Consider the following 56,457-nt stretch of genomic DNA (forward strand, 5'->3'; position numbering starts at 1 on the left):
GGCACCTCGCACAGGCCGGGGACGGGGACGGCGGGCGCCAAGCGGCCGACGAGCCCCCGGCCTGACGGGCCGGCTGGCGGCGGAACTACGGGCGATCGCCGGCCAGGTTGCGGCGGTGCGCACGGTCGAACTCCTGTTGGACGAGGGGCGGATCTGGCGGTCGGGAAGGCCTGGCGGCGGCTGGCCGGCGCGGGGCTGCCGAGTCAGGCACGCCACCGCTCAGCGACCAACAGCTCCCACCTCACTCCGGCCGCCCGCCCGGAACGCGCCGCTGCGTTCTGCTGGGAACTCGCCGAAGCGGCCGCCACCCTGCCGCTGCCGCTGCCGCTGCCGCTGCCGCTGCCGCTGCGGTGCACCGGCGTGGTCCGTTTCGAGCGACCCACCTCGGTACTGGCCTGGGCACTGGACCTCGACTGCGCGCTCGCCGGGTTGCACCGCCAGGCGTGGGACGCGGTGGCCTCCGACAGTCCGCCCGGGACCCTCACCCCCTTACACGCACCTGGGCGCCGGAGCCCGCACATCACCCTCGGCCGGACCCGACGGGCCGGTGCTTTCGCCGACCGGAGGGTTCCTGAGCTGCTGCCGGCGCCGCCGCTGTCGCTCCGGCTCACCACCCTGCGCAGCCATGACACCCGGACCGGCGCCCTGGAAGTGCTGGTGCCCCGCTCCTGAGCGCACCCGTCGTTGCAGTCGACGGACGCTGGCGGGGGACAGGTGTCCGGGCGTGGTCAGATGCCGGCGGACCTCCAGGCCGTGCAGGACGGCCTCCGTGAACCACTTCTGCCGGTCCTCTTCGGGACGCTGCGACTTCTCCGCCTGCCGCTGACCGCGGCTGCGCCGCATCCGGTTCGCCGGCGCCCGGGAGGCGGACCGAGTGCCGCGAGCCGCGCGCCTCGCCCGCGGGATGCTGACCACGGCGGGCCGGGAAGCGGCATCAAGCGCACGCGCCTGGGCAGGGACGTGCGCAGGCCGGCAACGGTACCTAGGCTGGAGAGCGCAGGTCTGGGACACAGCCTGGAACGAGTGACGAAGCAGGAAGACGCGCGACGCAGGGCCCGGTCCGCCGCAGCCAGGCCGCGACGGGCGGCGACCGGCGGGGGTGGGCGCGCCGTCGAGGGTCGGGGATGGGCCGAGGGTGGTTCTGAGCCATGAGCGATGTACATCAGCTCGAACGCAGCTCCGTGAACCTGGACGGCGGCACCGTCCTCGCGGCGTGGGAACGGTTCGTGCAGGGCGAGGAACAGGACCCGGATGTCCGGCCCCTGGTGGCGGTCTCCTGGCATCGCTGCCGAGAGCAGTACCGGGTCGATCCTCACCTCACAGAGGCTCCGGTGGCCGTCGCGGAGCTCGACCATACGCCGGAGCGCGATGTCGTACTCGCCGAGCTGGGATTTCGTGCTGCCTCCCTGGCACATGAAGTGGGCAGTCTCGGTGGCGTCGTCACTGTCACCGACGCCACTGGCCGGATCCTGGCCGAGTGGGGTGACCAAGCCACGCTCGCCAGAGCCGGTGACCCCAATCTGGCGCCCTGGTTCTGCTGGTCCGAGTGCGCGGTCGGCACGAACGGCATAGGCACGGCGCTTGAGGCGCACGGTCCGGTGACGATCAGGGGTGCGGAGCACTGGTGCCGGGTGCTCCACGACTGGGTCGGCGCGGGCATCGCGGTGCGCGACGTGGTGACCAGAGAACCGATCGCGGTCCTGAACGTCTGCTGCTGGCGCAGCCGGCTTCCCGCGTCGACGGAAAGCTGGCTGGCGAACGCGGCCACCATGACTCAGTGCCCTCTGAAGAGGCGCGCCCGGGACAGCGGTGCCGAGTTGGTCGCGGCCTACAGCCGGGCCAGAGCACAGCCCAGTGCGGCACTCGCAGCGGTCGACACCGCGGGCAGGGTGGTGATCGCGGACGACATGGCAAGCGCGGTCCTGGGCGTTCCGGCATGCACCCCGGCGGTCGACCCCACGCTGCGATGGAACCCCGGGTTGCCCGAACTGATCACTGCCGCACGGTATGCCACTGGGCAGGCGATCAACGATCCCGACTGGGTCGGCTCGACACAGATCTTCGCCCATCTCGCCGACGAACCGACACCGATCAGCATCCGGCCCGTCTTCTCGTCCGGGCGTCTGATCGGGAACCTGGTCTCCTTCGGTGCCACCGACGGGGCGCAGCTGCCCCAGGAGGAGCGGGTCGTGCACCCTCGGGCGCGGCCGCGCCGACTGGTCGCGATGCGGGACCACCGGATGGTGCTGCTGCGGCTGCCGGAAGTCTCCTTCGCCGAGTCGCACGGGAACGACGTCTGGCTCTCCACCGACCAGGGGCGATTGCGAGCCACCTCACCGAGTCTGGACAAACTCGAAGGTGAGCTGGCGGGTGTCGGCTTCCTGCGGGTTCACCGCCGGTACGTGGTCAATCTCAGCCGCGTCAGGGAGATAGAGCGCGGGCTCAAGGGCGAGCTGTCCTTGGTCATGGATGACCGGGCGGACGCCATGGTGCCGGTTTCCCGGCGGCACGCGCCGGCCGTGCGTCATGCGCTGGGCATCTGAGTGCTCCCGGCCCGGCTTCTGTTCCCGGAAGGAGGAGTCCCGTGTCTGACAGTCCGGACGTCGTTGACGGCGAGACGAACGCTGGGGGCGCGGGCGGCCTCGGCCTCTCTGCCCCTGCCGGGCACCGCGGCCACGCGACGGGGGGCGCGCGCAACCGCGACTGGTGGCCGGACCAGCTCAACCTGGGGATTCTCCGGAAACATCCCGCAATGGCCGACCCCATGGGCGAGGACTTCGACTATGGCGCGGAGTTCCGCACGCTCGACCTCGACGCCCTGGCGCGGGACGTCGACGAGGTGCTCACGACGTCGCAGGAGTGGTGGCCGGCCGACTTCGGCCACTACGGGCCGCTCGTGATCCGGATGGTGTGGCACAGCGCGGGTACGTACCGTGTCCACGACGGCCGTGGCGGTGCCGGTGCCGGCATGCAGCGATTCGCGCCGCTGAACAGCTGGCCGGACAACCGCAACCTCGACAAGGCGCGCCGGCTGCTCTGGCCGGTGAAGAAGAAGTACGGCCGCAAGATCTCCTGGGCCGACCTGATGATCTTCGCGGGCAACCGCGCCCTGGAGACGATGGGCCTCACGACCTTCGGCTTCGCCGGCGGCCGGGCCGACGTCTGGGCGCCCGACGAGGACGTCTACTGGGGTCCCGAGCACGCCTGGCTCGGCGACGAACGTCACGGCGGCGTCCGGGAGCTGGAGCGCCCTCTGGCCGCGGACCAGATGGGCCTCATCTACGTCAACCCGGAGGGCCCGAACACCGTCCCGGACCCGCTCACCGCGGCCCGGGACATTCGTGAGACGTTCCGGCGCATGGGGATGAACGACGAGGAGACCGTCGCGCTGATCGCGGGCGGTCACACGTTCGGCAAGACCCACGGCGCGGCCGACCCGGCCACCTGCCTCGGCCCCGAACCCGAGGGAGCACCCCTGGAGGAGCAGGGATTGGGCTGGAAGAGCAGCTATGGCACCGGAAAGGGCAGGGACGCCGTCTCCAGCGGGCTTGAGGGTACGTGGACACCTACCCCGACGAGATGGGACAACAGCTTCTTCGAGACCCTGTTCGGCTACGAGTGGGACCTGGAGCTGAGTCCTGCCGGTCTGTGGCAGTGGATCCCGAGAGACGGCGCCGGGGCCGGCACCGTGCCGGACGCCCACGATCCGTCGGCGACACACGCCCCGACGATCCTGACGACGGACCTCGCGCTCCGGTCGGACCCCGTCTACGAGACGATCTCGCGACGATTCCTGGAGAACCCCGACCAGCTCGCGGACGCGTTCGCCCGGGTCTGGTTCAAGCTGACACACCTCGACATGGGCCCGATCCAGCGCTACCTCGGACCGTGGGTCCCCCGGGAGACGCTGCTCTGGCAGGACCCGGTCCCGGCCGTGGACCACGTGCTCGTCGAGGCGGCGGACATCGCCGCGCTCAAGGGCCAGGTCCTCGCCTCCGGGCTGTCCGTCTCCCAGCTCGTCTCGACCGCGTGGGCGTCGGCCTCGACGTTCCGCGTCAGTGACAAGCGGGGCGGGGCGACCGGCGCGCGTATCCGTCTGGATCCGCAGCGCAGCTGGGAGGTCAACGACCCCGAGACACTGGCAGGAGTGCTGCGCACGCTGGAGGAGATCCAGGAGTCGTTCAACAGTTCCCAGACGGGGAACAAGAGGATCTCGCTGGCCGACCTCATCGTGCTCGGCGGAGCCGCCGCCGTCGAGCAGGCCGCCAGGACCGCCGGCCACGACGTCCGGGTCCCCTTCAGTGCGGGACGCACGGACGCCACGCGGGAGTGGACCGACGTGGAATCCTTCGCCGCGCTCGAACCGACCGCGGACGGGTTCCGCAACTACCGTGGCAAGGACAACCGGCTGCCGTCGGAGCACCTGCTGGTCGACCGTGCGAACCTGCTGGACCTGACGGTGCCCGAGATGACCGTCCTCGTGGGTGGCCTGCGGGTGCTGGGCGCCAACCACCGGCAGTCGCCGCTGGGTGTCTTCACCTCGACGCCCGGGTCGCTGACCAACGACTTCTTCGTGAACCTGCTCGACACGGGCACGGAATGGCAGCCGACATCCGCGCATGCGGAAACCTTCGAGGGGCGCGACCGCGCCACCGGCGAGGTCAAGTGGACCGGTAGCCGCGTCGACCTCGTCTTCGGCTCGAACTCCGAGCTGCGTGCCGTCGCGGAGGTCTACGCGAGCGACGACGCACGGGAAAAGTTCGTGCGCGACTTCGTCGCCGCGTGGGCCAAGGTCATGAACCTCGATCGGTACGACCTCGTTTGACCGACGCGGCGCGGTGCGGCTCGGCTGGTCTCAACGGTGGCACATCGGTTACGAATGGCGGGAAGTTGCGGACGAACGGCGCGATTCGGCCCGATCCAGGACGTACCTTGTCGGTGTGATCCGTCCGGCGTAGCGTGCTTCCTGACTGCAGATTTCACATTCTTCCGCTGTTATTCATTCAGCGTGGCGCGCTCCTCGAGTACCGATTACAGCCGGGCCCAGGCGACGCGAAGAAGGAAATACAGGGAATCGGATGAGGGGAGAGAAGCCCCGATGACGACGACCGCGCACGAGCGGGCCGACCTGCTGGACAAGCTCGGGTTGGCCGCACAGAACAAAGCAGCGCTGGGTCAAGTGCTGGGAACCGGAAGCATCGGGCAGGCGACCGAGGAACCGGACGGCCGCATGAAGGCCACCATTCGCATCCACCCGGACGAGCTGACCTGGGATCCTTCCATTCTGGTCATGCCCCACGGAGGCGATATCGAGTTGGAGCTCGTCAACGACGACAAGAACACGCACTGCGCACTTCTGCCGAGCAACGGCGACAGGAAGTTCATCTGGCTGGTGAACCATTCGCACGGGCATGCGCACCTCAACCTCGACGGTCCGGGCTACTACTGGTTCGGCTCGCCCACGGGCAATGACGAGGGCCGGGGGCTGACCGGGTCCATAGTGGTCCTGGGAGACGCTCCGCCGGAGGCCCGCCTCGACCGTCCCGAACAGCCGCGGCCGTAGGCAGAAGCAGGAGGTGGAGGAAATGACCGTCGACTACGCCGACTACGTCGACGCGGGTGAGGCCGTCGACCAGGGAACCCTCAACTACAAGACCCCGGGCGGAGACGTAGCGCCGCCGGTAGTGGCCGGTGTCGACTACGAGCGCATACTCAACGCCCGCCAGGAACCCCAGAACTGGCTCACCTACTACGGCGCCTACAACGGGCAACGCTACAGCCCGCTGGACCAGATCAACACGGACAACGTCAAGCGCATGGTCCCCGCCTGGGTCTTCCAGGCCGGCACGACCGGCCTGATCGCGGGCGCGTCGACCTACTCGTTCGAGGCCGCCCCGATCGTCGTCGACGGGGTCATGTTCCTCTCCGGCTGGGACGGCTGGGTCTGGGCCCTCGACGCAAAGACGGGCGTGGAGATCTGGCGGTACAAGCACGCGATCCCCTTCGACGTGTCCCTGTGCTGCGGGAACGTAAACCGCGGGGTCGCCGTGGCCCAGGGGAAGGTCTTCTTCGTCACGGCGAACGCTCGGGTGCTGGCGCTCGACGCCACCACCGGCAAGCGGGTCTGGGACAAGACCTACGGCGACGTCCGGGCCGGGGAGAGCGCCACGCTCGCCCCTCTCGTCGTGAAGAACATGGTCATCGTCGGAAGTTCCGGTGGCGAGTTCGGCGTACGCGGCCACCTCGACGCGTTCGATCTCGAAACCGGCGAGCACCAGTGGCGCTGCTACACGGTTCCCAAGCCCGGGGAGCCCGGCTCGGAGACCTGGCCCGCCGATGGCGAGGCCTGGGCACGGGGCGGGGCGAACTGCTGGATCACCGGCACCTTCGACCCGGAGACGAACCTGCTGTACGTGGGCACCGGCAACCCGGCGCCCGACTTCGACGGAGAGGTCCGCGAGGGCGACAACCTCTTCACCGACAGCATCATCGCCGTGGACGTGGACAGCGGTCAGATCCGCTGGCACTACCAGTGCACCCCGCACGACGTGTGGGACTACGACAGCATCGGCGAGTGCATCCTCTTCGAGCAGGACGGACGCAAACTGCTCGGGCACTTCGACAAGAACGGCTACTTCTTCGTCCTCGACCGCACGAACGGCGCGAGGGTCGGGATCACTCCCTTCGTCGACCGCATCACATGGGGGGCCATCACGAGGGACGGCCAGGTGACGGCCAAGGTGTACCCGGACAAGGAGGGAGAACCGGTCCACTTCTACCCCGGTCCGGCCGGTGCCAAGGAATGGACCCATGCGGCCTACAGTCCGAAGACCGGTCTCTTCTACGTCCCGGTCCAGGACACCGGTGCCACGGCCACCCGGCGGCGGCGGGAGTTCAAGGAGAGCATTCCCTACTGGGGTGCGGGCGTTCAGGTGGACATCGGGGACATGGCGGGGTCCATCAGCGCGTTCGACACCGCCGGCGAGGAGAAGTGGCGCTGGCGCAACGACCTCCCGATGTGCGCTTCGACGCTGGCCACCGGCGGTGACCTGGTGTTCGCCGGTGAGCCCTCCGGGGAGTTCAACGCACTCGACGCCCGCACCGGGGAGCTGCTGTGGCAGTTCCAGTGCGGAAGCGGCCACCACAGCAGCCCGACCACCTACATGGTCGACGGCAGGCAGTACGTGGCCGTGCCCGTCGGCTGGGGCGGATGGGCCGAGGGATTCCTCCCCGGCATGCTCGGCGCGGGGCACGGAAGCGCCCTGATCGTCTTCGCCCTTCCGGAACCGTCGTAGCGCGTGACCGGAGCCTGCCGTGATTCCGGCAGAGAGGAGGTGAATCCATGGAGCCCCAGCTCGCTGTGTGGGAGACGCCCGATTTCGACGAGGTCGCAGTCGCGGCCGAGGTGACCATGTACCTTGCCCGGTTGGAGGACTAGCGGATGTGGGGCGGCACCGGACCTGGTCCGGCGTCGCCCGAAGGTTCGGGAGGCCACGGACGGCCGGCACGACCACGAACTCGTGCGGCCCGGTCCGGCCGGCGAGACGTCGCGGAAGACGAGCCGCCTTCCATCGACGGTCCGGACGGAAGCCCGGCGCGGCTCCCTTCGCCGGGCGGGGGCGGACGCGCACACGAACAAACGCCGACCCGATCCTCCTGGAGGACACGCCCGAGCGGCGTTTCTTGCGGGAGCGGCATGGAAGCGGCCATGGACGGCCTTGAGGTCCAGGTGTAGAGCCGTGACGACGACAACCATCACAACCGGCGCCGACGGTTTCGTCGAGACGTTGCGGGCCCACTCGCGGCGATACCACGATCAGCACCCGTTCCACGTCCGGATGAACGCCGGCCGGCTGAGCCGTCGGCAGATCCAGGGCTGGGCGGCCAACCGCTTCTACTACCAGGAGAACATCCCCCGCAAGGACGCCGCGATCCTTTCCAACTGCCCCGACGTGGAGGTTCGTCGCCGCTGGATCCGACGGATCGTCGAGCACGACGGCACTGCCGCGGGCGAGGGCGGCATCGAGGCGTGGCTGCGCCTCGCCGAGGCCGCCGGGCTGACCCGTGAGGAGGTCCGGGACCACCGGCACCTGGTACCGGGGGTGCGGTTCGCCGTCGACGCCTACGTGAACTTCGCCCGGACCCGCCCATGGGTGGAGGCGGTGGCGTCCTCGCTCACGGAGCTGTTCGCGCCCGACCTGATGGCGGCGCGGCTCGCGGCGTTCGAGCGGTGGTACCCGTGGATCGCCCCCGAGGGCCTTGCGTACTTCCGCACCCGCCTGGAGCAGGCCCCCAACGACTGCGAGCACGCCCTGGAGGTGGTCACCGCGCATTGCCTCTCCGCCGAGTCCCAGGCGCGCGCCGTCGACGCGCTGTCGTTCAAGTGCGATGTCCTGTGGAGCCTCATGGACGCCATCGACCAGGCCTACCCGGAGTGACCACCATGGACCCGACCCGTACCGGAACCACCCACAGCAGCAGCACGACCCGGCCCGGCGCCGGGGTGTCCGGCCTGGACCGGCCCCGGTTGGCGGCGCATGTCCGGCTCACCTTCTGCCGGACCAGGCAGCGCAAGGTTCTGCTGCACCCCGAGACGGTCGTGGTTCTGAACGGCAGCGGCGCGGCCATCCTGGAGCTGTGCGACGGGCGGCACACCGTGGCCGAGATCGTGGGCGAACTGGGCGCGCGCTATCAGACCGTCCCCGAGGACGACGTCCGGCAGTTCCTGGCCCGGCTCGTCGCCCGGCGCTGGGTGGAGCTCACCGATGGATAGCCCCTTCGGGCTGCTCGCCGAGCTGACCTACCGCTGCCCGCTGGCCTGCCCCTACTGCTCCAACCCGCTGAACCTGGCCGGCTACCAGGACGAGCTGACCACCGACGAGTGGCTGCGGGTGCTGACCGAGGCCGAGGACCTGGGAGTCTTGCAGTGCCACCTGTCCGGCGGGGAACCGCTGCTGCGGCGCGACCTCGTGGAACTCGTGACGCACGCCCATGCGCTCGGCCTCTACACCAACCTCATCACCAGCGCGCTCGGGTTCTCGCGTCCGAGGGCCGAGCAGTTGCGGGCCGCCGGTTTGGACCACGTACAGATCAGCATCCAGGCTGACGAACCGACCGTGTCCGACCGGATCGCCGGGATCCCGTCCTTCCGGCGCAAGATCGAGGCGATGGGTGTGGTCAAGGAGCTGGGCTGGCCGCTCACGGTGAACGTGGTGCTGCACCGGCAGAACATCGACCGCGTCGCCGACGTGCTCGCTCTGGCCGAGGAGGTGGGCGCGGACCGGGTGGAGCTGGCCAACACCCAGTACTACGGCTGGGCCTGGCGAAACCGTGCCGCGCTGCTGCCGAGCCGGGCCCAGCTCGAAGCGGCCGAGGCCGTCGTACGGGCCGCCAACGAGCGGTTGCGCGACCATATGGACATCATCTATGTCATCCCGGACTACTACAGCCGCTATCCGAAGCCATGCATGGGCGGTTGGGCCTCCCGGCAGCTGACCGTGACGCCGAACGGCGACGTCCTGCCCTGCCCGGCCGCCCAGTCCCTGCCGTTGCCGCGGGCCAGTGTGCGGGAGGACCCGCTGGAGCGGATCTGGGCCGAGGCCCCCGTGATGACCGCGTTCCGCGGGACCGACTGGATGCCGGAACCCTGCCGGAGCTGCCCCCGGCGGGAGGTGGACTTCGGCGGGTGCCGCTGCCAGGCGTTCCTGCTCACCGGCGACGCCGCCCGCACTGACCCGGTCTGTTACCTGTCGCCCGACCACGACCTGGTCGCCCGGGCGGTCGAGGCCGCCAACGCCGACTCGCGGGACGACGACCTTCCGTTGGTCCCCCGACCGCACCGACCGGGTCTGCCACCTGTCGCCCGGTAGCGACCTGGTAGCCGGGGCGGCGAGGCCGTCCACGCTGACTCGCGGGTCTGCGGTCTTCCGCTGTCCTCGGCTCGGGGGCCGGCCCGCGAGCCGAGGAGCGGGTCAGTCGCCGAACCACAAGGGCAGCGTCGCGGCGGCGATGATCAGGACGACTCCGCTCATCAGGTCCGAGCGGATCCGGATGAGACGCGCCGCGGCCCGCCCGAGTTGCAGCCCGACCAGCGACAACACTGCCGTCATACCGCCGAAGACGGCGGCCGAGAACCACGGTGAGAACCCGAGAACCCCCAGGCTCGCCCCGGCGAGCAAGTTGTCCAGGCTCAGCGTCAACGGGATGCCGAACAACGCCCACGGGTGGTCCAACTCGTCGGGCTCGGGGTTCCGTAGGGACGAGATGACGAGGTAGAGACCGTACCCGCCGAGCGCGGCCGCGCCCACCACACCGGCGACGTCCCCGACGGACTCCCCGATCCGGTGACCGATCAATATCCCGACCAGGGGCATGATCGCGTCCCACAGCCCGAAGGTGAGCGCCACCTGCACCGCGCGCTTCAAACCGAACGGGACCGTGCCGAGCGCGATCGATACTCGGAGATTGTCGAGACTGAGCACGAAACCCAGGCCAATTGTTTCCCAGATCATGGCGACGCGGCTGCCCGATGACGACCGGTGTCGACGGAAACGACTCTGCCGGGACCAACATTCCCCATAATGCTAAAGAATATCTCAGACGGTGCGCGAAATAAACCCGGAAAAGCCGATGTCCGGATGATTTCCACTGAGCGCCAATGCCATCCCACACGCTAATGGTGCCGTCCTTGCCGGCAGCGCAGCAGGCCGCGGCGCGACCTTGCCGCTGGCTTCGGCTGCCGCGTCAATCACCACCTTGCTCGACGTCCAGATGGATCGGCCCCCGGAGAATGGGGCTGGGTCGGTACGGCGGCGGATCGGCGACCAGCCTGGGGCGGTCGAGTCGGCGCACCGTCTCGGTCAGCGCGATCCGGGTTTCCCGCCGGGCCGGCGCGGCACCGAAACAGGAATGGCTGCCGCTGCCGAAGCCCAGGTGCTGGTTGTCACGCCGATCCGGGTCGAAGCGGTCGGGATCGCGGAAACGCTTCGGATCGCGGCTGGCATGGCGGCCCGCTTGATCGACCAGTCGCGCGGTACGAGCATCGGCGTGCCTGCGCGGCACCTGATCAATCGCCGACTGCGCCGTCAGCCGCACCGAGACGACAGACGAAGGCGCCCCGGCTGAGTACAGGGTCACCGGCAACGTGCCGTTCGCGTCGCACGGTGGGCAGGGCTTCGGCCGGTCCGTGACCTTGGTCGAGCAGCCGGCAGGTGATTACGCCGCCCCCTGTGTCGCACGCGGACAGCACCACCAGCTCCGTCGCGGCCAGGTCGAGACCAGTCACGTCGGCCACCGTGAGCAGACCCCTCTCCGCCGCCGGTCCCGGATCACCGTGTTCAAGCCCTGTTGACTCGAGGTCGCTCGGCGGAGTGCCTCCCCGTATGACCGGCTCGTGATCGCTGTTCGGTGGGCCTTTGATGGAGGAGCGTGTGATCATCTGTTCCGGATGCTGGGGGGCTGAGCAGACAGTGGTCGAACGACGGGGCCTGGTTGCCCAGCCGTTGATTGACCGGCTTCGTCGATGTCGCCAACTGGGCTGCCGGCAAGGGTTACAACGTCTCGGCGCGGAACTCCGGTGGACCACACGTCACCGCGACAGCGGAGCGGGCCAAGTGAACAACGACCGAACTGTGCGCGCTGCCGCACGACGTGGACCCCGCTTCCGGTCCCTGATCGACACGTCCGCCGACGTATCACTCATCCGCCAGACCGACGGCTGCACCAGCAGCGCCTACGACCGGGGCCTGGCCTTCACCAAGGACGAGAGCCTGACGACAAAGGTCTTGAAAGCCGTGTCGGACGCCTGGCGGCGACGCTCCGGGTACCCAGAAGGGGCCCGGTCACCGACCACGCCGTCCGGAAGTCTCGGGAGTCGAGTAGGGACCACGGACCGCCGTCGGCGGCGAGGTGTTGGTGTTGCGGTGCGTGGGGAGCGGAGCTGGGGGCACCATGCATGACGCGGGGCCCGCATATGCCCCGTACTTTGTGAAAGTAACTCACATTTTGTGTGCATGTCAGTGCGGGGTAAGGGCACCTGGTGGCCAGGAGGTTGATAGCGATGGTTCCCCTGCTTCTGGTTCTTCTGCTGGCTCTGATCCTCTTCGGTGCGGGTTTCGCGCTGAAGGCACTGTGGTGGGTCGCGGTGATCGTGCTGGTCGTGTGGCTGCTGGGCTTCGTCGTCCGTACGGCGGACAGCGGCGGCCGCAAGGGCCGCTGGTACCGCTGGTAGACGGCGGACACACCCGGCGCGGAGAACGCGCACGCACGAGAGGTGAGTGGGGCCCGGCCGGATACGGCCGGGCCCCACTCGCGCACGAAGACTCGCCGCGAGGGTGGTTGGGGAGGGATCCGGGCGTATCGGGCGCATCGCAGGGTACGTGAGTCATGCACCGGCCTCGCGGACCCAGCAGTGGAACCCTGCTCCTCCTGTCCGTGGGGCCGGTGCACGCCGCGCCGACCGTGTCGTCCCCGCGTCAGAACCCCGGACAGCGACTCGTCACAGGTCTGGGGGGGGGCATGACCGCCAAGCCCAGCTTCGGAGCCACCGTACTCCGTCGTCGGGCCGGGCCGGAGCGTGGTCCGCCGGCGCCGACCTGGTCGTCCCTTGAAATCGCGCCTGTGCCACCCGGTTCGCGTGGACAGGCCGTCGGCGTGTGTGAGCAGGCGCGTACGGGCGGCGGCCGGATTCGCTCGGACGGTTCGGGACGGTGTAGGACGCCATGCGGTAGTACTGCTCAAGAGGAAGGCGGGCGGCATCGCCCTGGTCGCCACCTATCTGTTCTGACGGCGCTTCTAGGCCCCGCTGTGCGCCGGCTGCCTGTCCTCGTACGTGCTCTCGGCCGTTTCCGTGGGGACCACGAGCAGAGGAGGGCAGACTGCGTCACCCGGTCACCCGGCCGCGCCGGCTCAGTAGCCGTCCACTCCCAGCTCCGTGATGCCGGCGTAGAGCCAGCTCCACACCCGGCCCGTCGCAGTGTCCTGGTCGGACAGGTCCGGGGCCAGTTCGGCCAGCTCGGTCAGGAACAGCTCGCTCACGTCTTCCTGGCCGCCCTCCACCGGGTACGGATGCCAGCAGGCGTTGCGGTAGCGGTCGACGGCCTCCAGGGCACGGGTGAAGACGTCGAGGCTTGGGGCGAGCGGCACCAGTACCTCGTCGGTACGGCGGGTCAGGCGGCTGCGGATGTGCACCGTGCCGTCGTGGCGGTGGAGGTACAGCTCGCCGTACTCGGTGGCGCCGAAGGCGATCAGGTCGGCTGCGGCCACCCCATCAGGCAGGCTCTCTTGCGGCAGGGCATCCTTCGCCGGTGGGCGCATGGCGTCAAGCGGGTGGGTCTCGTACTGAGCGCCGTGGCACACCCACCAGGCGGGCAGACCGACGTCCCGCAGATACCGCCTGCTGCCCGCGTGGATGAGCCCCTCGGGCAGGTCGCTCTCGGCCATGCGCACCACGTGCCGCGCGCCGCCGAAGGCGTCGTCGACCCGGGCCGCGGTGAGCGGGCCCGTCGGCCGCCACACGGCGGGGACCGGTCCCGGCGGTGGTTCCTCCGCCGACGAAGAGTCGAGGCCCGCGTCGCGCGGCCAGTCCCGCAGCACGCCGGCGTCCGTTTCCACGACCGCTATGCCGTGCACGCTCTCGACGAGATGTCGGGTCCGGCCGCCGTCCGTCGCGAAGGCCACGGCGCCCTCCCACTCCTGCGGGAGGAACAGGTCCAGGTCGTACAGCGCGGGTGCCTCGGCGGCCCCCGTCGCGGTCGGCGCGTCGGTCAGCGCCGACTCGTCCACGCCCGTCACGCGGTGGCCGGTCGCCGCGTCGAGCCAGAGGGGGCCACGCTGGTCCGTCACCTCGACGAGCTCCCGGTCTCCGTCCACGCACCGGCGTACCTGGAAGTAGTCGCCGTTCAGGCTCGGTTGGACCGGGAACCAGTAGGCCGGCCGCCACCACGTCCACACCGTCCGCCACGGCATGCCGGGACAGGACTCCGCGATCCGGGCGGCGTACGCGTCGTGACCGGTGGCCTTCGCCGCGAAGTGCAGCCAGGACGCGAACTCCGCAGGTGTCACCTCCGCTCCCCCGAAGATCGCCTCGGCCTGCAGGAAGACCTCACCCCCCACGCCACGGGCCCGGTCGTCGTGGGAGAGGTGGTCGCGCAGCGCTCCACGGTCGGCGGTCAACAGCCGTACGGGGTCTGCCAGTACGCCGTCAAGATCGTCACTCATGCGGCCATATTGCCAGCCGAGACTGACAGCCGGGCGCGCCCCCGTCCTCCAGCCCTTCCCGCGCGCTTCTGGCGGAGTTCCATGATGGCGCGGCGGCGGGCGGCGGTGGGTGCGGCACGATCCGGGCGCGGGTCGCCGCCGTGGTCACGATAGGGCGACTCGCTTCCCGGCTCCGATCGGGCCGCATCACGGCTGTCGCCGAGCCACTCGGCTAGCATCTGCGGCACATGCTCCAGGAAGAGCAGCAGGCTGAAGGAGGATCTTCCGCTGGCCGGGCCCGCGCGGGCCCCGACCCCGCGCCCGCTGTGCCCGGCGGCCGTGCGGTGCTGTGCCCGGAGGCCGCCCGTTGCCCGGCCCGGCCGTCCCGCCGTCCGCGCCCGCCGCCGCAGGCCCTGTCGAACCTCCCGTGATGAGTGCGCCTTGTTCGCGATGACCGTGTCGAGTCTTTGCCGGGGCCGCCCTGCGCCTGTCCGAGGCACCCGTACAGATTCCAGCACCGCTTTGAACACGGTGCAGTTGTTGACGTTTCCGGGGGTGAGGACGACAGCCACGTGCAGGGCCCGGCCGTCGCAGGCGAGGTGGACTTCGCTGGTCAGCCCGCCGCAGGAGCGGCCCAGCGCATGGTCGGCCGCCGAGCGTGCTGAACCTTCCAGCCCGCCGTTCGCGCCCGTCCCTATGTCCGGGCGTCGGCCGCGTGCTGGTGGGAACGGTTGATGGTGGAGTCCACCGACACCGTCCATTCCACCGCTCCGACGGAGTCGTCGCGTGCATAACACGCCGTTGATTACCTGCCGGTGATCGCGCCACGGACGGCCGGGTCCATCGCTAGCCGGCAGCAGGGGATTCAGCGCCTCCTATGCAGCGTCCGTCAGTTCGCCGCGTCCTGTCACGTGATCGGTCACGAACCGGGCCTCATGCAGCCGTGGTCGTCTGTGTCTTGGCCTGGCGCACCCCGCGCAGGGCGCTGGACCAGGCGATCACCTGGTCCAGCATGTTGTCCACGGCGGTGTCGAGGCCCTCCTGGGGGACGAAGGTGCCCGTGTGGAACGAGGGGTGTGTCGAGATGGTGGGCTGGGCGCGGACCGTGGCCACCTGGAGTTCGGCGAGGACGAGCCGCAGCGCCTCGGCGGCCCGCGCCCCGGCGGCCCAGCCGCCGTAGCTGATGATCCCGGCAGCCTTGTCGTTCCACTCCCGGTAGACGTAGTCCAGGGCGTTCTTCAGGGCTCCGGGGTAGGAGTGGTTGTACTCGGGGACGAGGAAGACGTAGCCGTCGAAGCTGTCGATGAGTGCGCCCCAGGCGCGGGTGTGGTCGTGCTGGTACTGCTGGAAGTTCGGGTTGCCGGGCTCGTCGAGGTTGCCCAGGTCGTGGTCGGCGAGGTCGATGAGTTCGTAGTCGGCGCCGCCGTGGGCACGGGCGGCCTCCAGTGCCCAGGCGGCGATCTGGTCGCCGCGGCGTCCGGGGCGGGTGCTTCCGAGGATGACTGCGATGCGAAGCGGCATGGCTTCCTTCCGGGAGAGTTGTCACGTCAACTCTAGATCTGGAGGAGTTGAAGTGACAACTCTGCTGGTCGCGGTATCCTCGGCGACATGACGGAGACTCGATCGCTGGAACCCGAGGAGTGGGAGTTCTGGGATACCTGGATGCGCGCGCAGCGCCTGCTCACCAGGGAGCTGGAGCGTGGTCTGCAGCATGACTGCGACATCTCGAAGGCCGAGTTCAGCGTGCTGGTGACGCTGTGGCGGGCCGCCGGCCGTGAGATGCGTGTCGGCGAGCTCTCCGAGTCGCTCGACTGGGACAAGAGCCGCGTCTCACATCAGCTGACGCGCATGGAAAAACGCGGCTTCGTCAAGCGCACCCAGTACGGGGCCGATGGCCGCCGCGCGGGAATCGGGCTGACCGCCGAGGGGCGCCGGGCCGCCCAGAGTGCCGTCCTCGTGCACGGCGGCAACATCCGCCGCCACTTCCTCGACTCACTGACCCCCGAGCAGGCATCAGTCATCCGGGCATGGAGCGAGCAAGCAGTCGATCGCCTGGAGCCGCGCCGCAGCGAGGCTGCCAGCGACTGCGCGTCCTAGATGTGCTGTCCCGGGTCGTTGGTGACACGCGTGCTGGGTGCTTGAACAGGTGAGGGCCTTCTGGGTTCGGTGTGGATGGCGACATCTACGCCTGACCGCAGGAGGCCCTCGTGTCCCACCGTCATGCCCCGCTGACCCCGACCGGGAGGCTGCGTCTGGCCCGGTGTGTCGTGGACGACGGCTGGCCGCCGCGCAGGGCCGCAAAACGCTTCCAGGTCAGCCACACCGCCGCCGCCCGCTGGGCCGGCCGCTACCGGCAGCAGGGCAAGGCCGGCATGCAGGACCGCTCCGGCCGCCCGCACCGCCAGCCGCACCGGACGGCGGCCTGGGTGGAGGAACGCGAGCACCGCATCGGCCCGTTGCGGCTGGCGGCCCGCACCGGCGTCGCCGCCTCCACCGCCCACCGGATCCCTGAACAGGTACGGCCTGCCCGCACTGGCCGCGCCGGATCGGGCCACCGGCGAGCCCGTCCGCCGCTACGAACGCGCCCGGCCCGGCGAACTGGTCCACATCGACGTCAAGAAACTCGGCCGCATACCTGGCGGCGGCGGCCACAAGGTCCTCGGCCGTGCGGCCGGCAGCCCGCACAAGGACCGCCGCAACGGGGCGGGATACGCCTGCCTGCACACCGCCCTGGACGACCGTTCCCGCCTGGCCCACACCGAAGACCTACCCGACGAAACCGCCGCCACCTGCGCCGGCTTCCTGCGACGGGCAACCGCCTGGTTCGCCCAGCAGGGCGTCCTCATCGAGCGGGTCCTGACCGACACGCCTGGGCCTGCACCAAGAACACCTGGCGCGACACCTGCCGCGACCTGGGCCTCGACCGCCGCTGGACCAGGCCCTGGCGGCCCCAGACCAACGGCAAGGTCGAACGCTTCCACCGCACCCTGCTCGAGGAAGGGGCCTACCACCGGCCCTACACCTCAGACGCCGAACGACAAGCAGCGTTTCCCGACTGGCTGCACTGGTACAACCACCACCGACTCCACGCCGGCATCAGCGGCCAACCACCAGCCAGCCGAGTCACCAACCTGTCCGAACGGCACACCTAGGTGCGGGTCCAGCGTTGGTTGCTGCCGTTGGAGCAGGAGTAGAGCTGGATCAGGGTGCCGTTTGCCGTGCCGGCCCCGACGGCGTCGAGGCAGAGGCCGGACTGGACGCCGACGATGGATCCGTCGGAGTTGAGGCGCCATTTCTGGTTGTCGCCACCCCAGCAGCTGTAGATCTGGACCTTGGAGCCGTTGCCCGTGCCGGCGGCGTCCAGGCATTTGTCGCCGTAGACCCTCAACTCGCCGGCGTCGGTGTACGTCCACTGCTGGTTGGTGCCGCTGTGGCAGTCCCACAGCTGGAGCTGGGTGCCGTCGGTGGTGCCGGCGCCGGGCACGTCCAGGCAACGGCCCGAACCGACGCCCTTGATCTGTCCGGAACCCGCGGGGGGCGTCGTGGAACCGCCGTTGAGCGCGTTGAGGACGGCGGTGTAGGCGGGCTTCTTGCTGCCGTCGCCGTTGAACAGCAGCGGCGTGTCCCCGGATCGCCAGGAGTCGGTGTCGCGCACGCCCCAGACGGTGATGCCGAGGCAGCGCGAGACGGCCAGGCAGTCGTTGGTCACGTTGGCGTAGGTCGTGGACGAGGCGCCCTGGATGTCGAGTTCGGTGATGGCCACGTCGACGCCGAGAGCGGCGAAGTTCTGCAGCGTGGTGCGGAAGTTGCTGTTGTAGGGGCTGCCGCTGTTGAAGTGCGACTGGAAGCCGACGCAGTCGATCGGCACGCCGCGCTGCTTGAAGTCGCGGACCATGTTGTACACGCCCTGGGTCTTGGCCCAGGTCCAGTTCTCGATGTTGTAGTCGTTGTAGCAGAGCTTGGCCGCCGGGTCGGCGGCGCGCGCGGTGCGGAAGGCGACCTCGATCCAGTCGTTGCCCGTGCGCTGCAGGTTGGAGTCGCGCCGGCCGCCCGAACCGTCGTCGGCGAAGGCCTCGTTCACGACGTCCCACTGGGCGATCTTGCCCTTGTAGTGGCCCATCACGCCGTTGATGTGGTCGATCATCGCCTGGCGCAGTGAGCTGCCGCTGAGGCTCTGCATCCAGCCGGGCTGCTGCGAGTGCCAGGCCAGAGTGTGACCGCGCACCTGCTTGCCGTTCTGCACCGCCCAGTTGTAGACGCGGTCAGCGGCGGTGAAGTTGAACTGGCCTCGCTGAGGTTCGGTGGCGTCGATCTTCATCTCGTTCTCGGCCGTCACCATGTTGAACTCGCGGCCCGCGATCGTCGTGTACGCCGAGTCGCCCAGCCTGCCCGAGGCGATCGCGGTGCCGAAGTAGCGGCCGCTCTGCGCCGCCGCGGCGCCGAGCGTGCTCTCGGCGGCGTGTGCGGTCGGCGGCGTGACCAGTGCGGTGACCATACCGAGGACGCCGACGACCAGCGTCAGCAGCAGGCCGCGGATCTTCCGGCGGACAACGGGTCTGGGAAGGGCGTAAGAGCCCATGACTGTGCCTCCGAGGTAGGAATCACGGATGGACTGAAGCGCAGGGGATTGCCGCGTCCGCTCCCATGCGGCAGACGGACGGGGCGGGCCGGAGCCCGGGCGGCACGGAATCACCGGACACCGCGGTCACAGGATCCGGACGATCCCGACCGGGACGGGCCGCACCCGGTCGGCCGTGGGGTGCCGTCCGGTCGACGGTGGTGTCTCGACACAGGCATGGGGTACTCCGTCGCGGCTCAGCCGGGGGGCCGTCACACAGCGTCGCGTATCTCTCCGACTGTGCGAAGAGCCAGGATGCGCTGGTGCGAACCTCACCGGAACGAAACGAGGTGGCACAGGTGCTGTGGAGCGCGGATCTGTCGTGCGGCTGGTCCTGGATTCGCCGTGTAGCACGGATCGCCCAGGCCGACATGGCTCGGGATTCCGAACCAAAGACCGTTTCCCAAACGGGATGATCGAGGTGGCGGCCATGGATCGTCAATGGTTCTCGCAGGAGTAATTTCCGATCGAGCTTCGAAAGTTTCGACACCAGGGTGGTCGGACGGTGAACCATCGGCACCGCCGACGGCGGATGCGGAAAGGACTGCGTCCGGGACCGGGAAAGATCGACGTATCAAGGATGGGGGAGGCAGGGCTGACCGAGTGTGGACATCGTCCGCACATCGGTCCGCTCTGGGTCAAGTGCCGTACGAGCCGATCATCTGAGCGTGGGACGTACGTCGTTCGGCGCGCGAGCGTACGAAGGATTCGATGTCGGCGTCGATACATGCGAGAGGTGTTGACGCCATTCACTGGTTCTCTATCATCGGGTTGCTCGACCCTTCGAATCTTGTTCGATATGGCGAACGCTTCGAGCCGCTTCATCGCACAACGGAGTAATTCCGGGTAACGCCGCCTGAATCAGAGCCGCAAGGAGCCGTAACGCATGCGAATGTCATGGCCCCGCCAATTACCTCTTACCGCCGTCTCCGGCCATGCCGGCCGGGCGCTCGGCGGTTCGGTCCGCGTCTCACCAGCGGTCCGCCGTGGTGCTCGCAGACAGCCGCACACCACACCACACCGACTGACCGACCGGCCTCTGACGAGGCCGACCGGCACCGCCCACTCCAGGTTGGGGAAGTGATCCATGCCCAGAGGCAGTTTCAGCCGCAGGCATCCGTCCGCGGTGCTCGCCGCCGTGGTCGCGGCCCTGGCCGCGTTGGCGGCGATGCTCGTCGCCGCCCCGGCTCAGGCGGCTTCCAGCGGCGCTTTGCGCGGCGTCGGTTCCGGCCGGTGTCTCGACGTGCCGGACGCCAGCCAGACCGACGGCACGTACCTGCAGATCTATGACTGCTGGGGCGGGACCAACCAGCAGTGGACGCTGACGGACAGCAACCAGCTCACCGTGTACGGCAACAAGTGCCTGGACGTTCCCGGCCACGCCACCGCGCCCGGTACCCGGGTGCAGATCTGGACCTGTTCCGGCGGGGCGAACCAGCAGTGGCGGGTGAACTCCGACGGCACGGTCGTCGGCGTGGAGTCCGGGCTGTGCCTGGAGGTCACGGGCGCCGGTACGGCCAACGGCACGGCGGTGCAGATCTGGACGTGCAACGGCGGCAGCAACCAGAAGTGGACCGGCCTGTCCGGGACCCCGGTCCCGCCGGGCGGCACGTGTTCCCTTCCGTCGACGTACCGATGGACGTCGACGGGTGTGCTGGCGCAGCCGGCGAACGGGTGGACCGCGGTGAAGGACTTCACCACGGTGACGTACAACGGCAAGCACCTGGTCTACGCGTCGAACGTCTCGGGGTCGTCGTACGGCTCGATGATGTTCGCTCCCTTCACGAACTGGTCGGACATGGCGTCGGCCGGTCAGACCGGCATGAGCCAGGCCGCGGTGGCACCCACCCTGTTCTACTTCGCGCCCAAGAACATCTGGGTGCTGGCGTACCAGTGGGGTGCCTGGCCCTTCATCTACCGCACGTCGAGCGACCCCACCAACCCCAACGGCTGGTCCGCTCCGCAGCCGCTGTTCACCGGCAGCATCTCAGGCTCCAGCACCGGCCCGATCGACCAGACCCTGATCGCCGACGGCCAGAACATGTACCTGTTCTTCGCCGGTGACAACGGCAAGATCTACCGGGCGAGCATGCCGATCGGGAACTTCCCGGGCAACTTCGGCTCGTCGTACACGACGGTCATGAGCGACACGCAGGCCAACCTCTTCGAGGCGCCGCAGGTCTACAAGGTGCAGGGCCAGAACCAGTACCTCATGATCGTCGAGGCGATGGGCGCGAACGGGCGCTACTTCCGCTCCTTCACCGCCTCCAGCCTGAGCGGCTCGTGGACCCCGCAGGCCGCCACCGAGAGCAACCCCTTCGCGGGCAAGGCCAACAGCGGTGCCACCTGGACCAACGACATCAGCCACGGTGACCTGGTCCGCAACAATCCCGACCAGACCATGACCATCGACCCCTGCAACCTGCAGTTCCTCTACCAGGGCAAGTCCCCCACCGCGAGCGGCGACTACAACCGGCTGCCGTGGCGGCCGGGTGTCCTCACCCTGCAGCGCTGAACCGGCTCGTACAACCCGTCGGCGGCCGACCCCATCCTGATGGGGCCGGCCGCCGGCTTCCGTGGCCGGACGAGTACGAGGTCCGCCGCAGCGCGGGCTGGTACCGGCACATCACCCTCGCCGTGCTCGCCGACGCCTTCCTCGCCGCCGACGAAGCCGCACAGCGGGGCTGCACGGAGACATCCGCTCGCCACAAGCGCCGGACGGGGAGTGCACACCTGCACCCGGCGCCCCGACGGTCGTGGCGCGGCTCACTCCGCTTCCTTGTCGCCGCCCGGCACAGTCGTGGAGAAGCCGTCGTGCCATGCGGCCTTGGCTCCCGAGTCGCCGATGCGGTAGACGTCCACGGCAGCTCCCACGGCTACGACAAGCGACAGAACCGCAACAGCAATACGCACCGGAGCTGCGGACTGTCGTATATCGGGTGAGGTGTTCGTTTCGGACGAGGCAGCGCGGCGGGTTGCCCACCAGACGAAGACCGCCAGGACGAACAGGCCCCCGACCCAGGGCAGCAGGCCGTCGCCGAGGGCGGCGTGCCGGCGCACCAGCGCGTCGCTGCCAACGTGCTCCTCAAGCCACTCCCCGGCCCCCGTGGTCAGCGGAACGCTCACGAGCGTGACCAGAGCCAGCAAAGGCAGCACGATGCCCATGCGCTGTGCCGCGCTCGGCCTGACCGCGCAGACCACAAGTGCCAGCGAAGTCAGGGGAACGAGCACGACGACGAAATGCACGAGCAGAATGTGCGCGGGCAGGCCGTTGATCAGGCCCATGGGAGTTCCTCCAGCAGGTTGGTCACACACGATGTGTCGAAGGCGCGCGCCAGCCTGGCACAGGAAGTTCTCAGCTTCTTCTGAGCGCACGAGTCAGCCGAGCCGTCGCCTCCTGCCCGTTCCTACGCCCCGGCGGTCTCACGGCGCCGCACGTTGGGCAGTTGAGTCCGCCGCACAGTACGCCACAGGCCGGCAGACTCGGCTGATCCAGCCGGCCGCCGGTGTCGTCACCCGCTCGGCCCGGTGCGAGAGGTGGGCCTGGCGGCGGGTGGCTTCGGCAGCGGCTCCCGCACCCGGCCGGGACGCCGGCCTTCCCGGCATCGCGCCGTGGTCGCCTCCCACCGGGTGCAGTCCCGGCCTGGCTGCCAGCCGTGACGTACGAGGCGGGCGTCGGGTTCGCCCCGGTCGCGCGCCGCCTGGGGCCCGCTCAGGGGCAGGGCATGCTCAAGTAGAGCGCTTGCTCGCCCTTGGAGGGGGTGCCGTCGTAGAGGGCCCAGTGATGATCTTGGTGTGCCTCATTTCGACCTGTCCAAGTTCAACGGCATGGCGGACTCCTCTTTGCGGACCAGCTTCGTGGTGGACGACACCGGCCTGACGACCAGCTGACCCGCATGAGCTGAGCACTCGATCCCGCACGCGGAAGCCGTCCGCGTGCGGGAGACGTCGTCACCAACCAGGTGCACGCTTGGGGCTGGCGCCGGCGTTGTCGCCGACTCCGGACCCGGTCGCGGAGGACCAGAAGCGCCGCGACAAGGCGGCGGTCCTGGTCCCCCGCATCCTACGAACTGCCGACCTGCTTGGCTCCTGTCGTCGTTCAGCCGGTGAAGGCGGCGGTGCCGTTGGGGACGCCGAGCCCGGTCGGGCCGTCGTAGCCGGTGGTGCCGGTGCACAGGTAGGAGCCGCCGCAGCTGCCGTTGGAGCCGCTGGTGACGTCGTACAGCGCCGAGGTGTGCGCGTACGGGAAGGACGCCGGGGAAGAGCCGGAGGACGGGGCGCCGCCCAGCGCGTAGGTCGCCGCGATCAGCGGGGCGGAGGCGCTGGTGCCGCCGAAGACCATCCAGCCGGTGGCCGATCGGTAGCTGTCGTAGACCGCGACGCCGGTGTTCGGGTCGGCGACCGCGGACACGTCCGCGACCGTGCGGTTGGCGCAGCCGGTGTCCTTCTGCCAGCTGGGCTTGGCGTCGTACTTGGCGCAGCCGGAGCCGGCGCCGCTCCACACGGTGTCGGTCCAGCCGCGCGTGTTCGAGGAGGTGGTCAGGGACGTACCGCCCACCGCTGTCACATACTTGCTCGCGGCCGGGTATTCCACGCCGTAGCCGTTGTCGCCGGAGGAGACGGTGATGGCGACGCCCGGGTGGTTGAAGTAGGTGGAGTCGTACGTCGCGTCGCTGGAGGACTCGGAGCCGCCGTAGCTGTTGGAGACGAACTTCGCGCCCAGTCGCACCGCGGTGTTCACGGCCGTGCCCAGGTTGGTCATGGTGGCCGAACTGGCCTCGACCAGCAGGATCTTGCAATTCGGGCAGGCCGCGCTGACCATGTCGAGGTCGAGGGAGATCTCCTCGGCCCAGCCGGAGTCGCCGCGCGGGTAGCTGGTGCTGCCGTTCTGGTCCACCTTCTTGAAGCAGCCGTTGGCGGTGGTGCAGGCGGGCAGGCCGTACTGGGAGCGGTAGACGGCGAGGTCGGCCTCGGCGTTCGGGTCGTCGTAGGCGTCGACGATCGCCACCGTCTGGCCCGAACCTGAGCTTGCCGACGGCAGGTTGTAGGCCGCCTGCAGCGAGGCGGGACCGTATCCGGAGGGAGCGGCTGCCGCGGTCAGTGCGCTCTCGGCGTGTGCCGATTTCGGGGTACCCGCGGTGACGTGCAGGGCGTTGCAGGCCATCTCGCCCTTTTTCGTCGGGGCGGCGCAGGCGTGGGCGACGGTGACGCCGTGGGACGGGGAGGTGGCGGCCTGGGCTGCCTGGCCGACGGGGGCGGCCATGGCCAGAGCGGCCGTGGCGAGCGTGGCCACGGCGGTGAGGGATACGGTTCTGCGCAACGTACATCCTCCGCAGGGTGGGTGAACCGGGAAGAGCTGTGGGGGGTGCGCGGCACGACCTCGGCGCGGGGCGTGCACCGGGGCCGCGTAGACCGTATGGATGTCGGGGTCACGACAACAAGGCGGCAATTGAAAACGGAACGTTCTTTTACCTTTCCTGGGGCCGTTCATGTGCCGTTGCTGGGGGAGTCGTGGCCGTAATTCGGCCCGACCGTGACTCGACGAACCGGGCAGCGCTTCACCCCGTGACCGACGGCGCTACGCGCACTCGCGGTCACAGCGGTGACTTGACAACAGCATGAGGAGGTGAGGGCTTGGTGGAGGGTTTCGCGGCAGTCGAGGACGGCGTTGACGCCGAGGATGGTGAGGGTGCGCATCACAGGTTCGCCGATGGCGGCCAGGCGCAGCCAGCCGTCGGCCTCGCTGAGGGCGTGGTGGGCGGTGGTGAAGATGTGGGAGTGCACCAACCTATGAGCCCAGGGAGCGTCTTTCCGGTCATCCGATCGTTGGACTGGCCGTGAGGGATGAGGAGATATCCGATGCCGCTTGGTCAGTGATCGAGCCGCTACTGCCTCCGGTGGGCCGTGCCCGGGGCAGGTGGCGGGATCGCCGCCAGGTGCTGGGAGGCATCGTGTTCCCGTTCCGTACCGGCGTGCCTTGGAGGGATCTGCCCGAGCGGTTCGGGCCCCGGCAGACGGTGCACGGACGGTTCGCCCGCTGGGCCGCCGACGGCACCTTCGACCGGCTTCTGGCCGCGGCCCGGGCGCGGGCCGAGGTGGACTGGCTGGTCCCGCTCGACTCCACGATCGTCAGGGCTCATCAGCACACTGCCCCCAAAGGGGGCTCGAGGAACGAGGACTGGGACGCTCCCGCGGCGGGTTGACCAGCAAGACATCTCATGTCGCTGAAGGTCAACTTCGGCGGTCAGGTGGCGAGTGCGACAGGCAGGGCAAAAGCCCGCTCGGAATCGTAGAGCGTGCGGTTCTGCAGGCAGTGATAGAGACAGCCGAGGAGCTTGTTGAACAGGTTCCGCAGGGCGGCGGTGTGTCGTTCGCCGCCGGCGCGTCGGCCGTCGTAGTGCTCCCGAGGTTCATGTGAGCGCAAGGCGGCGAAAGCCCACATATAGCCCGCGGAGGCCAGCCTCTGGTTCTTAACGGCCCTGGCGACCACGACACGGCTGCGGCCGGAGGCCCGGGTCACTGGAGCCGCGCCAGCGTATGCCTTCAAAGCCCGGGCATCGGCGAACCGCTCCCGGTCGTCACCGACCTCGGCCAGAACACGGGCTCCGGACATCACCGACAGCCCGGGGAAGCTGGTGATGATTTCCGAGTCGGGATGAGAGAGGAACTCTTCCTCGGTGGCTGCCGCGAGGTCGTCGACGCTCCGACAGGTGGCGTCGAGCTGCTGAAGGAGGGCCTGGGCTTGCCGGCCCATGGCCTGCTCGACCATCGGCAGCTGGTGCAGGCAGTCCCTGCGAAAGATCTCCCGGAGCCGTTCGACCTCGGCGTCGATCCCGCGCCGAAGCCGACCGGCGCGATTGAGCAGGCCACGCAGCTGGCTGCGGGTGAGCCGGGCCGCTGCTGCCGGATTGGGTGCCGCGGCCAGGACCGCGCGGGCGTGCTTGGAGTCGAGGCCCAGCGCGCCAGCGCCGTGGAACGCCTGGAGAGCGGCTGGGTAGTACTCGCGCAGGTGGGAGCGGAGTCTGTTGACCATCTGGGTCTTGTCCCAGACCGCGTCCTGATGAGCGCGGGCCAGGACGGCGACGGCCTGGACGAGTTCGCTGTCGGCGGGCAGCGGCCGGTGGGCGGACATGTCGGTGCGGAGGATGTTGGCCAGGACGCGGGCGTCGGCGGCGTCCGACTTGGCCCGGGCGACGCTGCTGCGGTCGCGGTAGCGTGCGGCGGCCAGCGGGTTGATCGCGTAGACCTTCCGCCCAGTGGCCTGCAAGCAGGCGACCAGCAGGCCGCGCGGAGTCTCGATGGCCACCGGTATGGGCGCCTCGGGACTGTCGCCGTGGCGGGCCAGCAGCTCCAGGAGTGCGTGGAAGCCGGCGCTGTCGTCGCTGATCCTCAGCTTGGCCAGTTGGGTTCCGTCCTGGTCGACCAGGGCGATGTCGTGGTGGTTCTCGGCCCAGTCGATGCCGCAGAAGACCTTGCTCAACCTCGTTCTCCCGTTTGCGCGTTGCGTCAGTGTGCTGGTCGGCTCCGTGCGGAGCACGCGGCGCTCTAATAGAAGTGCTCAGGGCACGCCATCTCATGAGCCGTTCGTGTCTCCAGCGACCGGCAGGGACCTCGGTCTGCTGGAGAGCTCTGGGCTCGCGAACTTCTGAGAGGTCGGTCCCTGCCGGCGGGCTGGGGACATGAAACCTGGCTGGGTGCCGCCGGGCGGGGCGCGGTCTTGCTGAAGGGATCGCGTCCCCGGATCCACCTTGGGCCTCCGCCCGGCGGCATGGTGGAGGAGAAACCGGTCTGAACTGAGGGATCGCGGTTCAGGAACGGGGCAGGCTTCCACCTCACAAAGCGGGCCCTTGCGCTTCCGTGCTCGGGCTCACCCCTGAGCTATTAGATCCACCTGGCCTGCGACGGACGCGGCCGGCCACTGGTCTTCCTCGTCACGGCCGGCACCCGCAACGAATGCACCCAGGCCGAAGCCGTCATCGACGCGATCCGGGTCGCCGGGCCCGGGCCCGGACGACCGCGCCGGCGGCCCGAACGGGTCGTGGCCGACAAGGGCTACTCGGCCCGCTCCTTCCGCGCCTGCCTGCGCAAGCGCGGAATCAAGGCGACCATCCCCGAACGCGTCGACCAGCTCGCGGGCAGGGCACGGCGCGGCGGACGCCGGTGCGGCTTCGACAGGGCCGTCCACCGGCGCCGTAACGTCGTCGAACGCTGCTTCCACCGCCTCAAGCAGTGGCGGGGCATCGCCACCCACTACGACAAACACCCCGCCCGCTACCGCGCCGCGATCATCCTGGCCGGCACACTCATCTGGCTCAACACATGATCGACAAGACGCCCCCTGGCACCTCCCGCGCTCGGATGCGGCGCTGGTTTCCCGTGGCGTCCGCGGTGGCAGCCGCCCTTTTTGCGTGGATGCTTCTGGGCACCCGGGCGGTATGGGCAGCCCCATTCCGCCCGGGGCGCCGTCGCGACTCCTGCCGCCGGCGCCGCAGAGCGTCGCGATGGCCCGGCGGTTCGTTCGGTCGGTGCTGGACGGTGTCACGCCCGATGTGGAGGACACCGCCGAGCTGCTGGCCGGCGAGCTGGTGACCAACGCCGTGCTCCACGCACGCACCGAGATCGAGGTACGGGTCTGGCTCGTCGAGGGCCGGGCCCATGTGCGGGTCAGTGACCGCCGGCCGCACCGTGGGCTGGTGCCGCACGACCGCCACCCCTACGCCTGCACCGGGAGGGGTCTGGCCCTGGTGGAGGAGCTGGCCACCAGCCACGGCGTCCACAGCGGCGCGGACCGCAAGACCGTCTGGTTCGAGCTGTGGCCCGAGGCGCCGGCGCCTCCGACGTCCGCATGGGAGACCATGCGGCCGTCCGGCCAGACCATGACCGTGACGCTGAGCGACGTACCGTACGCGTTGTACTGGGCGGCGCAACAGCACTGGGAGGGGCTGCTGCGCGAGCTCTTCCTCGCCGCGCCCACCGCCCGCCGGACGGGCGTGCAACCCGAGGACCTGGTTGCCGCCCAGGACATGAGCAACATGATCTGCGCGTGCATGACGGCGGCGGTGGAGCAGGAGACCCCCGACACCTCCACGCTCTCCCTGCTCGTGGCGTTCCCGGCGGATGCCGCCCAAGACGCGGTGACCCTGCGCCAGGTCCTCGACGCGGCCGAGGCGTCGGCACAGGAGGGAAGCCTGCTCACCCTCCCGGCACTCCCGCAGATCCGGGCCTTCCGGCACTGGCTGTTCGACCAGATCGCCGGCCAGCTGTCTGGGGAACACCCCCTCGCGTGGACGCTGGTCCCCGGCGAGCCGGGCGCCATCCCCGTGGAACTGGCGCCCTGGGACGCGAGCGAGGTGGAGGCCGCCAGCGTGCCGACCGTCGCGGCCGACGACCGCAACCGGATCATCGCGGTGAACAGCTCAGCGGCGAGCCTGCTGGGCTGGCACGCGCACGACCTCGTCGGACAGCGCCTGACCATGCTCATCCCCGAGCACCTGCGCAAACGCCACGTCGCGGCCTTCACCTCGCTGCTGCTCACCGGCGAGTCCCGCATCCTGGGCCGTTCCATACCGGTTCCGGCACTGCACCGCGACGGCCGGATGATCCCGGTCCGCCTGGCCATCCAGACCCAGGAGGCGGTCGACGGGCGCACCGTGTTCGTCGCTCAGCTCACCACGTCGACGGCTCCCCCTGCACCGCCGCACCCGCTGCTGAAAGGCCGGCACACCACGCGTCCGGCGCCGGGGCCGGTGCACCTGCCGACCACCATCAAAAAGGCGACGATGGCGAGCCTCGAGACGGCGGCGCCGGAGTGGCTGTCCCTGTTCGCGGACACCGGCAGGGCCATGACCAGCTCCCCCTTCCACCCGAACGAGAGGCTGCAGCGGGTGTGCCAGGTCCTGACCCGGCAACTGGCCGACTGGTGCGCGGTCGACCTCCTCGACGAGCGCGGGCAGGTGGAGCGGGTCTGCATCGTCCACCGCGATCCCCACGTGCCGATTCCGGGGCGGCACCTCGGCAGGCTGCCCCCGCTGTCCGAGACCACACAGGGATCGCTGCCCCGGGTGCTGCGCGGCGCAGGCCCCCTGCTGATCACCGACATCCCCTCGCTCGGCGAGGCCCGGAGTCCCCTGGACGCCCGGCAGCTGGAGCTGGTGCAGCAGCTCGGGGGGAGCAGCGCCGTCATCGCTCCGCTGCGCGCCCAACGGGATGTCTTCGGCGCCCTGACCATGGTCCGTTCCCGGGACGAGGACCCGTTCGGCAAGGGCGACATCCTCCTGATCGCGGAACTGGTCCGCGGCATCGCTCTCGGGGTCGACAACGCGCGGCTGCACCAGAGCGCCCGCTTCAACGCCGAGCAGCTCCAGCGTGCCCTGCTGCCCGAGCTGCCCCATGTCGAACACCTGGAGCTGGCCGCCCGCTACCTCCCGTCCAGCACCTCCGCCGACGTCGGCGGGGACTGGTACGACGCCTTCGTCCTGCCCAGCGGCGACACCGTGCTGGTCATCGGCGACGTATCGGGCCATGACCTCAAGGCCGCCGTCGCCATGAGCACCCTGCGTAACATGCTGCGCGGCATCGCCGTCGACCGACAGGAGCCGCCCGGAGAAGTCCTGCGGCGCCTGGACCTCGCCAGCCACACCCTCTCTCCCCAGTCCACCGCCACCTGTGTCTACGCCCTGGTCAAGAACGACGACGGCCACGGGAACCTGCACCACTCCTCCGCCGGCCACCTGCCGCCCCTGCTGACCACCCAGGAGGGCGACACCCACTACCTGGACGCGGGCAGGGGCCTGCTGATCGGCCTGGACCCCGACATGCCCCGCCCCTCCGCCTGGGACCCGCTGCCGCCCCACTCCACCCTGCTGCTCTTCACCGACGGCCTCATCGAGCGCCGCGGAGAGTCCCTCGACGACGCGATGAACCGGCTCCGGCGGCACACCGCCGACCACGCACAAGATCCTCTCGACGTCTTCTGTGACGACCTGATCATCGAGTTCGGCTCCGACAGCAGCGACGACATCGCCCTGCTCGCCCTGCGCCCGGCCCCACCCCGGCGCCCGGGCTCCGGCTGAGGTGCCGCCGCGCATTCCTGATGCCGCCCGCGCGCTGCCGGGGGGCGTGCACGCTCACCGAGAGGCGATCGACCGTACCCAGCCGGCCGCCGGAGTTCCCCCACCTCGGGCACTCGCTCCGCCGGGTCATACCGGTCCGACGAGGAAGAACGTGCCCCTGTCACGGCCGCAGGCCCTCGGCGCCGACTCATGCCGGGGGAGGAGGGCTGACACCTCCGAGATCGACTGTTTGGCCGCCTCCTGGGTGGCGACCAAGTCCCTGAACGACGACGGCACCACGTGTCTCACCCAGTACGCCGTTTACGACGCACTGCTGCGCCCACGGCAGGTCCAGGTGCCCGCTGCCACCGGCACCGACGTCGGTTACGTGGTGGCGGTGCCGAAGTCACAGCAGATCAAGTCCCTGGCCGGCATCTGGCGCATCGGCCAGCGGGCGGCGCCCTGGCGCACCGGCGCCGGCCCGGACGTCGTTACCGGTCCTGGGGTCAGCGGCGGTAGCAGTAGGAGTCGGAGGAGGCGTCGCCGCCCTGCAGGCGTGTCTGGTGCACGCGCAGGCCGGCGAAGTCCTCGCCGTGGGGGAAGAAGCGCTCGTCCACCGACAGCCCGCCGCGTGAGGTATCGGCGTCCAGCTTGACCATCCACGGTTCGATGCCCGCGGGATAGAACTGCTCGTCCCAGGCGGCGTACAGGGAGTTCGTCAGGTAGACGCGCTGCCCGTCGCGGCTGACCTCGACCATCTGGGCCCCGCCCGTCAGCGGCACGTCGGGCGCTGCCGGGTGCGGCCGGCGGGCGGTGATGCCGCCGAGCCGCACGGCCGCGGTCCGCCGGGGTCGCCGCGGGTCGCTCACGTCGTACTGGATGAGGTCGCCGGTGCCCCACGCGGAGACGTACAGCCACCGGTCGTCCACCGACAGGTCGATGTCGGTGATCAGCGGGGGCACGGTGCCGAACGGCTTGAGCGCCGGGGGCAGGTCCTCGGCCGGGGCGGGCTCGGCCGGGAGGGTGATCACCTTGGTGACGTGGAAGTCCGAGCCGTCGCGGTGCCACCGCCACACCGAGGCCGACAGGTCCTCGACGTCGACCACGGTGTTGGTGAACCCCCAGGTGGCCTCAGGGTCGTGCGCGGGACGCAGTTCCAGCACCATCTGGTGGGCGTCGCCCAGGTCGACCCGCTGCAGGTGCCGACCGGTGCCGAGTTCCCAGAAGTGCAGGCAGTGGCCGTAACGGCGTCCCAGCAGCAGGTCGGGGACGAGACCGCCCTCGATCATGGAAGGGGTTCCCCACTCGCTGGTCACGGCGATGTTCTGGGCCAGGTGCCACCAGACGTCGTAGGCGAGATGCTGCGGCCCGCGCTCGCTCTCCCAACCGCACAGCACCTCGAAGCTCTCGTGGTCCAGCAGCGCCACGCCGCCGGGCCCGTCCGCGCCGTCCGCGCCGCCCAGGCACGACAGGAAGACGCCGTCGGGACCGCAGTGCAGGGTGTGGGGGCGCGAGTACCCGGCCCGGGCGGCCAGTTCACCTGGCTCGACCGTCTTGACCAGGCGGGGGCGGGCCGGATCGGGGACGGTGTCGAAGACGTGCAGCCTGGAGGAGCGCAGTCCGGGGACGAGGAGATAGCGGCGCGCGGCCTGGTGGTGACCGGCATGGGCCAGCGCGCTCGAGCAGGCGTTCCAGCCGAAGTGGTGCAGTTCGTTGCCCACGCCGGGCACCTCGGCGCGGGCGATCACCCGGCCATACGACGCGGAGCCGGGGTCGGTGCCGACGGTGAACAGCGCGTCCGGGCGCGCTCCGGCCGGGTCGAACCCGACGACGTAGGCGAGTCCCTCCCCGGGCGCGGCGACGGCGTCCGCCGGGGTGCGGTACAGGGTCGGATCCTGGTGGCCGTCGTGGTCGTGCGGGTGCTCGGTCGTCGTCATCGTGTGTTCCCCACTCGGCGAACACAGGGCCAAAAACCGGGTGAACCCCCGACACGGACGGGGCGGCTCTCTCGTTCGCCGTCGATGTGCGGTGAAGGACGGATATGCCACTGATTCCGAGCGTTTCACAGTCCCCGGGGCCCTGCCACGGCGCCCGGCCGCTACAGCGCTGCGAGCCACCGAAATCCAGGGCCGATGGTCCGGGTGCCGGCGCACTCCTGGTGTCGACGCGGCTGCCGGCGCCCTCCTCGCGGGCGGCTTCAAGACAGCCCGCTTTCCCCGCACTGCGACGCCTTTCCGTGTACCGCGACGCCGCTCCGTTTCGGTTCCGGCACCCGTGCAACCCGGACCCGCGCCGCCACCGGCACCGAGAAATAGGCCTGCACCACCGGCGGCGAAGACCAGCTTCCTTCGCTCGCGGTCGTCGACGGTGCCGTCTACATCGGCAGCGCTGATGGCAAGACGTACGCCCTGACGCCGCCACCGGCACCCTGGTCCAGCCCGACGACCCCGCGGGCTGCTGGACACCCACTTCGAAGGACCACGACGCGCTGATGCCCTTCGATGCCCGGCTCGCCGGCATGGAAGAGCCGGGCAGCGACGTCCATCAGGCCATGGGCAGGGTGAACCTCGTCTCCGGCGAGTGGCGCGAGCCCTTCAGCACGGAACCGGAGCTCCGGCCACGGATTCCGTCTCTGACGACTCGGCCCCGGCCCGGCGGCCCTCCGCCGTGCGCCGCCGATGAGTACCCGGGCCGCGGCCTGGTCCATCAGGTCGATGGCCTTGTCGGGCAGGAACCGGAAGGTGAGGTAGCGGTCGGACAGCTCCGCCGCCGCGACGACCGCCTCGTCGGTGATGCGGACCTGGTGGTGGGCCTCGTAGCGGTCGCGCAGTCCGCGCAGAATCTCGACCGTGTCGTCGACGGACGGCTCCCCGACCAGAATGGGGGCGAAGCGGCGCTCCAGGGCGGCGTCCTTCTCGATGTGCTTGCGGTACTCGTCCACAGTGGTGGCACCCACCAGGCGCACTTCACCGCGGGCCAGCGCCGGCTTGAGTATGTTGCCCGCGTCCAGGGCGCCGTCGCCCCCGCCGCCCGCGCCGACGACGGTGTGCAACTCGTCCAGGAACAGCACGAGGTCGTCGTGCTCGCGGACCTCGTCGAGCACCTTCTTCAGCCGCTCCTCGAACTCACCGCGGTACTTGGTGCCGGCCACCATCCCGGCCAGGTCCAGCGAGACCAGCCGCTTGCCCGCGAGGGTCTTCGGGACCTCGCCGGACACGATGCGCTGGGCGATGCCCTCGACGCCGGCGGTCTTGCCCACGCCGGGATCGCCGATCAGCACAGGGTTGTTCTTGCCCCGCCGGGAGAGGACCTCGATGGTCTGCTGAACCTCCTCGTCCCGCCCGATCACCGGGTCGAGGCGCCCGGCGCGGGCTTCGTCGGTGAGGTCCCGGCCGTACTCGTCGACCGTGGGAGTGCTCGACGGGCGCCGCCGGCCGGTGCCGTCGTCCCCGGCCGGCGGCCGTCCGCTCTTCAGACCACTCTCCGCCAACGCGCGTCCCGCCGCCGACTGGGCGTCGGCGGTCAGGGCGCGCAGCAGGTGCTCGGGCCCGATGTGGGTGGAGCCATCGGCACGTGAGATCCGGTAGGCGTCCAGCAGGGCGCGCTGGGCCGCGGGCGTGAGGGTGGTGGGTTCGGTACGGGGCCGGCCCTGGGCGCCGATGTCGAGCCGCGCCTTGATCCGGTCGGGCTCCGCGCCGGCCTCGATGAGCAGACGCCTGGTCGCGTCGTGTTCGACGGCCGCGGCGAGGAGGTGCCGGGTGTCGACCTGCTCGCTGCTGTCGGCGGAGGCGATGACGCGGGCGCGGGCCATCAGTTCACGGCCCCGCTCCGAAAGCCGCGTGCCCATGCCGACCTGCCACGACGACCGGGTCTGCGCGGCGGGGTCACCGAAGAAGCGGGCCACCAGGCTGTCGAAACTCTCGAACGGGCTGGGTCCGGAACTGAAACCAGGTGTGGTGACGGGTAGGGCCTATCAGGGCGCGATGTACCTCATGCGGTGACTGTGCAGGGAAGGGGCGGGGCGGGCCGGGTCAGCCCAACTGGTCGGCCCAGTCGGCCGGCACCCGTCCCGCGGGTCCGGGAACGGGCTGGTCGGCCGGATGGCTGTGCGGCGGCGCGAGCCGCGGCCCCGTCTCGTACAAGGTCGACGTGTCGTAGTCCCAGAACCAGTCCTCGCCGGGTTCGAAGCTCTGGATGATCGGGTGCCCGCTGGCCCGGGCGTGGGCGGTGGCGTGCTTGGAGGGGGAGTCGTCGCAGCAGCCGATGTGACCGCAGCGCGCGCAGCGCCGCAGGTGGAACCACCAGGCGCCGGTGGCCTCGCACTCCACGCAGCCGGTGCCGCTGGGCGGGACGTCGGGGTCGATGCTGTCGGGTGTCGTCACTGTGTCTCCACGGGGTATGGGGCGGGGGCCGGGGCGGCGGACGGTCGGACGGCGAAAGGCGGCCAACCGTCCGGCTGACCGCCTTTTCGCGCAGGCGGTACCTGCTCCGCGCGCGCCGTCCCGCCCGCGGTCAGCTGGTGTGCAGAGCGGCGTGCAGGGTGCGGGCAGCCGTGGTGATGGCGAGGTCCGCGCCGTGGGTCTCGCGCAGGGCGTTGAGCATCACGAAGTCGTGGATGACGCCTTCGACGCGGACGGCGGTGACGGCGACGCCGGCCTGGCGCAGCTTGGACGCGTACGCCTCGCCCTCGTCGCGCAGCACGTCGGCCTCGGCGGTGATGACCAGCGCCCGGGGCAGGCCGGTGAGCTGCTCGGTGGTGGCCCGCAGCGGCGAGGCGGTGATCTGGGCGCGCTCGGTCTCGTCGGTGGTGTACTGGTCCCAGAACCACTGCATGCCGTCGCGGCGCAGGAAGTAGCCCTCGGCGAACTGGTGGTAGGAACCGGTCTCGAAGCTCGCGTCCGTGACCGGGTAGAACAGCACCTGCTGCACCAGGGAGACGTCACCGCGCTCCTTGGCCATCAGCGTCAGCGCCGCGGCCATGTTGCCGCCGACCGAGTCACCGGCCACGGCGAGGCGGGACGCGTCCAGGCCCTTGCCGGCGCCGTCCTTGACGATCCACTGGGCGACCGCGTAGTTCTGCTCGATGGCGACCGGGTAGCGGACCTCGGGGGAGAGGTCGTACTCGGGGAACACCACGGCCGCGTCGGCTCCGACGGCGAGTTCGCGGACGAGGCGGTCGTGGGTGTGGGCGTTGCCGAAGACCCAGCCGGCGCCGTGGATGTAGAGGATGACCGGCAGCGTGCCCGCGGCCCCGGCCGGCTTGACGATCCGGGCCCGCACCGAGCCGGTCGGACCGCCCTCGACGGTGATCCACTCGTCGTCCACCGCGGGCTTGGCGATGTCGCCGGACTGTACCTCGTCGACCGTCTTGCGGCCCTCGACCGGGCCCAGGTCGGGCAGGTACGGCGGGTTGGCGGTCGCCTCGGCGAACGCGGCCGCGGCGGGCTCCAGCACCGGCTGGACCGGCTCGTACACGTAAGACATTGCACACTCCTGAGACGTCATGGATGTGCCGGTGGTCCCGGCGCGGCCATGCCCACCGGATACGGGATCCACTGGACTGCGGTCACGCTACGGCCGCTGCCACGTCCGCTCTTGCGTACATGCGCACGCACTCTGACCACCCCGTGCACAAAGAGGCGGGCAGGCGGGTCGGGCGAAGGCCGGCACCAGGAGCCCTCCGCACCGGCGGTACGGACGGCCGGACATCCGGCCACCGCCGTGCACTCTCGGTGCCCTGACTGTGCGCTGATCGGCAAGTCCTCGGCGATCGTGCGCCTAGAGTTCGCCGCGGAGACGCACATGATGAACTGGTGGCCGTGCGTCCCGCCGGCAACAAGCAGGCGCAGAGGGAGCTCAGATGCCCGCGGCTCACTACGCACCCCCCTGGAAGCGGACGTCGACACGGTCGCCCCGCGCATCGCCGGTCTGCCGGTGAGCGCGCTCACCGGTCTCCGGGCCCGGCGGCAGGCCGGTGCGGCGCTCGCCGGCGCATCGCACCCGGCGATCGGCGGACAGGGCGACGACCGCGTCGAACCCTGGCTGGTCGGCCCGCGCCGCGCGCTCCACAACGGCCCCCGTCCCACGGCCCGGTGTCGCGGGGCTTCGTCCGTGCCGCCGGCGACGCTGCCGCGCGGGATCCTGGGGGAGACCGCCTGTCCGGGACGAGGTGCCGCGGGCAGAGGCACAGTTGTCCGAGGCCCTGGCACAGGACGCCCGGGGCATCGAGGACCGGCTTCGTCGGTGCACCCGCGAACCGGCCTTCGCCTTGACGCCCGTGCGGCGCGGCGACGAGGCCGCGGTGCTTCCCGTGCACACCGGCCTCGTCCCGGCCGACCCGCTCCCGGCCGCCGCCCACATGCCGTACCGACTCGCCGGCGACGACCCTTCGCCGGGCGGGCCGCGTGGTGGATCCCCGCACCGGCACTGCCCCGGCAGCGCGCCGACTCCTCCGCCCCGGGCTTCCCGCTCGCCCTCCCGTTCACCCCGCACAGGACACCCCGAGGTCATGTCTGAACCAGTACACACAGCGGCAGGGAACGGCGAGAGCCTCTTCACGGTCGTGGTCGCCACCCTCGTCAATCTCTGCATCGCCCTGGCCAAGGCGGTCGCCGGCCTGATCAGCGGCTCCAGCGCGATGCTGTCGGAGGCCGCGCACTCGGTCGCCGACACCGTCACCGAGGTGTTGCTACTGACCTCCCTCAAACGCAGCGCCCGCCCCGCCGACGAGGACCACCCCCTCGGCCACGGCCCCGAACGCTGGATCTGGGCACTGCTCGCCGCCGTCGCCACCTTCGTCGGCGGCGCCGTCTTCTCCCTCTACGACGGCATCCACACCCTGATCGACGGCGAAGACCCCGGCGACCCACTGGTTTCCTATGTCGTCCTCGTCGTCGCCTTCCTCCTGGAGGGCTACTCGCTGCGCACCGGCCTGAAGCAGGCGCGCGGTGAGGCAGCCCGCGTCAAAGTGCCCTTCGGGCGCTTCCTGCGCCGCACCCCCGACACCGCCGTCAAGGCCGTCGTCCTGGAGGACTCCGCCGCCCTGGTGGGCCTGCTGCTCGCCGCCGTCGGACTGCTCGGCGGACAGTTGACCGGCTCCGGCCTGTGGGACGGCATCGCCTCCCTGTGCATCGGCGCGCTGCTGTTGTGTGTCGCCTGCGTGCTCGGCCGGTCCAACGTCGAGTTCCTCATCGGCCGCGCACTCCCTGGTGACGTTCGGGAGCGGATACGCGTTGAGCTGCTTCGAGTGGAACACATCGAAGCCGTACTGGAGTTGACGACCCTCGTGCAGGGCCCGCGCGAGGCCCTGGTCGCCGCCAAGGTCGACTTCCACGGAACGGCGACAGCGGCCGACGTCGTAGGGGCTTGTGAACGTGCGGAAGCGCGACTGCGGGAGTCGTTCCCGGTGATCAAACGGCTGTACCTGGATCCGACGCCCGGTTTCCGGCAGCGTCGCGGGGAGAGGATGACCCCCGAGCCGTGAGGTGCTCCGGCCTATGGCCTGGCTTCCCCTCCCGCGCCGGCGCGGCTCCTGGCCCCGAACCGCTTCCGCGTCGTCATCGAGGTCGACGGCGTCCAGTTGCTACAGCCGCCCGAACCCACCCGGCGAGCGGCGCGGCGTAATGCGCGGTCCGCCTGTCGGCGGCGGCCCACAGCCGGGCGTCGTGCCGTGGCTGTCGGTGTGGTCAGCTGAACGTGTCGCAGCTGGCGACGCGGCCGGTGCGGTAGCCGGTGGAGAACCATTGCTGACGCTGGCTCGCTGAGCCGTGGGTCCAGGTGTCGGGTGTGACCTTGCCCTGGTAGCGCTGCTGGATACGGTCGTCTCCGACGGCGGCGGCAGCGTCCAGCCCGCGGTTGATGTCGTCCTTCGTCAAGTCGGTGATCAGTGGCTTACCGCTCTTGGGGTCGGGGGTGGTGGTGGCGTGGTGGGCCCACACTCCGGCGTAGCAGTCCGCCTGCAACTCGAGTTTCACCGAGCCGCTGTTCTGGCCCTCTCCGCTGCCGCGGGAGATCGTTCCGCTGAGGTCCTGGAGGTGGTGGCCGTATTTGTGCGCGATGACGTAGGCCTCGGCGAAGGGGCCGCCTTTGGCGCCGAACTTGCTGCTCAGATCGTTGAAGAAGCCGAGGTCGAGATAGACCTTGTCATCGGCTGAGCAGTAGAAGGGGCCGACGTCGGACGTCGCGTTCCCGCAACCGGTGTTCACACTGCCGGTGAACAGGAACGTCGGGGCCTGCTGGTAGGGCTTGCCGGCGGCTGTCTCCGTCTGCTTCCAGAATGCCTGCACGCTGTCGACCACGGCGACGATCCGGCACTCCTCCTTGCGGTTGGCGTCAGCACCGGTCCGGCAGTCCGCCGCGAGGTCCGCGGCTGACCTGCCGGACGAGGACGTGTCGCCGCTGCCCGAGCCGAACATGCCCGGGTCGACACCCAAGAGCACGGACGCGACCAGCACCACGAGCCCGACCAGCCCGCCGCCGATGGTCTTCCCGCCGCCCGGTATCCCGCCCAGCGCACCTCCCCGGCCGTCCTCGACCTCGGACGTGTCCAGAGCAGCATCGTCGTCGAATTGCATACGTCGACCTTCCTCAAGCAGCGCGCCGGACCGCCCCGCGTCGTCCCGCTCGCCTACCCCGTACGAGGACGTCCCCATCCCGTCCTCTTTCTGCTCCGCCTCTGGAAGGAGCCGGCGGGCGATCCGCAACGCCGCTCTGCGGGTGAACGGCTGACCGCGGTGGGCGGTGATGGTCCCTCCATGCCGTCGACCGCGCAGCGAGCGGGCCCTGCAGGCCGCCGTGGCCCTGAAGATCGATGGACGACGGTGTGTGCCATCGAAGATTGACTGCGCAGCTCAAGGATGCCGCGGCCGGTCTGTTTCGGTGACGTCCAGTGCGACTACGCCCGGCTGATCCTCGCCCCTTGGACGCCGTTTTGCCAGAGCGGCAACAGGAGTGGCGTGACCGGGCCGTGATGGGCGACGTTGGGCCCGTGACCGACAACATCACAGCGGGATCGCCCGCGCCTGACACTTCCTTCCCTGGCGACGGATACGTCGGGGACCCCGCCGTGCGGGCGGAGTGGGACAACCGATACGCCGACCGACAACAACTGTGGAGCGGCCGGCCCAACGGTGCGCTCGTGACCGAGGTCGCCGGGCTCACGCCCGGGCGGGTGCTCGACGTCGGCTGCGGCGAGGGCGCGGACGCCGTCTGGCTGGCGCGAGGCGGCTGGGACGTGACCGCGCTCGAGGTCTCGGGCGTGGCACTGGAGCGGGCGGCCCGGCACGCGCGGGACGCAGGCGTCGCCGTTCGCTGGGTACACGCCGCGCTGACGGAAGCGGCGCTCCCGCCGGCCTCGTTCGACCTGGTCTCCGCGCAGTATCCAGCCCTGCTGCGCACCCCCGACGCCGCAGCCGAGCGAGCGCTGCTCGCGGCCGTCGCGCCCGGCGGCGTGCTGCTGCTCGTACACCACGCGGGGATGGACATCCAGCAGGCGCATGACAGCGGCTTCGACCCGGCTGACTACGTCTGGCCCTCGATGGTCGCCGCCCTGCTCACCGACGACTGGAAAGTGGAGGTGAACGAGCAGCGACCACGCGTGGCACCCGACGGCGGCGCCGGCGCGCACCATACCGACGACTTGGTGCTGCGTGCGCGACGGCTGCGCTGAGCCCCTCCGCTCACAGTCCGGCATCTGGGCCGACTGGATGACCGGGCCACCGAAAACGGGCTGCGGCCGCTCACAGATCAAGGGTGTTCTCGCTACTTCGAAACCGCGCAGGCGTTTCGGCTCCGGTGCCGATGAGTCCGCCTCAGCGCCCTGCCCCGCTCCGGAGCCACCGACAATCGAGACGGTATGCAGCACATTGACGTGGGCGGTCAATATTCGCTGGCTTCGATGGCAAACGGTCAAGATTCACTGTCACAGGTCGGACAGCCGTGCGGCAGAGGCGGCGGGCTGCGCGGTGGCGCCACGTTCGGGAGCGGCAGCGGCCGGAGCAGTACACCGCGTCGCGGCGGCGGTCGCTGCCGGCGAAGGAGATCCGGCCGCACTCCGGGCAGGTCAACAGCGTGATCATGCGTCGGTCGCCGGTTTACTCCGCTTCGGCCAGCAGCATCCCCAAGGCCATGATCCGGTCGGACACCCGCCGGGCCCGGTACGCCTGGGCCCGGCACACGTCGTCGCAGTACCGGCGCCTGGCCGACGCGCTCAGCGCCCACTTGTCGTTGGCGGTGAGCTTCACGGGCGGGGCCTCGGGCGCGGCCGGCGGTTGTGCCGGAAGGCCAGTTCGTCAGCCGTGGCTGCCTCCGGCCGGGACGGGGCAACAGACGAATCCCGCGTCCGCGCACCTGTCCAGCTGAGCCTTGGTCATTCGGCTGAGCACTGTCCGGCGGCGGGCACGCAGTGCTGCCTGGCGGCACTCGGCGCGGGTGCAGCCGTAGTCGGCGCACGACGCCTGGCCATGGCGGACCGACGACCGCCGCGGCCGACGCCGGCGCCCGGCGGGCACGGCGACGGAAGTGGGTGCTCCCCAGTGAGTGGCATGACGATTCCTGCTGCGAGTTCGGTGTGCCGGCCAACGCTACGCGTCCCCACCGACAAAGCAGCGCACCGCGAAAGCTGAGCAGCATCCGAAGGACCGCATGCCATGAACGTGACGTGCATCGGGTGCGGTTCACGAGACGTGCCTGATTCTTAGGCAGAGCCATTCAGCCAGACGCACCCGCCAGCGCCCTGAAGGCCCGCGTTGTCCCCACATCGGGGCCACGCCACGGGCCCCGTGGCCCGGAGAGTACGCGGGAAACCGCGCGCCTCATGACCTCAAGGCATACCGCGACCTCTTGGTCCTCCACCGCGGCGATGCCCTGTCAGGCGCCGGCCGCCGCGGCGTTCTCGTCGACGCGGGCTCGTACCCAGCTGAGGAACGCCCGGACTTGGGGACCGGGCAGGGGCAGCGCGGCGGCGCGAGGACGTTCGAAGCTGCGGATCGCGGCCTCGATCAGCGGGCGGAAGTCCTCCTGCGCGGCGGCGACTTGCCCGGCCGCGTCGCGTTTGGCGAACCAGCGGCCGGTGCGGCAGTAGACCACGGAGCGGCAGCCGTTGAGGACCCGGTTGTCGGCGAGATGCCCCATACCGTCGCTGTGCTCGCGCACCGAGGCCCGGATCGCGGTGTACAGGTCCGTCGGCCGGGGCGCCGCGATCACCTCCGATGCGGGCGGCCCGTACAGCGCAATCCCGTCCTGATGGGCCACGGAGCGGTCGATGACGTACCAGAACGACGGTGCCCCGGTCGTGTCGAAGGCGGTCCGGCCCGGCAGCTGAGCGCCAGTGTTGAGATCCAGCAGGTAGCCGGCCTGTCCGGACGGGACACGGGCGAAGTCCGCCGCGTAGACGACCAGTTCCAGCCCCGCCGCCGGGCACGGCAGCTGCCGGTGATCGAGAGCGTCGGCCAGTGCCCGCAGGGTCGCGGCCTCAGGCGGGCCCTCTACGACGACCGTGACGTCGATGTCACTGCGGCCATGCCGGTAGTCGCCGAGCGCGAGGGAACCGACCGCGACCACTCCTGTCAGCCGGGAGCCGCACACCGCGCGCGTGCGGCGTACGAGCTCCGTCAGGTAGGGCCGCACCTCGGCAGGAACGGCATGAAACAGCTCGGTCTTGGCGCCCATCCCGCCAGTATGGAGCACTTGATGCCGAGGGCCGAGTGTCGGTCAGGTGGTGAGGGCTTGGCGGAGGGTTTCGCGGCAGTCGATGACGGCGTCGACGCCGACGAGGCTGAGGGTGCGCCTCACGGATGCGCCGACGGCGGCCAGGCGTAGCCAGCCGCCGGCCTCGCTGAGGGCTTGGTGGGCGGCGATGAGGATGTTGATGCCGCTGGAGTCCATGAAGGTGACCTGGTGCAGGTCGACCACGATGCGGGGGCGGGGCGTGTGGGATGTGCCCAGGGCTTGGCGGAGGGTGTCGCCGGTGTGGTGGTCGATCTCTCCGGCCAGGGTCAGCACGCGGATGCCGTCGGTGGCGGTGGCCGTGACCGACAGCCGGCCGGTCCGCCCAGCGTGTTCGGTGCTCGTCGTTTCTGGCTCAGGCATGCCGGTGATCCTGGCACACGCACACCCTTGGGTGCAGTGCCGTCCGGCAGGGTACGAGCAGCACCGATGTGTGTCCGGTCCCACAAAAAGGTATGGCGTGATCCGCGGCAAGGCGGGTAAGCGCGTCGGGACTCAGCGAGCGGGAAGCGATGGCGGCCGTGATCGAACCAGACCCGGCGCCGGCACACGGCGCAGCGCCGGACACGCCCGTCATACAGGCCAGCGCCGCGCTGGTCGGAGACGGCGAGGACATCGCCCACGCCCGCCATCTGGCCGTCGGCTTCCTCACCCGGGTCCAGGCCGAGCACGGCCTGCCCGTCTCCCAGCGCGCCATGGACGTCACCCAGCTGGTGGTGAGCGAACTGGTCACCAACGCCCACAAGTACGCCCCCGGCCCGGTGCTGCTCGAGCTGCGCATCACCGGTGACACGGTCGAAGTCGTCGTGTGGGACTCCGACCCCGTGCTGCCGGTCGCCCGGGCCGCGGACGCCGGCCGGGTCGGTCAGCACGGCCTGGAGATCGTCATGGCCGTCGCTCAGGGGTTCGAGGCGCAGCGCGAACCGGTCGGCAAACGCATCACCGCCCGCATCGCCCTGGCCGACGACCTGGGCGGTGCCGTCTCCGGGCGCCGCCTGCTGTAAGGGAGACGGACTTGACCGGCCCGGCACCGTGCTGGCTGTGGATCATGGAGCCGGGCTCGGAGTGTCCCCACAGCGCTCAGTCAGGGCCAGGCATGATGAAGCGTGACACACGACCATCAGCAGTGGTGTGAGACCGTGATCCCTGGTCTGCACGTACGGACCGGCTCCGCAACCGCCGGGACGCGGTTGTTGGGCTGGCCGGGAGTCCTGCCGGTCTCTGTGATCCAGTCCGTCGGGCTCGCGACCGGCAAGGGGGGACCGTCCCACCGGGCAGGCGTGTCGGCCACCGGCCGGAAGAAGGCGTGAGCGCCGCCGGCACCGGTACGACACAGCGGGAGCAAGCGTGGCGCAGGGCCCAGTCAAATGGTTCAACGCGGACAAGGGCTTCGGCTTCATCGAGCAGGACAGCGGTCCCGGTCTCTTCGTCCACTACTCCGAGATTCAGGCCGCCGGCTACCGCAGCCTGGAGGAGGGGCAGCGGGTCGAGTACGAGGTCACCCAGGGACCGAAGGGTCCTCAGGCCACCGCCGTCGGCGTCATCTGACCCACGCGGCTTCGCCAGTCCGGCGGGTGGTCAGCTCGGCTGAGGACGTCCCAGAGGCAGGTCGGAGCCGGCGGGAGCTGGAGCAGGACGCGGTTGCGCAGGTCCTCGCCCGCGGCATCGGCCACGATGTTGAGCACCGCGCTGACGGGCCAGGCCGCCGTCTTCTCCATGGCGCCTTCGTTCTTGCACCGCAGTCGCCTCAGGGCTCTGAGGCGGCCAGCCGCCTGTGGCGGCACTGCGGAGTGAGTGAGGGGACGTGGGACGGCCAGCCGCCCGTCAGGGCGGCTGGCCGTCGAGGCATGTAGCGGCGGAAGCGATGCGTATGGCGGATGCGATGCTGTGAGACCAAGAGAGCCGGCGCCTCCTTCGCGTGCTGATCGTCATGAACGGCGATGAGCGGCTGAATGGACGCGTCTGCGGCCACGGTCACGATGGCTCTATTCACGAGTCGTGACGTCTACGAGCAGCTCGGCATGCGCGGTTCGGCGTCGGCGAACTCGCGGGCGGCGGCGTCGGCGGCCTGGGCGGCACGCGCGCAAGCTGCGGGCGTCAGGCATCGAAGCGGCCGCTTGACGGACCGTGGATTGAGTGAGCCTGCCGGATGGAACGACCGGGTTCAGCGAGGACGGCCCGCCGCCGGAGGGCAGCGGGCCGTCGAGGAGGGTAGTGGCAGAGATCAGCCGGCTTTGGCTGCCTCCTCGGCGCGGGCTCGGGTGCTGGGGAGGCGGTAGGAGTCGGTGCCGGTCTCGATGATCGTGCCGCTGAAGGTGAGGCGGTCGATGATGGCCGCGCAGAGCCGGGGGGTCCGTAGACAATGCCCGGACACGGCCCCTGGGGGGCGATCCAGCTCATCGTGTTGGCCGTTGGTATGGCCGCTGTCACGGGGGACGCGCAGCCGGTCTCACGCCCCGTCGTACCAGGTGGCGATACGGGTCACGGTGACCGTGACGGTAACCCGCTCCACGGCGTCGAGGGCGGAGAGGTGGGAGGTGACGGCGGCCCGCACCCGGTCGTGGACGTTCTGGGTGACGTCCAGCGCCCGCCGGTCCTTGGTCAGGACGCAGCGCACCTCGACGTGCCATCCCGATCCATCCGGTGCTCGGTCGGCGCGGATACCCGCCTCGGGTGATGTGTGGGAGGGCGTGGCGCCCGTCAAGGTGGGCGCGGCGGCGGCCGCGAGACGACGGGAGAGACGGGGTTGCAGGCCCGTTACGCCGGGAACCGCAAGGGCCGCTTCGGCCGCGACGCCGAGGAGGGTGGTCGTGCGGTTGACGGTCATGATGGACCGCTGCCGGGTGGGAGGAGCGGCTCCGGCTCCAGGACGTCGACGACGGTGATGTCCACGGCCGTCACGGCGAGACCTAGGTCCTGTGCGGCCGAGCGGAGGACGGATCGGCGCACCTGGTGGACGCGGTCGGGCAGCGGGCCGTCAAGAGCGGCGGCCAGGGTCATGGTCACCTGTACGTCGGTGCCTTCGCCCTCGGGTACGAGCCGGCAGGTCGCGACCGCGACGCCGGGGACTGTGTCCGCGGCCTGCCGCAGTACCTTCGCTGCGGCGCTTTCGGAGATCCGCAGGTCCCGGTCCGGGTCGGCCAGAGGCAGTAGCCGCCCGAGCCGTACTTCTGCTTTGACGATGTTCATGACGCGGTCGGCGAGTGCGTGGAGGCCGGGAACGTCGTCGCGCAGCGCCCGTGTGGCCGCGTTGACCGTGGCCAGTCCCTCGACGGCCTCGCCGCAGTGTGGACAGGAGACGGTGTGCGGGTCCGCGTTCGGCGCGGCGTCCCGGGCCTGCTCCCAGACCCGGCTGAGCAGTCGGCCGCAGGGCAGTACCTCATCACCTTCGAACGGGGAGATGTCGGCGGCTGGGCCGGTACCGGGCCCGTCGGCTCCGGGGGGTTCGGAAGGCCGAGCGTGCGGGTCGTCTAGCGCCATGGGTCCATCGCCTCCTGCAGGGATCGGCGTGCCCTGAACAGTCTGCCCCGCACCGTCTGCTCGCTGGTCCGCGTCACGCGGGCGATCTCTTTGTAGGACAGGCCCTGTACTTCTCTCAGGATCCAGCAGAGCCGCTGGCCGGCGTCCAGTTCGGCGAGCGCGTGAGACAGGGCGGCGGTGGCCGCGGCCTGCTCGGCGGACCGGGCGGGCTGGCTCCAGGCGTCTTCCGCTGCGGGCTCGACGACGGTGTCGAGGGAGACGGGCGGCGGCCGGCGCCGGCGCATGGTCAGGCAGCGGTTGAGAGTGATCCGGTACATCCAGGTACGGAACTCCGCGCTGTGACGGTATTCCGGCAGTCGCCGCCAGGCACTGACGAAGGCGTCCTGGACCGCTTCCTCGGCGTCCTGGGGGTTGCCGAGCAGGCAGCGGGCCAGGGAGAGGAGGGCTCGGCCGTGCCGCTGGACGAGAACGGCGAAGGAGTCCTCGTCTCCATCGGCCGCCCGTACGGCCAGGAGCCGGTCCGGCAGGTCGCGTCCCAAGAGGTCGCGATTCGCCGATGGGGGTACAGCGCGTTCGGTCATGGCGCCCTCGCACAAGCCTCGGACCGTCCAGGTACCCGACAGGCCGTTCGTGAGGCACGCCGCACTCGATGTGTGTGAGGTATCCGCCGCATGTGCGTGAGACATCCGCCGCCCCGTATGTCCAACCTTGTGACGGGCGCCGCACTGGTGTCCGACCTATCGATCGAGGCGACCGCCATGACGGAGAACACCACCAGCGTCGGCGGGGGCAACCGGCCGGATGCGGGCGTGAGCGCGCTGAAGGGCCGTACCGGGGCCGGAGCTCCGGCCGAAACGCGGGGGAAGACCACCATCGCGGACGGCGTGGTGGCCAAGATCGCGGGCATGGCCGCCCGCGAGGTACCGGGCATCTTCAACCTGGGAGCGGGCATGGCGCGCGCCTTGGGCGCCGTGCGGGAACGCGTCCCCGGCGGCGGCGGAGCCGTCACCCGCGGAGTGAAGGTCGAGGTCGGCGAGCGCCAGGCTGCGGTGGACCTGGACGTCGTCGTCGAGTACGGCGTCTCCATCGTGGACGTCGCCGGCGACGTACGCACCAATGTCATCGGCGCCGTGGAGCGGATGACGGGACTGGAGGTCGTCGAGGTGAACATCGTCGTCGACGACGTCCATCTCCCTGACGAGGAGGAACAGGCCGAACCGGACGAGGGTCGCGTCAAGTGATCCGCCACCGCGTCCGGTGCGATGCGGGTAATCGCGCGGACGGCGACGTACGTAGGTCCGCGAGACGGGTGAGTGCATGATGAACGCAGGAACGACGGGCCTCGCGGCCGGCATAGCCCTGGGCTTCGCCGGTTACTTCGGTGGCTTCTGGGCCTTTCTGCTGGTCCTCTTCCTGGGTGCGGCGGGGTTGATCGTCGGCCTCGTCGTGCAGGGCGACCTCGATGTGCGGACACGGAGGCAGCGGTGAAGACGCGGCCAGGTTCCCCTGGCGAGGGGTCCGCCCCACCGGCGCGGACCACCGGCTTGCCGCCCCCTGTCGAGCGGGGCGCCACCGTCATCCCCGACCGGGTGGTCGCCCGTATCGCCGCCCAGGCCGCGCGCATGGCGCAGTCCCGGCGCGCCGCCGTACCGCCCGGCCGGGACAGCCCGGAGGCACCCAGCGCCTCCGCCGCCGTCCGTATCGATTCGGTGCGCCTGCACCTGACCATGGATCTGCCCTATCCCATCGACATCCCCGGGGTGTGTGAGCGGATCCAGCAGGACGTCACCGAAAAGGTGACCCAGCTGACCGGCCTGCGGGTGGGAGAGGTCGTCCTCACCGTCCGGCGGCTGGTGACCGCCGCCGACACGAGCCGGGGGAGGGTCCGGTGAGCGGCCACGCGACCCGGCTCGCCGGGCACGCCGTGGAGGAAGGAGCTCCGTGATGACACCCGACCCCGGCCCCTCCGGCCGCGACTCCACGCCCTCCGCATCGCGAACCAGGATGCCGTTGGCAAAGCAGCCCGAACCACCCGAACGCGACGTTTCCGGACCGGGCCCCACGTCCGGTGAGCGCGACGCAGGACACCGGTCCCACCGGCCGTGGTCCGCGCGCCGCATCCCGGCCGCCCTGGTCGCCTCGGTGATCCTCGTGGCGGTGGTCGCGGCGCTGATCGACATCATCGCCGTACGTGCGGGACGCCCGGCGGTGGCCTGGCGACGGCTCCTGGCCGACGAACTGGCCACCCGCGCCGTGGACGACGTGTGGGTGCTCACGGGCGCCGCCGTGGCAGCTGCCGTCGGCGCCTGGCTGATCGTCCTGGCCCTCACCCCCGGGCTACGCCACTGGCTGCCCCAGCGCTCCCCCGCCCACTGCCCACGGCTGCGGGCCGCCCTGGACCGCGACGGCGCCGCCAGCCTGCTGCGTGACGCCGCGCTACGGGTCCCCGGAGTCGGCGCGGCACGCATCCGGGTGCGCCGACACCGCATCAAAGCGCGCGCGGACGCCCGCTTCCGTGACCCCCGGCAGGTGAAGGACGACCTCACCGCCGTCCTCGACGAGGAACGCGACCGGCTGGCCCTCGCCCGTCCTCCCCGCATCCGCGTACGGGTGCGGCGACACACCGGCTGACCGACAACCGCAGCACCGGGAGTCCGCCATGACGTCGCGATCCGCACTCAACCGCACCCTGCTGACCCTCGCCGGACTGGCCCTGCTCGGCGGCGGACTGCTGGTCCTCTTCGCCGGGCTCGACCTCTACCGGCGACACGAACTGATCCCACCCGCCGGCTGGCCCCTGACCGACCCGGACGACGTCCTGCTCGCCTCCTCCGACCGGGCCCGCTGGAGCGGCCAGGGCTGGTGGTGGTGGCCCGCGGTCATCGCCGTCCTCGGCCTCGCCGCCCTGCTCGCCCTGTGGTGGCTGCTCGCTCAGCTGAGCCGACGCCGCCCCGGAGAGTTGCCCGTCGGCGGCACATCACCGCAGCAGGGCGTCGAACTGCGCGACCGCGCACTCAGCGACGCGATCGCGACCGAAGCCGGTGCCCTGCCGGGGGTCAAGCGTGCGGCCGTACGCATCACCGGCCGACCCGCCCACCCCCGCACCCACATCACGCTCACCCTCACCCCTGACCGTGCGCCCGACGCCACTCTCGGTGCCCTCTGCGAAGGCCCGCTCAGCACCGCCCGTCGGTCTACCGGCCGCCCTGACATGCCTACCGACATCCGCCTGAAGGTCGCCCACCACAAGCCACGCCGCGTGGAGTGAGGAGGAGACCGCCCATTGCCGATGCGGTCACAGCGGAGAGGTTCTTCAAGGACCGGCGTCAGACGAGGGCCGAAGACCGCACCTGTAGAAGGTGAACGGCGGGACGGGCCCGCCCCACCTTCCAGGAGCACCCTGTGGCGAGCACCGCAGACGAGCCCGAGCAGCCCCTTGACCGGACCAGAAAGACCCCCTCCGCGGACCCCTCCATCACCCCCTCCGCGTGGCGGCGGGTACACCCGCCCACCGGCCGGGAGGGCCTGGTGCTGACGGCCGCGCTCGACAACCCCGACGGCGATGCCCTCTTTCGCGAGCAGGAGGCCCGCGCCGACGCGGAGGACAAGCGCCGCCGTGCCGCTGAGCGGGAGGCGCAGCGCCCCGGGTGCAAGCGGACTTACCGGCAAGCAGGATGCGGACCGTCGGCACCCACCTGCGGCTGGCGCGTCACCGGCTGGCTGACCGATCCGGCTCGGGGTCGGTGGTGGTCTCGCCTTGCAAGGGGGTGTCCGCCGCGGCCTGGAGCATGGCGCCGAGGATGTTCTTCAGCCCGGGGCCGGCAGTCGGGTCGCCCTCAGCGGCCTTGAGTGGCTCGACTTCGAGCATGCGGCCGAGCACGTTGATCCCCAGAACCAGGGACAGGGTGAGGACGGCGCGTTCGCGGGCTGCCGGGCCGTCGGTGCGGAAGTAGTCGAAGTAGTCGGCGAGCGGTGGGATCACCGTCTGCTCGATGTAGTCGCGCAGGACCGGCCGGGCGGAGTGGCTGGCGGCCGAGCGCAGCAGGATGAGCAGGGGGTCGTAGGCGTCCTGCACCTCGTGCGACGTGGCCTGGTGGCCGCCGCCGAGGAGCAGTGCGGCGAGGGTCGGCCCGAACTCTGCCGGGTCGATGGAGTTGAGGCCGGGCGGGCTGGGATCGCGTGTTCCGACCGCCTCCCGGAACAGGCCTTCCTTGGTGCCGAAGTAGCGATTGACCATGGCGGCGGTGACTCCGGCCCGGCCGGCGATGTCGCGCAGGCCGATGTCGTCGTAGGCGCGTTCGGCCCACGCCTCACGGGCGGCTTGCAGGATCGCGGCCCGGGTGCTTTCGCGTCGGGCGCGGCGGCTCTCCGCCGCGGTGCTGGTCGTCTCCGTGGCATCCATCCCGCCAGTATACGAATGTTGACCAAGTCGGTATACAGGCGTTGACTTTCGCGCTCTCTCGACGGTAAACAGATGATTACTCATACGCCGACGCATAGCGAGGAGACGACAATGCCGCAGACAGTTCTCGTGACCGGCACATCGAGCGGGCTGGGCCGGCGCACGGCCGAGGTGCTCGCCGAGCGCGGTCACACCGTGGTCGCCACCATGCGCGCCCCGCAGGGCAAGGACCGGGCCGCAGCGGAGACGCTGATCAAGACGGGGGACGGCTCGCCGGGCCGGATCCTGGTGGTGGAGATGGATGTCCGCGACGACGAGGCGGTCGAGGCGGGCGTCGCCGCCGCCATCGAGCGGGCGGGCGGGCTGGACGTCGTGGTCAACAACGCCGCGTACGCGATCACTGGCATCGGAGAGAGCGTCACCAGCAGCCAGCTGCTCGATGTGCTCGACACCAACCTTGTCGGCCCGCAGCGCGTCACCCGCGCCGTCCTGCCATACCTGCGCCGGCGCCGGTCGGGGCTGCTGGTCTTTCTCTCCAGCGGCGCCGGACGGCTCACGGTGCCCGGCATGGGCGCCTACTCGGCCAGCAAGTTCGGCCTCGAAGCCCTCGCCCAGGCCTACCGTTACGAGCTGCGCCCGCTCGGCATCGACGTGTCGATCGTCCAGCCCGGCGCGTTCCCCAGCAACCTCGCGGCCTCCCAGGTCGTCGGCGCGGACGAGAACCGCCTGGCCGACTACGCCGAGGTGCTCCAACTGGCCGGCGCGTTCATGCAGCAGGTCGGCGCCATCTTCGCCGGCCCGCAGCCGCCCGACCCACGCGAGGTGGCCGACGCCGTCGCCCACCTCGTCGACACCCCCGGCGGGCAGCGCCCCGAGCGCGTCAGCGTCGACCGGTTCATGCTCGGCCGGGCCGTCACGGCGATCAACGCGGGCACCAAGGCGCCCACCGACGCCCTGCTGCGCGAGCTCGGCCTGGGCACGGTCGTGAGCTGACCGCCGTGTTCACCGCGGCCGGCATTACGCCGCTGGCGATGGGGGAGCCGAGCTGCTGAGGCTGATCACCTCGCTGCCGGACCCGCCCATCGCCGTACCCGCGTGGACGAATACGCCCAGCGCAAGGGCCGGATTTGCGGAAACGTGCTCATCGATGCCGAGACGCGTCGTCCGATCGATGCTCTGTCTGACCGGGGGGGCGGACACCCTCGCGGCATGGCTCGCCAGGCGGCCCGGCATCGAGATCGTCTGCCGCGACCGCGCCCCCTCCTTCACCGACGGCGCCACCCGCGGTGCCCCGCATGCCTCCCAAGTCGGCCGGGGAGGGTGGTGAGCCGCCGACCGGCCGCGGATGCCGCTCGGCCACCAGGTACGGGGTCGGCGGCAGCGGCTCGAGGGCCGCGCGGTCACGGGCCGCGCGCTCTCCGATGATCTGCTGGCGAGTCCTGTGGACCTGGGACCGTTGCTGCGGGACCCAGGTGGCGAAGGCGACGTCCATCTCCTCGATGGGCGAAAAGGACCGGCCGGACAGAACGTGGTCGCGGACGATGAGAACCTGCCGCTCGACCCGGCCTTTGCCCGTGGGCCGGTAGGCGGCCAGCACGTCGATGTCGAAGTCGTAGTGGCCGGCGAACCCGACCGCCTTCGGATGCAGCGGAACGGCCCCGCCAGGAGCAACGTGGCGGCGGACGACAGTCTTCGTGCGGTCGTAGACGATCGCCATAGGGACACCGCCGAAGTGGGCGAAGGCCCGGCGGTGGCAGTCGAAGAAGCTCTGTGCACGGCCCCACCGAAGCCAGGGCTCACCTCCGTGACCTCGCCACCAACCTTGCCCACCACTACGCGCCGTCACCAACGTCCTGACCCGCACCGCCCTTTAGGTGGGCACGAGCCCCTTGGAGTGACCGGCGTCAGAGGCGATCAGCCATGCCACGAGGGTGCGCCAGCGGTCGGGCTGGTCGGTGTCGCGTGGCCCGACGAGGTAGACCTCCTCGACGAGGTTCTGGGAGCGCAGCCCGTTGCTAGCGGCGAAGGAGCCCACGGCGCCGTAGGTGAGGTCGAGATCGTCGTGCGCACCGACGTGGGTGGCGACGGCGGCGGATCGCTGAGGCAGCCAGAGTTCTTTCACGGTGGCCGGTGCGCCCGGTGGCAGCGGCATCTCGGCCGGGAGGTAGACCGTGGCGCGGCCGTGGCCCTCGGTGAAGAGCTCGTGCTCGTAGCGGCCACCCGGCGGGGATACCGGGCGTCGGCCAGCCGCAGCGTCCAGGTCGCGCATCGCCGTCTCGTACCAGCTCAGTCCGGCTCCCGGTGGGACCTGGAGTGACACGGCGAGGACGCGCTGACGCGGAAGGACCTCCAGGCTCACCGTCCGCTCCGCCTGTGGGTCGAGGAGTTCCCGAAGCGCCTCGACCGCCCGCTGAGTGCGGCCGAGCCGGTCTTCGAGCCGTCGGAGGTGAGTGGCGACGATCTGTTGTGCCGCACCGTGGCCCGTCTCGTCCCCGCCGGCGGACTCGGCCCTGAGGAAGAGCCGGAGGTCCGCCAGCGGGAGGTCCAGCTCGCGCAGTCGCCTGATGGCCAGCGCCGGCCGGACCTGCGCGGGCGCGTAGTAGCGGTAGCCCGTGGCCGGGTCGACGTCTGCGGGGACGAGGAGGTCCTGCTCGTGGTAGCGGCGCAGCGCGCGGATGCTCAGGTGCGTGATCCGGGAGAACTCTCCGATGGTCAGTCGCTCGGCCATGGTGCCCTCCTCGCGGTGTGTCCGGATCGGCTCAGGTCTGGGTTTCAGGGGTGATGTCCAGCAGGGTGATCTTCCCCTGTGCGTCGCGTGTGAAGGTGAAACGGAGGGTGACCGGGCTGCCGGGGAAGTGACCGGAGATCTCCGTGACAGCCTGACACGCTGTGACCGTACCGGCGACCTTGCGGAGGTCGTAACGGACCGGCGGGACCTCGTTGCGCCACTGGCGCACGGCCGCGAGCCCCCGGTGAGTACGTCCGTCGTCGTGTACGACGACGTCGTCGCCGAAGAGCGCGAAGTAGCGCTCTCGGTCCGCGTCGGCCGCCGCGGCGAAGTACTCCTCGGCGAACTGCTCGATGTCCTGCATGGTTTTCCTCTTCTCCGGTTTCGTGGTGAGGCGGCGGGTTCAGAGTGTGCGGATGGTGCCGCCGTCGACGACATGCTCGGCGCCGGTGATCGCGCTCGCCCGGTGCGAGGCCAGGAAGGCGATCAGTTCGGCCACCTCTTCCGGCTCGGCGGGCCGCCCCAGGGGAATACCGCCCAGGACCTGCATCAGGTCGTCGAGCGCGGCCTCACGCGTGATGTCGCCCTCGCTCATTCGGCGCGCGAGGAGATGCTCGGCACCGTCGGTGCGGATGAAGCCGGGAGCGACCGAGTTGACCCGGACACCGGCCGGCGCGACCTCGTTCGCGAGACCCTTGCTGTAGGTGGCAAGGGCGCTCTTGGCCGCCGCGTACGCCAGTGTCGAGTCGTGAAGCGGCATCCGGCGCTGAATCGATGTCACGTGCACCACGGCGCCCGAGCCGCGGGAGACCATTGCGGGGACCAGCGCGCGATCCAGCCGGACAGCAGGGAACAAGTTGAGCGCGAGTTCCTCCGCCCACAAGGCATCGTCCAGGGCCGCATACCCGCCGGCCGGGGCACGGGAGCCGCCCACGACATGCACCAGGATGTCCGGCACACCGATGAGCTCGGCCACTGCGACGGCCGCCGAAGCTGCCCCCTCGGGGGCGCTCAGGTCGGCCTGCACGTAAAGAGGATCGGCCGTTTCCGGCGGTGTACGGGCGATGGTGACGACCCGCGCCCCGCCGTCTCGGAGCCGGCGCGCTGTCGCCAGCCCGGCTCCCTTGCTGCCGCCCGCCACCACGGCGAGCCGTCCGTCGAAATCGTTGGTGCTCATGACCGTGACCCTGGACCCTCCCGCGGGGAGAGACTCAAGCCCGCATGACCGGTCCCAGGGGTTCCTGACACCATGGAGTTGCTCCGGCATCTACCCCGGCGTCACCGACCGTGCGCCGCGCCGCCGGCATCGAACATTGCTGCCGCGCTCCCTTGGTTCTCATTCGCGTGCCCCAGTGGGGAGGAGGCGGCATGGCCTGGGAGAGTGAAGCAGCGCCGTGGGCGGGCGGGTTGTGTCTGTCCGCGGCGCCGGGGTGTTCGAAGGGCCAGGGGCATGGTGGGACCTGCGGGGATCGTCTTGGTGCACCTGGCCCGGCGGCGAACCGTGCGTCGTCGGAGTACCTCAGACCCACCCTCGTCGCGCCGCGGCCACGCCGGCGCCGAACCGGTTGGTGGTGCCCAGTTCCCCGTAGAGGTCCTGGATGCGGCGCCTCAGCGTCCGCGTCGAGATCCCGAACTGGCGGGCGATGGTGTCGTCTTTGACACCCGCGGCGAAGAACGCGAGGAGTTTGCGCTCATCGTCGGTGGGAGGCCGGGGCTCATCGCTCATGACGGCCGGCGCCGCCGACCGGGGGCCGGGGACACCGCTCAGGGGGGAGGCTGCGCTCCAGTAGTGCTCGAAGAACTCGGTGAGCGCGTCCAACAAGGGCGGCGCTTCGGTGTAGAGGCACTCAGAACTGCCGGGCGACAGGTCCAGTGACACCATGGCCGCCGACCGGTCGGCAATTGCCAGTTTGATGGGCAGGGACGGCACGATCCTGGCTTCCTCGCCACGCGAGACGAGACTGCCCAGTTCCTGCCAGCCGGCTTCGGTGTCGAAACTCGCGGCGGCGTAGACGGCACGCACTCGCACGCCGCGCCCGACCGCGGCTTCGTCCATCGGCTCGTTCGGAGCGAGGAGGAACGGCGGGCGTCCCAGCGCGGAGAACTGCTCCTGGGCGGCCTGCTTCAGACGGTAGTAGTGGTCGCCGACCGCCTCCGGGCCGCTGATCGTCCTGGTCGCGGGTGCGGCCGCGCTGCCGCGCCGCGCGTCGTCGAATATCTCCCCCAGCGGACCCGCCGCATCCCGCACGGCGGCCAGTTGCCGTTCACGCGACTCCACCAGTGCGCGCAGCGCGTGCCGCGGATCGACCGTGAGGAACTCGCCCGAGGAACGGCGGCTGACCAGGCCGGAGTGGTGGAGCCTTTCGAGCAGGGCGAGTGCGTCGGGATAGGTCATCCCGAACGCTGAGACGACGTCGTCGACCGTTCCGCCGCCGAGTGCCAGCAGTCGGCGGTACACCTCCTCGGTCTGCTCGTCCAGACCGACCGTCGCCAACGGTGCCTGCTTCTCCGTCATGTCGTCCACTCCCGACATCACCCGCACACGCCCGTGGGGAAGGCCGACGCCGCGGCGGCAGACGGAGAGACATCCGTCTTCGCCGAGTGTCCCATGTGGGTCGACTGCACCGTTTTGCATCCTGTCCGTTTAGTGACATGACACCCAAGTGTCAAAGACCTTTCTTTACAGTACGGCGAACGGATGGCTGACTGCGGAGTCTCCTGCCCTTCTAGTTCATGAGGTTCTCTTGCGCATGCCTCCGTCCCGCAGACACGGGCTGACATCAGCCGTCGCCGTTCTGGCGGCATTGACAGCCACAGTGCCGACCGCGTCGGCCGGCACGTCGGCCCCTTTGCCGGTTTCCACCGTCCGGAGCGCCGGCTCCGCACGTGTCGTCACTCTGATCACCGGTGACAAGGTGACGGTCTCCACGACCGCCGACGGGCGTTCCTCAACGTCCGTGGTCGATCCGCGCGGCAGGTCGGGCGGCTCCCACGTCATATCGTTGGGCGACGACACCTACGTGTACCCGGACGCGGCGCTGCCGTACATCGCCTCGGGGGCCCTCGACAAGCGGCTGTTCGACGTCACCGAGTTGCTCAAGGACGGCTACGACGATGCCCGCAGCGACCGGCTGCCCTTGATCGTCACCTACACCGACGCCGCCGCCCGTGCCCGGAGCGCGAAGACCCCGGACGGTGCACGCAGGACCCTGACGCTCAACAGCATCCAGGGCGCCGCCATCTCCGCAGAGCACGCACAGGCGGCCGACTTCTGGTCCTCCCTCACCGGCACCTCGACGGACCCGTACGGCGCGCGGACGGCCGGCAGGGCTCCGTCGGCCGGGAAACTGGCCGGCGGCATCGCCAAGGTGTGGCTGGACGGCAAGGCCAAGGCCACACTCTCCGACAGCACCGCGCAGATCGGCGCCCCGGAGGTCTGGCAGGGCGGAGACACCGGGCAGGGCGTGGACGTCGCAGTCCTGGACACCGGAATCGACGCCGAGCACCCGGACTTCGCGGGACGGATCGCGGCGACGCAGAGCTTCGTACCCGGCGAGGACGTCACCGACCGGCACGGCCACGGCACCCACGTCGCCTCGACGATCGCCGGCACCGGCGCCGCCTCCGACGGCAAGGAGAAGGGCGTCGCGCCGGGCGCGTCCCTGCACATCGGCAAGGTCCTGGACAACGACGGCAGCGGCCAGGACTCCTGGATCCTCGCCGGCATGGAGTGGGCCGCCCGGGACCAGCACGCCAAGGTCATCAGCATGAGCCTGGGTGGCGACGCCACCGACGGCACCGATCCGCTGAGCCAGGCCGTGAACCGGCTCAGCGAGGAGACCGGGGCCCTGTTCGTCATCGCCGCCGGCAACTCCGGTCCCGACCCGTACACCGTCAGCGCACCGGGTGCCGCGGACGATGCCCTCACCGTCGGCGCGGTGAACGGTCCGGGCAAGGGCATGGACCAGCTCGCGGCGTTCTCCAGCCGCGGCCCGCGCGTCGGCGACAACGCCGTCAAGCCCGATCTGACCGCGCCGGGCGTCGACATACTCGCCGCGCGCTCGCAGTACTCGCCGGAGGGCGAGGGCGCCTACACGACCATGAGCGGCACCTCGATGGCGACCCCACACGTGGCGGGCGCCGCGGCCCTGCTGGCGGCCAAGCACCCGGACTGGACCGGCCGGCAGCTCAAGGACGCGCTGGTCAGCACCACGTCGAGCACCCGCCAGTACAGCCCCTACCAGGGCGGCAGCGGCCG

The 56,457-nt window shown here is 70.4% G+C and carries 50 protein-coding genes and 8 pseudogenes (1 of these 58 only partly in view); 28 read left to right on the forward strand and 30 right to left on the reverse strand.

Features of this window, described 5'->3' with window-relative positions:
* Positions 1–360 precede the first annotated feature (360 nt).
* From ABZV94_RS10645 to pqqE, 9 genes are all read left to right on the forward strand, one after another.
* Positions 361–672 carry a hypothetical protein gene (locus tag ABZV94_RS10645; RefSeq protein ID WP_356339414.1) on the forward strand — a complete coding sequence of 104 codons (312 nt, stop codon included), beginning with the start codon at positions 361–363 and terminating at the stop codon, positions 670–672.
* A 509-nt stretch (positions 673–1,181) separates the two neighbouring features.
* Positions 1,182–2,543: a LytTR family transcriptional regulator DNA-binding domain-containing protein gene (locus ABZV94_RS10650; RefSeq protein WP_356339416.1), complete on the forward strand. Its 1,362-nt coding sequence runs from the start codon at positions 1,182–1,184 to the stop codon at positions 2,541–2,543.
* Positions 2,544–2,584: 41 nt separating this feature from the next.
* The gene (gene katG / locus ABZV94_RS10655; protein ID WP_356339418.1) at positions 2,585–4,825 is read left to right on the forward strand and encodes a catalase/peroxidase HPI; all 2,241 of its coding nucleotides are present in this window, start codon (positions 2,585–2,587) and stop codon (positions 4,823–4,825) included.
* A gap of 273 nt (positions 4,826–5,098) precedes the next feature.
* Complete coding sequence (locus tag ABZV94_RS10660) at positions 5,099–5,563, forward strand: MSMEG_3727 family PQQ-associated protein (protein ID WP_356339420.1); 465 nt, start codon at positions 5,099–5,101, stop codon at positions 5,561–5,563.
* A 22-nt stretch (positions 5,564–5,585) separates the two neighbouring features.
* Complete coding sequence (locus ABZV94_RS10665; RefSeq protein WP_356339422.1) at positions 5,586–7,295, forward strand: PQQ-dependent dehydrogenase, methanol/ethanol family; 1,710 nt, start codon at positions 5,586–5,588, stop codon at positions 7,293–7,295.
* 47 nt (positions 7,296–7,342) lie between these two features.
* Complete coding sequence (gene pqqA / locus ABZV94_RS10670) at positions 7,343–7,438, forward strand: pyrroloquinoline quinone precursor peptide PqqA (protein ID WP_356339425.1); 96 nt, start codon at positions 7,343–7,345, stop codon at positions 7,436–7,438.
* 301 nt (positions 7,439–7,739) lie between these two features.
* Complete coding sequence (pqqC, locus tag ABZV94_RS10675) at positions 7,740–8,438, forward strand: pyrroloquinoline-quinone synthase PqqC (protein WP_356339428.1); 699 nt, start codon at positions 7,740–7,742, stop codon at positions 8,436–8,438.
* A gap of 5 nt (positions 8,439–8,443) precedes the next feature.
* Positions 8,444–8,773: a pyrroloquinoline quinone biosynthesis peptide chaperone PqqD gene (gene pqqD, locus ABZV94_RS10680; RefSeq protein WP_356339431.1), complete on the forward strand. Its 330-nt coding sequence runs from the start codon at positions 8,444–8,446 to the stop codon at positions 8,771–8,773.
* Positions 8,766–9,869, forward strand: coding sequence for a pyrroloquinoline quinone biosynthesis protein PqqE (pqqE, locus tag ABZV94_RS10685; RefSeq protein ID WP_356339433.1), 1,104 nt, complete (start codon positions 8,766–8,768; stop codon positions 9,867–9,869). Before pqqD ends, pqqE begins: the two co-directional genes overlap by 8 nt.
* 102 nt (positions 9,870–9,971) lie before the next feature.
* Here the strand turns inward: pqqE and ABZV94_RS10690 are convergent, their stop codons facing one another.
* The 3 genes and pseudogenes from ABZV94_RS10690 to ABZV94_RS10700 all read right to left on the reverse strand — a co-directional run bounded on the left by ABZV94_RS10690 (position 9,972) and on the right by ABZV94_RS10700 (position 11,437).
* Positions 9,972–10,481 (reverse strand): manganese efflux pump, encoded by a 510-nt coding sequence (locus tag ABZV94_RS10690; protein WP_356339434.1) that lies wholly within the window; start codon positions 10,479–10,481, stop codon positions 9,972–9,974.
* Positions 10,482–10,743: 262 nt separating this feature from the next.
* A pseudogene (locus tag ABZV94_RS10695) lies at positions 10,744–10,998 on the reverse strand (cytochrome P450); the annotation flags it as partial.
* A 67-nt stretch (positions 10,999–11,065) separates the two neighbouring features.
* Positions 11,066–11,437, reverse strand: a complete 372-nt coding sequence (locus ABZV94_RS10700; RefSeq protein ID WP_356339436.1) for a CHAT domain-containing protein — start codon at positions 11,435–11,437, stop codon at positions 11,066–11,068.
* A 621-nt stretch (positions 11,438–12,058) separates the two neighbouring features.
* On the opposite strand from ABZV94_RS10700, the gene ABZV94_RS10705 reads away from it, so the two are divergent.
* Positions 12,059–12,229 (forward strand): hydrophobic protein, encoded by a 171-nt coding sequence (locus ABZV94_RS10705; protein WP_356339439.1) that lies wholly within the window; start codon positions 12,059–12,061, stop codon positions 12,227–12,229.
* Positions 12,230–12,906: 677 nt separating this feature from the next.
* Here the strand turns inward: ABZV94_RS10705 and ABZV94_RS10710 are convergent.
* The 3 genes and pseudogenes from ABZV94_RS10710 to ABZV94_RS10720 form a co-directional block, all read right to left on the reverse strand.
* Entirely contained in the window at positions 12,907–14,217 is a 1,311-nt protein-coding gene (locus ABZV94_RS10710) for an SUKH-4 family immunity protein (RefSeq protein WP_356339440.1), read from the reverse strand.
* A gap of 377 nt (positions 14,218–14,594) precedes the next feature.
* Positions 14,595–15,065, reverse strand: a pseudogene (locus ABZV94_RS10715) (transposase); the annotation flags it as partial.
* Between the two features lie 64 nt (positions 15,066–15,129).
* The gene (locus ABZV94_RS10720; protein WP_356339442.1) at positions 15,130–15,717 is read right to left on the reverse strand and encodes an NAD(P)H-dependent oxidoreductase; all 588 of its coding nucleotides are present in this window, start codon (positions 15,715–15,717) and stop codon (positions 15,130–15,132) included.
* A gap of 87 nt (positions 15,718–15,804) precedes the next feature.
* Between ABZV94_RS10720 and ABZV94_RS10725 the strand changes: the two genes are divergently transcribed.
* Positions 15,805–16,293, forward strand: a complete 489-nt coding sequence (locus ABZV94_RS10725) for a MarR family transcriptional regulator (protein ID WP_356339444.1) — start codon at positions 15,805–15,807, stop codon at positions 16,291–16,293.
* Between the two features lie 110 nt (positions 16,294–16,403).
* Positions 16,404–17,348: pseudogene (locus tag ABZV94_RS10730) on the forward strand (IS481 family transposase).
* Here the strand turns inward: ABZV94_RS10730 and ABZV94_RS10735 are convergent.
* Positions 17,345–18,775, reverse strand: a complete 1,431-nt coding sequence (locus ABZV94_RS10735) for an endo-1,4-beta-xylanase (protein WP_356339446.1) — start codon at positions 18,773–18,775, stop codon at positions 17,345–17,347. The pseudogene ABZV94_RS10730 and the gene ABZV94_RS10735 sit on opposite strands and share 4 nt — an antisense overlap.
* A gap of 1,126 nt (positions 18,776–19,901) precedes the next feature.
* Between ABZV94_RS10735 and ABZV94_RS10740 the strand changes: the two genes are divergently transcribed.
* Positions 19,902–21,329: a non-reducing end alpha-L-arabinofuranosidase family hydrolase gene (locus ABZV94_RS10740; protein ID WP_356339449.1), complete on the forward strand. Its 1,428-nt coding sequence runs from the start codon at positions 19,902–19,904 to the stop codon at positions 21,327–21,329.
* A 251-nt stretch (positions 21,330–21,580) separates the two neighbouring features.
* On the opposite strand, the gene ABZV94_RS10745 is transcribed toward ABZV94_RS10740, so the two are convergent.
* The 3 genes from ABZV94_RS10745 to ABZV94_RS10755 all read right to left on the reverse strand — a co-directional run bounded on the left by ABZV94_RS10745 (position 21,581) and on the right by ABZV94_RS10755 (position 24,598).
* Positions 21,581–22,099 carry a DUF2231 domain-containing protein gene (locus ABZV94_RS10745; RefSeq protein WP_356339451.1) on the reverse strand — a complete coding sequence of 173 codons (519 nt, stop codon included), beginning with the start codon at positions 22,097–22,099 and terminating at the stop codon, positions 21,581–21,583.
* Positions 22,100–22,913: 814 nt separating this feature from the next.
* The gene (locus ABZV94_RS10750; RefSeq protein ID WP_356339530.1) at positions 22,914–24,077 is read right to left on the reverse strand and encodes a S53 family peptidase; all 1,164 of its coding nucleotides are present in this window, start codon (positions 24,075–24,077) and stop codon (positions 22,914–22,916) included.
* Positions 24,078–24,301: 224 nt separating this feature from the next.
* The gene (locus ABZV94_RS10755) at positions 24,302–24,598 is read right to left on the reverse strand and encodes a hypothetical protein (protein WP_356339452.1); all 297 of its coding nucleotides are present in this window, start codon (positions 24,596–24,598) and stop codon (positions 24,302–24,304) included.
* Positions 24,599–24,651: 53 nt separating this feature from the next.
* On the opposite strand from ABZV94_RS10755, the gene ABZV94_RS10760 reads away from it, so the two are divergent.
* The gene (locus tag ABZV94_RS10760) at positions 24,652–25,017 is read left to right on the forward strand and encodes an IS5 family transposase (protein ID WP_356339454.1); all 366 of its coding nucleotides are present in this window, start codon (positions 24,652–24,654) and stop codon (positions 25,015–25,017) included.
* Positions 25,018–25,058: 41 nt separating this feature from the next.
* Here the strand turns inward: ABZV94_RS10760 and ABZV94_RS10765 are convergent, their stop codons facing one another.
* Positions 25,059–26,294, reverse strand: coding sequence for an IS110 family transposase (locus ABZV94_RS10765; RefSeq protein ID WP_356339456.1), 1,236 nt, complete (start codon positions 26,292–26,294; stop codon positions 25,059–25,061).
* A 411-nt stretch (positions 26,295–26,705) separates the two neighbouring features.
* On the opposite strand from ABZV94_RS10765, the gene ABZV94_RS10770 reads away from it, so the two are divergent.
* Both ABZV94_RS10770 and ABZV94_RS10775 read left to right on the forward strand, forming a co-directional pair.
* Positions 26,706–27,137 carry an IS5 family transposase gene (locus ABZV94_RS10770; protein ID WP_356339532.1) on the forward strand — a complete coding sequence of 144 codons (432 nt, stop codon included), beginning with the start codon at positions 26,706–26,708 and terminating at the stop codon, positions 27,135–27,137.
* Between the two features lie 112 nt (positions 27,138–27,249).
* Positions 27,250–29,886, forward strand: a complete 2,637-nt coding sequence (locus tag ABZV94_RS10775; protein ID WP_356339458.1) for a SpoIIE family protein phosphatase — start codon at positions 27,250–27,252, stop codon at positions 29,884–29,886.
* A gap of 485 nt (positions 29,887–30,371) precedes the next feature.
* On the opposite strand, the gene ABZV94_RS10780 is transcribed toward ABZV94_RS10775, so the two are convergent.
* Positions 30,372–31,802 carry a selenium-binding protein SBP56-related protein gene (locus ABZV94_RS10780; protein ID WP_356339460.1) on the reverse strand — a complete coding sequence of 477 codons (1,431 nt, stop codon included), beginning with the start codon at positions 31,800–31,802 and terminating at the stop codon, positions 30,372–30,374.
* 429 nt (positions 31,803–32,231) lie between these two features.
* Here ABZV94_RS10780 and ABZV94_RS10785 point away from each other — a divergent pair.
* Positions 32,232–32,357 (forward strand): annotated as a pseudogene (locus tag ABZV94_RS10785) (hypothetical protein); the annotation flags it as partial.
* A gap of 185 nt (positions 32,358–32,542) precedes the next feature.
* Here the strand turns inward: ABZV94_RS10785 and ABZV94_RS10790 are convergent.
* From ABZV94_RS10790 to ABZV94_RS10800, 3 genes and pseudogenes are all read right to left on the reverse strand, one after another.
* Positions 32,543–33,712 (reverse strand): annotated as a pseudogene (locus ABZV94_RS10790) (ATP-dependent Clp protease ATP-binding subunit); the annotation flags it as partial.
* Between the two features lie 184 nt (positions 33,713–33,896).
* Complete coding sequence (locus tag ABZV94_RS10795; protein ID WP_356339463.1) at positions 33,897–34,247, reverse strand: UBP-type zinc finger domain-containing protein; 351 nt, start codon at positions 34,245–34,247, stop codon at positions 33,897–33,899.
* Positions 34,248–34,377: 130 nt separating this feature from the next.
* Positions 34,378–35,349: an alpha/beta hydrolase gene (locus ABZV94_RS10800; protein WP_356339465.1), complete on the reverse strand. Its 972-nt coding sequence runs from the start codon at positions 35,347–35,349 to the stop codon at positions 34,378–34,380.
* A 1,024-nt stretch (positions 35,350–36,373) separates the two neighbouring features.
* On the opposite strand from ABZV94_RS10800, the gene ABZV94_RS10805 reads away from it, so the two are divergent.
* The gene (locus ABZV94_RS10805; RefSeq protein ID WP_356339467.1) at positions 36,374–37,348 is read left to right on the forward strand and encodes a cation diffusion facilitator family transporter; all 975 of its coding nucleotides are present in this window, start codon (positions 36,374–36,376) and stop codon (positions 37,346–37,348) included.
* A 202-nt stretch (positions 37,349–37,550) separates the two neighbouring features.
* Here ABZV94_RS10805 and ABZV94_RS10810 read toward each other — a convergent pair whose 3' ends face one another.
* Entirely contained in the window at positions 37,551–38,438 is an 888-nt protein-coding gene (locus ABZV94_RS10810; protein ID WP_356339534.1) for a neutral zinc metallopeptidase, read from the reverse strand.
* Positions 38,439–38,851: 413 nt separating this feature from the next.
* Between ABZV94_RS10810 and ABZV94_RS10815 the strand changes: the two genes are divergently transcribed.
* Positions 38,852–39,532: a class I SAM-dependent methyltransferase gene (locus ABZV94_RS10815; protein WP_356339470.1), complete on the forward strand. Its 681-nt coding sequence runs from the start codon at positions 38,852–38,854 to the stop codon at positions 39,530–39,532.
* 424 nt (positions 39,533–39,956) lie between these two features.
* Here the strand turns inward: ABZV94_RS10815 and ABZV94_RS10820 are convergent, their stop codons facing one another.
* The 3 genes from ABZV94_RS10820 to ABZV94_RS10830 form a co-directional block, all read right to left on the reverse strand.
* Positions 39,957–40,106 (reverse strand): hypothetical protein, encoded by a 150-nt coding sequence (locus tag ABZV94_RS10820; RefSeq protein ID WP_356339472.1) that lies wholly within the window; start codon positions 40,104–40,106, stop codon positions 39,957–39,959.
* Positions 40,107–40,731: 625 nt separating this feature from the next.
* Entirely contained in the window at positions 40,732–41,532 is an 801-nt protein-coding gene (locus tag ABZV94_RS10825) for an aminoglycoside adenylyltransferase domain-containing protein (protein WP_356339474.1), read from the reverse strand.
* A 42-nt stretch (positions 41,533–41,574) separates the two neighbouring features.
* Positions 41,575–41,952, reverse strand: a complete 378-nt coding sequence (locus tag ABZV94_RS10830) for an STAS domain-containing protein (protein WP_356339477.1) — start codon at positions 41,950–41,952, stop codon at positions 41,575–41,577.
* A 230-nt stretch (positions 41,953–42,182) separates the two neighbouring features.
* Here ABZV94_RS10830 and ABZV94_RS10835 point away from each other — a divergent pair, with 230 nt between their 5' ends.
* Positions 42,183–42,593, forward strand: a complete 411-nt coding sequence (locus ABZV94_RS10835) for an ATP-binding protein (RefSeq protein ID WP_356339535.1) — start codon at positions 42,183–42,185, stop codon at positions 42,591–42,593.
* 343 nt (positions 42,594–42,936) lie between these two features.
* On the forward strand, positions 42,937–43,137 hold the full coding sequence (locus ABZV94_RS10840) for a cold-shock protein (protein ID WP_356339479.1): 201 nt from the start codon (positions 42,937–42,939) through the stop codon (positions 43,135–43,137).
* 30 nt (positions 43,138–43,167) lie between these two features.
* On the opposite strand, the pseudogene ABZV94_RS10845 reads toward ABZV94_RS10840, so the two are convergent.
* From ABZV94_RS10845 to ABZV94_RS10865, 5 genes and pseudogenes are all read right to left on the reverse strand, one after another.
* Positions 43,168–43,370: pseudogene (locus ABZV94_RS10845) on the reverse strand (DUF2267 domain-containing protein); the annotation flags it as partial.
* A 443-nt stretch (positions 43,371–43,813) separates the two neighbouring features.
* Positions 43,814–43,939 (reverse strand): annotated as a pseudogene (locus tag ABZV94_RS10850) (AAA family ATPase); the annotation flags it as partial.
* A 99-nt stretch (positions 43,940–44,038) separates the two neighbouring features.
* The gene (locus ABZV94_RS10855) at positions 44,039–44,416 is read right to left on the reverse strand and encodes a hypothetical protein (protein WP_356339481.1); all 378 of its coding nucleotides are present in this window, start codon (positions 44,414–44,416) and stop codon (positions 44,039–44,041) included.
* Complete coding sequence (locus tag ABZV94_RS10860; protein WP_356339484.1) at positions 44,413–45,069, reverse strand: hypothetical protein; 657 nt, start codon at positions 45,067–45,069, stop codon at positions 44,413–44,415. The genes ABZV94_RS10855 and ABZV94_RS10860 overlap by 4 nt, the downstream gene beginning before the upstream one ends.
* A complete protein-coding gene (locus ABZV94_RS10865) occupies positions 45,060–45,608 on the reverse strand; it encodes an RNA polymerase sigma factor (RefSeq protein WP_356339485.1) in 549 nt (182 codons plus the stop codon). The genes ABZV94_RS10860 and ABZV94_RS10865 overlap by 10 nt, the downstream gene beginning before the upstream one ends.
* 219 nt (positions 45,609–45,827) lie before the next feature.
* On the opposite strand from ABZV94_RS10865, the gene ABZV94_RS10870 reads away from it, so the two are divergent.
* The 5 genes from ABZV94_RS10870 (at position 45,828) to ABZV94_RS10890 (ending at position 48,337) form a co-directional block, all read left to right on the forward strand.
* Positions 45,828–46,310: an Asp23/Gls24 family envelope stress response protein gene (locus ABZV94_RS10870; RefSeq protein ID WP_356339537.1), complete on the forward strand. Its 483-nt coding sequence runs from the start codon at positions 45,828–45,830 to the stop codon at positions 46,308–46,310.
* A gap of 76 nt (positions 46,311–46,386) precedes the next feature.
* On the forward strand, positions 46,387–46,557 hold the full coding sequence (locus ABZV94_RS10875) for a hypothetical protein (protein WP_356339541.1): 171 nt from the start codon (positions 46,387–46,389) through the stop codon (positions 46,555–46,557).
* A gap of 56 nt (positions 46,558–46,613) precedes the next feature.
* A complete protein-coding gene (locus ABZV94_RS10880; RefSeq protein WP_356339488.1) occupies positions 46,614–46,961 on the forward strand; it encodes an Asp23/Gls24 family envelope stress response protein in 348 nt (115 codons plus the stop codon).
* A gap of 112 nt (positions 46,962–47,073) precedes the next feature.
* Positions 47,074–47,700 (forward strand): DUF6286 domain-containing protein, encoded by a 627-nt coding sequence (locus tag ABZV94_RS10885; protein WP_356339539.1) that lies wholly within the window; start codon positions 47,074–47,076, stop codon positions 47,698–47,700.
* Between the two features lie 28 nt (positions 47,701–47,728).
* Positions 47,729–48,337 (forward strand): alkaline shock response membrane anchor protein AmaP, encoded by a 609-nt coding sequence (locus ABZV94_RS10890; protein ID WP_356339490.1) that lies wholly within the window; start codon positions 47,729–47,731, stop codon positions 48,335–48,337.
* A 441-nt stretch (positions 48,338–48,778) separates the two neighbouring features.
* On the opposite strand, the gene ABZV94_RS10895 is transcribed toward ABZV94_RS10890, so the two are convergent.
* On the reverse strand, positions 48,779–49,471 hold the full coding sequence (locus ABZV94_RS10895) for a TetR family transcriptional regulator (protein ID WP_356339492.1): 693 nt from the start codon (positions 49,469–49,471) through the stop codon (positions 48,779–48,781).
* Positions 49,472–49,582: 111 nt separating this feature from the next.
* Here ABZV94_RS10895 and ABZV94_RS10900 point away from each other — a divergent pair, with 111 nt between their 5' ends.
* On the forward strand, positions 49,583–50,464 hold the full coding sequence (locus tag ABZV94_RS10900) for an SDR family oxidoreductase (protein WP_356339495.1): 882 nt from the start codon (positions 49,583–49,585) through the stop codon (positions 50,462–50,464).
* 337 nt (positions 50,465–50,801) lie between these two features.
* Here the strand turns inward: ABZV94_RS10900 and ABZV94_RS10905 are convergent.
* From ABZV94_RS10905 to ABZV94_RS10925, 5 genes and pseudogenes are all read right to left on the reverse strand, one after another.
* Positions 50,802–51,242, reverse strand: a pseudogene (locus ABZV94_RS10905) (IS21 family transposase); the annotation flags it as partial.
* Positions 51,243–51,341: 99 nt separating this feature from the next.
* Positions 51,342–52,199, reverse strand: coding sequence for a MerR family transcriptional regulator (locus tag ABZV94_RS10910; RefSeq protein ID WP_356339497.1), 858 nt, complete (start codon positions 52,197–52,199; stop codon positions 51,342–51,344).
* Positions 52,200–52,230: 31 nt separating this feature from the next.
* Entirely contained in the window at positions 52,231–52,563 is a 333-nt protein-coding gene (locus tag ABZV94_RS10915; RefSeq protein ID WP_356339499.1) for a nuclear transport factor 2 family protein, read from the reverse strand.
* A gap of 39 nt (positions 52,564–52,602) precedes the next feature.
* Positions 52,603–53,376 (reverse strand): SDR family oxidoreductase, encoded by a 774-nt coding sequence (locus ABZV94_RS10920; RefSeq protein WP_356339500.1) that lies wholly within the window; start codon positions 53,374–53,376, stop codon positions 52,603–52,605.
* A gap of 342 nt (positions 53,377–53,718) precedes the next feature.
* Positions 53,719–54,714, reverse strand: a complete 996-nt coding sequence (locus ABZV94_RS10925) for a LuxR family transcriptional regulator (RefSeq protein WP_356339502.1) — start codon at positions 54,712–54,714, stop codon at positions 53,719–53,721.
* A 400-nt stretch (positions 54,715–55,114) separates the two neighbouring features.
* Between ABZV94_RS10925 and ABZV94_RS10930 the strand changes: the two genes are divergently transcribed.
* A protein-coding gene (locus ABZV94_RS10930) for a S8 family serine peptidase (RefSeq protein ID WP_356339504.1) crosses the window boundary here: on the forward strand, positions 55,115–56,457 show its beginning. The gene runs 2,242 nt beyond the window's last position; only the first 1,343 of its 3,585 coding nucleotides appear in the window; the start codon lies at positions 55,115–55,117; the stop codon falls past the right edge of the window.

This window comes from Streptomyces sp. NPDC004658 (assembly GCF_040609555.1).
GTDB lineage: Bacteria > Actinomycetota > Actinomycetes > Streptomycetales > Streptomycetaceae > Streptomyces.

Coding starts and splice junctions, on each gene's coding strand:
- ABZV94_RS10775 (WP_356339458.1), top strand. CDS start 27,250: ATGGGCAGCCCCATTCCGCCCGGGGCGCCGTCGCGACTCCTGCCGCCG.
- ABZV94_RS10745 (WP_356339451.1), bottom strand. CDS start 22,099: ATGGGCCTGATCAACGGCCTGCCCGCGCACATTCTGCTCGTGCATTTC.
- ABZV94_RS10860 (WP_356339484.1), bottom strand. CDS start 45,069: ATGGCGCTAGACGACCCGCACGCTCGGCCTTCCGAACCCCCCGGAGCC.
- ABZV94_RS10910 (WP_356339497.1), bottom strand. CDS start 52,199: ATGGCCGAGCGACTGACCATCGGAGAGTTCTCCCGGATCACGCACCTG.
- ABZV94_RS10735 (WP_356339446.1), bottom strand. CDS start 18,775: ATGGGCTCTTACGCCCTTCCCAGACCCGTTGTCCGCCGGAAGATCCGC.
- ABZV94_RS10780 (WP_356339460.1), bottom strand. CDS start 31,802: ATGACGACGACCGAGCACCCGCACGACCACGACGGCCACCAGGATCCG.
- ABZV94_RS10875 (WP_356339541.1), top strand. CDS start 46,387: ATGATGAACGCAGGAACGACGGGCCTCGCGGCCGGCATAGCCCTGGGC.
- ABZV94_RS10920 (WP_356339500.1), bottom strand. CDS start 53,376: ATGAGCACCAACGATTTCGACGGACGGCTCGCCGTGGTGGCGGGCGGC.
- ABZV94_RS10750 (WP_356339530.1), bottom strand. CDS start 24,077: ATGGCCGCCCCCGTCGGCCAGGCAGCCCAGGCCGCCACCTCCCCGTCC.
- pqqD (WP_356339431.1), top strand. CDS start 8,444: ATGGACCCGACCCGTACCGGAACCACCCACAGCAGCAGCACGACCCGG.
- ABZV94_RS10725 (WP_356339444.1), top strand. CDS start 15,805: ATGACGGAGACTCGATCGCTGGAACCCGAGGAGTGGGAGTTCTGGGAT.
- pqqE (WP_356339433.1), top strand. CDS start 8,766: ATGGATAGCCCCTTCGGGCTGCTCGCCGAGCTGACCTACCGCTGCCCG.
- ABZV94_RS10895 (WP_356339492.1), bottom strand. CDS start 49,471: ATGGATGCCACGGAGACGACCAGCACCGCGGCGGAGAGCCGCCGCGCC.
- ABZV94_RS10885 (WP_356339539.1), top strand. CDS start 47,074: ATGCCGTTGGCAAAGCAGCCCGAACCACCCGAACGCGACGTTTCCGGA.
- ABZV94_RS10805 (WP_356339467.1), top strand. CDS start 36,374: ATGTCTGAACCAGTACACACAGCGGCAGGGAACGGCGAGAGCCTCTTC.
- ABZV94_RS10665 (WP_356339422.1), top strand. CDS start 5,586: ATGACCGTCGACTACGCCGACTACGTCGACGCGGGTGAGGCCGTCGAC.
- ABZV94_RS10705 (WP_356339439.1), top strand. CDS start 12,059: ATGGTTCCCCTGCTTCTGGTTCTTCTGCTGGCTCTGATCCTCTTCGGT.
- ABZV94_RS10830 (WP_356339477.1), bottom strand. CDS start 41,952: ATGCCTGAGCCAGAAACGACGAGCACCGAACACGCTGGGCGGACCGGC.
- ABZV94_RS10740 (WP_356339449.1), top strand. CDS start 19,902: ATGCCCAGAGGCAGTTTCAGCCGCAGGCATCCGTCCGCGGTGCTCGCC.
- ABZV94_RS10810 (WP_356339534.1), bottom strand. CDS start 38,438: ATGCAATTCGACGACGATGCTGCTCTGGACACGTCCGAGGTCGAGGAC.
- ABZV94_RS10825 (WP_356339474.1), bottom strand. CDS start 41,532: ATGGGCGCCAAGACCGAGCTGTTTCATGCCGTTCCTGCCGAGGTGCGG.
- ABZV94_RS10855 (WP_356339481.1), bottom strand. CDS start 44,416: ATGACCGTCAACCGCACGACCACCCTCCTCGGCGTCGCGGCCGAAGCG.
- ABZV94_RS10915 (WP_356339499.1), bottom strand. CDS start 52,563: ATGCAGGACATCGAGCAGTTCGCCGAGGAGTACTTCGCCGCGGCGGCC.
- ABZV94_RS10660 (WP_356339420.1), top strand. CDS start 5,099: ATGACGACGACCGCGCACGAGCGGGCCGACCTGCTGGACAAGCTCGGG.
- ABZV94_RS10925 (WP_356339502.1), bottom strand. CDS start 54,714: ATGACGGAGAAGCAGGCACCGTTGGCGACGGTCGGTCTGGACGAGCAG.
- ABZV94_RS10710 (WP_356339440.1), bottom strand. CDS start 14,217: ATGAGTGACGATCTTGACGGCGTACTGGCAGACCCCGTACGGCTGTTG.
- ABZV94_RS10890 (WP_356339490.1), top strand. CDS start 47,729: ATGACGTCGCGATCCGCACTCAACCGCACCCTGCTGACCCTCGCCGGA.
- ABZV94_RS10800 (WP_356339465.1), bottom strand. CDS start 35,349: ATGTCTTACGTGTACGAGCCGGTCCAGCCGGTGCTGGAGCCCGCCGCG.
- ABZV94_RS10720 (WP_356339442.1), bottom strand. CDS start 15,717: ATGCCGCTTCGCATCGCAGTCATCCTCGGAAGCACCCGCCCCGGACGC.
- ABZV94_RS10700 (WP_356339436.1), bottom strand. CDS start 11,437: ATGATCACACGCTCCTCCATCAAAGGCCCACCGAACAGCGATCACGAG.
- pqqA (WP_356339425.1), top strand. CDS start 7,343: ATGGAGCCCCAGCTCGCTGTGTGGGAGACGCCCGATTTCGACGAGGTC.
- ABZV94_RS10900 (WP_356339495.1), top strand. CDS start 49,583: ATGCCGCAGACAGTTCTCGTGACCGGCACATCGAGCGGGCTGGGCCGG.
- ABZV94_RS10870 (WP_356339537.1), top strand. CDS start 45,828: ATGACGGAGAACACCACCAGCGTCGGCGGGGGCAACCGGCCGGATGCG.